Source organism: uncultured Acidaminococcus sp. (assembly GCA_900538365.1).
In the GTDB taxonomy this organism is placed as follows: Bacteria; Bacillota; Negativicutes; order Acidaminococcales; family Acidaminococcaceae; genus Acidaminococcus.
This window is the reverse complement of sequence record UPXT01000014.1, coordinates 1-45,352: the sequence shown is the minus strand read 5'-3', so window position 1 is coordinate 45,352 and position 45,352 is coordinate 1. Positions and strand designations below refer to the sequence as shown.

The following is a 45,352-nucleotide window of genomic DNA, read 5'->3' as shown; positions in this document are numbered from 1 at the left end:
GAAGCGGATCAACTGAGTATATTCGATCCACGAGACCCGTTTACGGGTAGCAAGTAACCCCGTGCATGGCTGACCAACCAATTTTTTAACGTACTTGTACGTCGCCAGTAATATGAGGGCTATGCCCGAAAATGAAAAACCAACCGCTATGTAGGTGGTTTTTCATTTTTGAAATATATGTTAGTTAATTCTAATTTATATAATGATAAAAAATATGTGAATTATTATGATAAAATGTAATGGAAATGGGCGAAAATTGAAAAATGTTTTGAGCTTTTCGCAAGAATCATCAAGATTTTGGCTTGTTTCAGGAGAAAGAAAAGGCTATAATGATAAAATGAAGAGATTCAAAGCTAAAGAATCTCCTAATGAGTTAGTTTTATATTATCTTGGAAAGAGGTGCTATCTATGGAAAAAGAAGAGTGGATGCATGTTGGTATGGTTGTGGGCGGTGCTGCTTTGGGGCTTGCGGCCCGTGTCTTTTTCAAGAGCAAATGTATGAAAAAAGCAGCCATTGGCGCGACGGCGGCTGCCCTGCGTGTACAGAAATGCGCTGAAAAAAGTGCGGCCTGCCTCAATGCCCAGGCTGATGATATCGTGGCCCAAGCCAAGGAAGAAAATCGTAAACGGGAAGAAGCGGAACTGGCTGAAATGAAGGCTAAAGAAGACGCCTTGACACCTGTGGAAGATAAAGCCTAAGCCTTTATTTCCTAGGAAGAAAGGATGGGACAATCGTGAAATTTCAAATGATTCATGAGGTCCGGGACCGGATCCATGTTCGCTGCTTGTCCGCTAAAGGAGTCGTCTTCCGTGGGTTTGATGCCCGGCAGGGCGCTGTGATCCTTTCCAGCCTGGAAAGGATCAGTGGAGTTTGTAAAGTTAAGCTTTACAGTGCATCGGGCGAAGTTGCGATTACCTTTGCTCCGGACAAGAGGGCTTTTCTTCGTCCTATTCTTTTGGACACCTTGGCCTATCTTGACCCCAATGATCCGGGCCTCCAAAAGTCCAGCAAGCATCAGGCGGATGCCCTGATCCTCAATCGGACCTACCGCAATCACCTGATTTCCCATGTGACGCGTCATTTTGCCTGTAAGTGGTTCCTGCCCATGCCTGTGCGCATGCTCCGTGCTTGGTATCACACACTAGGCTTTATCCGTAAGGGTGTCAAGAGCCTTCTTTCAGGCAACCTTGATGTACCGGTCCTTGATGCAGCAGCCATTACGGCGGCTATGCTTCAAAACGACCTTGGTACAGCCGGCTCGATCATGCTGCTGCTTGGAATTGGAGATATCCTGGAAGCGTGGACCCTAAAAAAATCCGTTCATGATCTGGCTTCCCATATGTCCATTAACGTGGATACCACATGGAAGGTCCTTGAAAATGGGACGGAAATCGAAGTGCCCTTAACAGAAGTGGATAAGGGCGATGTCATCAGTGTCAAGATGGGAAGTACCATTCCCCTTGATGGGGTGGTGACGGGCGGTGAAGCCCTCGTGAACCAGGCTTCCATGACAGGTGAATCGATGCCGGTTCGTAAGACCGTCGATGGACCCGTCTTTGCTGGGACCGTTGTGGAAGATGGGGAAATCCGCATCCGTGTGACGGGAACGGTGGGGGATACTCGTTTTGACCGGATCGTTAAGATGATCGAGGATTCGGAAGCTTTTAAATCGAACCTTGAAGGAAGGGCCAATCATTTGGCTGACCGTCTTGTGCCGTGGTGCTTAGGCGGAACCCTCCTGACCTATCTGATCACGCGCAATGTCATGAAGGCCATGGCGGTCCTCATGGTTGACTTCTCCTGTGCGCTCAAGCTTTCCATGCCGCTGGCGGTACTGTCAGCCATGCGTGAATGCAGTACCTACAAGATCACGGTCAAGGGTGGCAAGTTCCTCGAAGCGGTGGCAGAGGCGGATACCATTGTCTTTGATAAGACGGGGACACTGACCCTTGCCAAGCCGAAGGTTGCTGACGTCATTTGTTTTGATGGCTACACTCGGGAAAAGGTCCTTCGCTATGCCGCCTGCCTGGAAGAACATTTTCCCCACTCTGTGGCCAATGCCATTGTGCGTCAGGCTGCCGATGAAGGCATCACCCATGATGAACTCCATAGTAAAGTGGAATACATCGTAGCCCATGGAATCGCCTCCCGTGTCGGGGACAAACGGATTGTCATCGGGTCCCATCACTTCATCTTTGAAGATGAGCACTGCCGTGTCCCGGCGGGTCAGGAAGCCCTGTTCGAAAGCCGTTCCCCCGAATATTCCCATGTCTTTATGGCCTTAAATGGGGTCCTTATGGCCATCATCTGCATTTCCGATCCCTTGCGCCCGGAAGCTGTGGAGGTCATGAAGGAGCTGCGCCGCGTTGGCTTCCAGGACCTTGTCATGATGACGGGAGACAGCAAACGGACAGCAGAAAACGTAGCCGCAACGTTGGGGCTTGATCAGTTTTATGCGGAAGTCCTGCCTGAGGAAAAGGCCCAGTTCGTCAAAGCCGCCAAGGCCGACGGACACCGTGTCGTCATGGTAGGCGATGGGATCAATGATTCCCCCGCCTTATCCGAAGCAGACGCTGGGATTGCCATTGCCGAAGGGGCTGATATTGCCCGTGAAATTGCCGATATCACCATTTCGGCCCGCGACTTGCATCAGCTCATTGTTCTAAAGGAACTGAGCAACCTGCTCATGAAGCGTGTCAATTTCAACTATGATTTTGTTGTTTCCTTTAATGCCGCGCTGATTGCCCTTGGCGTAGCCGGTATCCTGCCGCCAGCGACAACGGCATTGCTGCACAATGGATCGACCATTGCCCTCAGCCTTCACAGCATGACGAATCTCAAGGAATTTGTTTAAAAAAGCGGATAAAAGAACCTAAGGAAGGGACCGAAGGATGTTTCCTGTCGGCCCTTTTTTGTGGTATGAAAAAAGCGGGCACCGGAAGAAAAACTTCTTCTGATACCCCCTTATCAATCAAAACTGGGAGAGCCGCTTTTTGAGAGGCGGCAAGACAATGGAAAGGAGAATCGTTTTTGTGACAACGCCGACCGCGCACTGGAAGAGGCGGGGATAGAGCAGGTTCATCATGGGTGTATGGAAGAGTACGCTCAACCAGTAAGTGTTGAGGACGAAACTGACCCCGACTTGGGTAAGGAAGACGGCGAGCAGGATGGCTTTTCGACTTAGGCTGCGACGAAAAATCAGACCATAAAGATAGCCATCGAGAAAGGAGGAGAGTGTAAAGCCGGGAAAGTAGGGACCTACGGGGAAAAGAATTGCACCGATGAGGTCACCCAGGGCGCCTGTCAGTCCGCCGGCAAGGGGACCGCCGCAGAGAGCAGCGGCAGCAACGGGCAGGAAACTAAGTCCAATCTTTAGGTTCCATGTGTGAAGGGAGAGAAATCGGGCAAGGATGATTTCCATGGCCGTGCAAAACCCAATGAGGGTGATCCATTTGCCGGGATGGTAGGAACGCTTCTGGTCCATGGCAGGCTCCTTTCGTCAGCGAAGGGATTCTTTTCGTTTCATGGCAAAGCCCAAGAGGTCAGAAATAAGGCGGGCTGCCAGATAACCCGTCGTGCCGCCGATGTCGTCAAAAGGCGGGGCTACTTCTGTCATGACAACCCCTTTGAGGTCGCTTGACGAGCCAATGGCTTCAAGGATATCGACCGCTTCGTCGTAATTGAAGCCGCCGAACATGGGGGAACCCGTAGCCGGTGCATAAACGGCATCCATCGCATCGATATCAAAACATACGACAAATTGTTTGGCAAGCCCAAATTCCTTAAGGATCCGGTCAATGCCCAACCGGCGGACATCGCGGCAGGAATAGATTTGATCTCCGTGCTCACGGGCTTCTTCAAAATCATCGGGGCCGCTGCTGCCAATGCCGCGGACACCCAGATGGAGGATGCGTCCCACATAGGAAAGACCAGCGGCATTTCTCATGGGGGAGCCGTTAAAGAATTTTTGGCCGTCAAGGGGTTTGGTCCAATCCAGATGAGCATCAATATGAACGATATCAAAGTCCCCAATACCTTCCAGGCCCTGCAGGACAGGGAAGTCAACAGCGCAGTCTCCGCCTAGGACAACAGGAAGGGCTCCTTGTTTCTGAATGATGGAAACGGCACTTTCCAAGTTTGCCATGGTGCCTTTGAGGTCACCGGGAATGTAGTCTACATCCCCACAGTCCACAACATGCCAACGATTGGCATCCATATAGTACTGTTTGCGTTCTGAATCATAGGTACCGCCTTTTTTGTAGGTAAAGCGGGTTGAGCCCAAGCGAATCCCGCGAGGGCCTAGGCGGCAGCCCGTGCGGCCTTGGATGGCAAGGTCAAAGGGGGCGCCAAGGACGGCAATATCCGCATTCAAATGATAGATATCTGTTGCCAGGTCACTTTTAGCAAAGGTTGCAATCCCCGTAGGGGCCATATTGAGAGGCTTTTGAAGGCTGTAGTTATCCATATTTCATCATGCTCCTTTAACTGCATTGCAGGTCTTTTTGTTGTGCCTTCATTATAGGAAGTGAAGAAAGGGAAGTCAATGAAATTAGACACAATTTTGCAATGTAGACACTATAGTGAAACAAAATCGTTGACAAGGCAAATGACGATTTCCTATAATGAAGAAAAAACATGATTCATTTAGAAAGGAGCCTAGTCATGGCGGATCAATCTTCTGCTGCCCCTTATGTCAATTCTGTACTGCATGCAGTCAGGATTCTTGAACTTTACGCGGCCCAGCGCCGAGAATCCCTGTCCCTTACGGAAATCAGCCGGGCCCTTTCCCTGCATAAAACGACCGTATATCGGATCCTGCGGACCCTGCAGCATGCTGGCTGGATTGAACAGTCCGAAAAAAGCGGTCAATACAGACTTGGAACGGGAATCCTCATGGTCGCCTCCGCTGTTTCTGTTCACAATACAGTAAAGGACCTCATTACAGAAGCCCTGAACGATTTGTCCAATCGCTTTAATGAGACCGTTGTCATTTCGACGCTTCTTGGGCACCAAGGTGTCTGTGTGGATATGGTCCAGTCCCGGCATCGCCTTTCTGTCATGGGTCATAAGGGGTATATCGTGCCCCTTCATATTGGCGCGTCGGGCAAGATGCTTCTTGCCATGCAGAATGAAAGCCTTCGGGATATGCTCATTGGAGAGCTCCTTACAGAAAAAACCGAGCGGCGGATCCTCAAAAACCAGCTTTTGACCATTCTCCAGGATGGCTATGCTGTTTCCCGGGGCGAAGTTGACGAAGGTGTGGCGGCTGTAGCGGTACCCCTTCATTTGGGACAGAATGGGTATGTCATCAGTCTATCCGGACCGGAAATGCGCCTTGAAACAATTGGTTTTTCCCGCATCCGGGATACACTGCTTAAGACCGTTAGGAACCTGGAACAAAAAGGACGAATGCTGAAACCATAAAAAAGGCTATGAAGGTGTCATTGCATCTTCATAGCCTTTTGGGGTTGTCTTACAGCCATTCCTGCAGGATATAAAAGACCGTACCGCCGCAAATGATGGCAGCGCCCAAGGACTTTGTCCGAATGACGATAGGCGCGATGAGAAGGGTCGTTAAAAGAGGAATATTGTCAAGGGAGAGGCAGAGCGTTCCGTCTTTTAATAAAAGATCAGGGAAAACCAAAGCACCGAAAATGGCAGGCGGGACAAAATGAAGCCACTGGGTAAACCATCTGGGGAGAGTACGGTTTTTGAGCAGAGCCATGGGAAAGAAACGGGGCAGGAAGGTGGCAAGGGCCATGGCAAAGATGGCGCCCATTGCATAGGTATTGCTATAACTATTGGCAAGACGGAAGGATTCCCAAAAATCATTCATGGCGAGCCTCCTTTTTCCTCGTAAGGATAGTAAGAAAAATGGAGGCTGTCAGGCTTGCCAGGACGATGTGCAGCTTGAAAGGAACAAAAGTTGAAAAAAAGACGGAAATGAGGCCGGAGGCAATGCCTGCCGTGACAAGGGCCCGTGAACCCATATAGTTTGACCAGATACCAAGGAACATAGCCGTAAGGATATAGGAAACAAGGGCCAGATTCAAGTGGAGAAAGGACCCTAAATAGCAGCCCAAGGCACTGGAAAGGGACCAGACCAGCATACTGATGAGGTTGATTGTTTGGGCCTCCTCCGGCGACCAATCTGCATTGCCCTCAAAAGCTGCTAGATTGACGGCAAAGCACTCATCTGTCAGTCCATAAGCAAAAAGGGTGGTAAAAAGCCCGCTTTTCTTGCGGACATAGGGTGCCAGGGTCGATGTAAAGAGCGCGTTACGAAGACTGGTGACAAAAACCGTCAAAAAGATTGATAAGAGGGAAGCTCCATCCATCATCATGGCTATACCAATGAACTGGGAACTGCCGCCATAGACAAGGACGCTCATGGCAAAGAGGGTCGCCGGCATGAGTCCCGCTTTTTGACCAAGCATGCCACAGGCAAGCCCAAGGACTGTATAGCCTATGAGAATGGGCAGGTCTTTTTGAAATACACGAGCAGAAAAACGAAGCAAATGAAACACCTCATGACTTCTTTAAGAAAAATTTGTATACATTATATACTTTTGTTCGAAAGAAAGGAACCCTGTATGGCCCAAGAAATACAAAAAAGAAATTCCACTTGCATTAAAAAAATAAATGAATTATATTAAAGAAGCTAATTATAGCAAGGCCTTTTGAAGGAGAAGTTCTTCGTATGCTATAATATCGTTGTCGGATATTTTTTTAAAAAGAACCTAAATTATTCGGAAAGAGCCTGGGATCCCTTTTATATAGACCCCATCCTCTTTCTTGATTGCTGAAGAATAGGAGTGAAGAGAATATGGCAGAAATCAGACCGTTTCGGGCCCTGCGCCCCATTCCGGAACTCATTGGCAAGATTGCTGAGTTGCCTTATGATGTGATGAACCAAAAAGAAGCCCGGGATATGCTTCGCAAAAATCCCTTGAGTTTTTTGCAAGTGACCCGCTCAGATGCAGTTTTGCCGGAATCTGTTGCGGAAGATGATCCCCAGGTTTATGAAAAAGCACGGGAAAACCTGGAGACGTATATCAGCCGTGGGGAGATGATCCAAGATCCGGCGCCCTGCTACTATATTTATCGTCAGCAAATGGGGCCTTATATCCAGATTGGTCTTGTTGCAGTCGCTTCACTCAAAGAATACGAGGAGAAGGTCATCCGCAAACATGAACTTACGCGGGAAAAGAAAGAGCGGGACCGGGTCCAGCATATCCTAGCGACAAAGGCCCAAACGGGACCTGTTTTTCTTGCTTATAAGAGCAAAGGACAGCTTTCTGCTTTTCTGTTGGACTATATGGGAAACCATACGCCGACCTATGACTTTATCGGAGAAGATGAGGTCCGCCATACCCTGTATGTCATGAGTGAATCGCTGAAAGTCCAGGAAGTGACCCGCCTTTTTAAGCAGGTCCCGCAGCTTTATATTGCCGATGGACATCATCGCTGTGAGGCAGCCTATCAAGTCGCCAAGCAATTGGGCGCTCGAAAAGGTCAGACGGGAACCGAGGAATACAATTATGTCCTGTCGGTCATCTTTCCGTCATCCATGCTCCATATCCTGCCCTATCATCGACTGATTCGCGATTTGGGCGGACTTACGGCGGACGATTTCCTGAAAAAAGTAAGCCTTTCTTTTGACGTAGAGGACCTGACACGGCCCGTCGAACCGTCTGTTCCCCATACGTTTTGTCTCTATTTTGGCGGCAAATGGCGGCGTCTCACGGCTAAAAAAGGTACATATGATGCCGCTGACCCCATTAAGAGTCTTGATGCCAGCATCCTCCAGGATCTCCTCCTTTCGGCAATCCTTGGCATCAAGGATCCCCGAATGGATCCCCGTCTTGAGTTCATGGGCGGTATCCGAGGGGTGAAAGGTCTTATGGATGCCGTAGACAGCGGTGCCTTTATAGCTGCAATTGCCATGTATCCAACGACCATGGAAGAACTCATCCGTGTTGCCGACGCAGGACTGATCATGCCGCCCAAATCGACTTGGTTTGAGCCCAAACTGCGGGATGCCATGACCATTCATTTGATAGGAGATGAACAAGATGGGAAGAATCTTTAATTTTGGAGCAGGACCCTCCATGCTCCCGCTGCCTGTATTGGAAATGGCCCAAGCCGAGTTGCTTGATTATAAGGGGAGCGGTATGTCTGTTATGGAAATCAGTCATCGTTCTGCTCTTTTTGAAGACATCAACCATGAAGCACAGAAAGACATCAAGACCCTTTTGCATCTGGATGATAATTGGAGCGTCATGTTCATGGGCGGAGGCGGTACGCTGCAGTTTTCCATGATCCCTATGAACTTCTTGATGCCAGGGAAAGTCGGTGCCTATGCCGACACGGGCAATTTTGCCCATAAAGCTATGCTGGAAGCAGACAAGATCGGTGAAACGGCCATTGCCTATTCAAGCCGCAGCACTGGTTATGACCGGGTGCCAAAAAAAGGCGAGATCCAGATGCCCCATCAGGCGGCATACCTTTATATCAATTCCAATAACACGGTCTATGGAACAGAATATCATGAATATCCTGAGACAGGACACGTGCCCCTTATTGCAGATTTTTCGTCGGATTTCCTGAGCCGTCCTGTCCCTATGGACCGCTTCTCCCTCGTTTATGGCGGGGTCCAGAAAAATATTGGACCTGCCGGCGTGACCGTTGTCATTGGGAAAAAGAGCTTCCTGCGCGGAAGGGACAGCCGCCTTCCCCTTATGCTGAACTATGAGACGTTCATGGATCATGATTCGACCTATAATACGCCGCCTGTCTACGGTATCTACATAGTCGGTCTTGTGGCCAAATGGCTCCTTGCACAAGGTGGTCTGGAAGCTATGGCGGTTCGCAATGCCAGAAAGAGCAAAATCATTTATGATGTGATCGACGCTTATCCTGACTTTTATGTAGGACGAGCCCAGAAGGACAGCCGATCCCTCATGAATGCGACCTTTAATCTGCCCACGCTGGAGCTGGAAGCCCTTTTTGTGGAAAGCGCTGCCCAAAATGGGATGGTGGGTCTTAAGGGGCACCGTGTTTCCGGCGGGATCCGGGCCTCTATGTATAATGCCATGCCGCAGGAAGGCTGCGAAACCTTGGCTGCTTTTATGGATGATTTCTATCGGCGCCACCGCTGATTATGGGGATAAAAGACCTCTCACGTACGGTTCTCCGCGTGGGAGGTCTTTTGTCTTCCGCGAAAGGGAAGGAATGTGGAAAGACGAAGGAGCCTTGTTGGGGGCGTGCTTATTTTTGTGGTTGACGGAACCCGCGTTATCTGTAACAATAATAATTGACACAATTTAAAATTGTAAGAATCTTTCAATGACGAGGAGGTGTCCCCATGAAAGGGTATGCTATGCTGAAAATCGGCGAGTCCGGATGGATTGAAAAGGAGCGGCCTGTCTGCGGTCCTCTTGATGCGATTTGCCGGCCTATTGCGGTTGCCATCTGTTCTTCCGACGTTCACACCTTATGGTCCGGCGCCATTGGCGAACGGCACAACATGATTCTAGGCCATGAATGCTGCGCTGAAGTTGTAGAAGTTGGCAGCTTGGTCAAGGATTTCAAGCCGGGGGACCGGGTCCTTGTTCCGGCCATCACGCCGGATTGGAGTTCTGCCGCTGCCCAGGCTGGCTGGCAGCAGCATTCAGGCGGCATGCTCGGCGGTTGGAAATTCTCCAATTATAAAGATGGTGTCTTTGCAGATTTCTTCCATGTCAATGATGCGGATGGTAACCTGGCTCATCTGCCTGAGGGCATGGATCCTGCAGACGCATGCATCATGTCCGATATGGTCCCGACGGGTTTTCACGCTGTCGAACAGGCCGATGTTCAATTTGGCGATGCGGTCCTTGTCATCGGCATTGGCCCTGTCGGTCTCATGGCTGTCCGCGCCTGTGCCCTGCGCGGTGCGAGCCGGATCATAGCTGTTGGAACGCGTCCCGTCTGTATAGAAGTGGCTAAAGACTATGGGGCTGATGAATTCATCAGCTACAAGGATGGCTCAATCTTTGAACAGGTCTTGGAACGGACAAATGGTGCCGGCGTAGACCGTGTCTGCATTGCCGGGGGCAACGTGGATACCTTTAGTGAGGCCATCAAGTGTCTGAAACCGGGCGGCCGGATTGGCAACGTCAACTACCTCGGATCCGGTGATTATGTCAAGATTCCCCGCGTGGAATGGGGGGCTGGCATGTCAAACAAAACCATTTCCGGCGGACTCATGCCGGGCGGACGGCTGCGCATGGAGAAACTGGCAAGTCTTGTAACAAGCGGGCGCCTCGATCTCCATAAGGAAGTTACCCATATTTTTAGGGGCCGGGATCACGTCGAAGAAGCACTCTTTATGATGCGCGATAAGCCGCGGGACCTGATCAAACCAATCGTTATTTGGGAATAAATATTGCAAGGGGGAGGGGCGGCGTCCCCTCCCTTTTCCTATCAAGGAGGCCATCATGAAAGTTCTCATTGTATCCGGTTTCCTCGGTGCCGGCAAAACCACGTTTATCCGTCATTTGACGGATACGCTCCTTGATGTGGATTTCGCCATTTTTGAAAATGAGATTGGGGAAACGGATGTTGATGCCAAGGTCCTGCAGGAAGGAGCGCGGCATCTGAATATCTATGAAATGACGGAAAACTGTGTCTGCTGTACGGGAAAGGCCGATTTTCTTAGCAATCTCGTGACCATCCTTTCTGCCTTGGATCCGGAAGTCCTCATCATCGAGCCCACGGGGGCAGCTAGGCTCAGCGCCCTCATGGCTTCCATCAAGGAACTTCATTATGATGCCATCGAGCTGCTGCCGCCCATTACGATTGTTGATGCGATGGCGTTCTTTAAGGAAAACCAGCCACTTACGGACCTCTTGCTGGACCAGATCAAGCAGGCAGCCACCCTGATCCTTTCTAAATCCGAGCATCTGGATGAATGTGAGATGGCCCATTTCCATAAAGCCCTGCATGAGCTCAATCCGGCGGCGGAAATCATTACATGCGCTTATACGGGGCTTCCCGAGGCCTTTTTTCGGCGTTGTTTGGAAGGACGAGGGGAAACGAGTTTCTTGGAAAAAGGCGGGAACATGGTCCCCCTTCATAACCACGACCACAGCCATGACCATGGAGAAAATCCTGTGGAAACAGTAACCCTGACCGATGTCTCCGTGCCGCACCCCCTTTATCTCATGCGCTTTTTGGATCTTGTGACCAAAGGTGCTTTTGGTAAGGTGCCACGGGCCAAAGGGTATCTTCCCTGCGGCAGGGAATGGATCCGTTTTGACCTTGTGGGGGACCGCTGGCTGATTTCCGGCTTTTCTTCACAGCAAGTGGCCAAGGTGGTGCTGATTGGGCAGAATCTTGATGAAGGGGCTGCAAGCCGCTATTTTTCCGCGTCATGAGGGGAATAAAACCGGCATGATTTTGTTTTTCCGGAAAAGCATTTTGTCACATGAACGTCACTTGACAGAAGGTGGATGAATCCGCTACAATCGAAATGTACCCATACGGGGTATACTTTATCATTTCAATCAGAAAGTGTGGGAAATTTATGAAAAAAATCTTGCTTGTCTTTCTTGCAGTTGTTGTCATCATTGGGGGGACCTTGATGGGAAGCTACAATGGTCTTGTCAGTGCCAATGAACAAGTAACGGGCCAATGGAGCCAAGTGGAGAACCAGCTTCAGCGCCGCAATGATCTGATTCCGAACCTTGTCAATACGGTCAAGGGTTATGCCGCCCATGAGACACAGGTCTATGCCGATGTGGCAAATGCTCGGGCCAAACTGGCTGGTGCGCAGAATGTCTCCGATGCGGCTCAAGCGAGCGGAGAACTTGATGGGGCCTTGTCCCGTCTCCTTGCAATTGCCGAAAATTATCCGGACCTTAAGAGCAACACCAACTTCCTTCAGCTCCAAGATGAACTGGCCGGTACAGAAAATCGCATTGCCGTGGCCCGCCGTGACTACAATCAGTCTGTTCAGTCCTTCAATGCCAAGATCAAATCCTTCCCGACCAATATTCTTGCCGGGATATTTGGCTTTACCGCAAGGGATTATTTTAAGGCCGACGAAAGTGCCAAGACGGTTCCGCAGGTAAAATTCTAACGAACCTTGGGGAAGGAAGGAGACATTCCCATGAAAAAGAAACTCTTATGGCTGCTCCTTGCTCTCCAGGTGATTTTCTTCCTGCCTTGGAGTGCGGTACAAGCGGCCGGCATTCCGCCTAAACCAGCGCAGGATATCTATGTTGTGGACCGCGCCGGTGTTCTGTCCCAAAAGACAAAAAAGATTATCCTTACTTATAGTACGGCCCTTGCCCAAAGGACTAAGGCGCAGGTCGTTGTCCTTACCGTACCGACCCTTGATGGGGTAAGCGTGGAAGACTATGGACTCTCCGTCCTGCGCGAATGGGGCATTGGCAATAAGAAAGAAAACAATGGCGTTCTCCTTCTTGTAGCCACCAAGGACCGAAAGAGCCGCATTGAAGTCGGGTATGGTCTGGAAGGTATCCTTCCCGATGGACTTACGGGACGGATCCAGGATCAGTACATGCTGCCTCTTTTTCGTAAGGGTGATTATGATCAAGGCATCTTGAATGGATATTCGGCTGTACTCCAGACCGTGGCTAAAGGCTATGGCCTGAGTGCTAACGACCTGGCGGCGGAAGGGATTCCACAGGCTCGGGAAGACTCGGAAGGGTTGCCTTTTTTAACGCGGGTCATTCTCTTGGGGGGCCTTGTTCTGCTGTTTCTGATTGATCGCCTGCTTTTTGGAGGGGCCATTCTCCGCACTCTCTTTTACCTTTTCTTTTTTCGCGGCGGCGGCCGCGGGGGTTTCGGAGGAGGCGGCGGCTTTGGCGGAGGCGGTTTTGGAGGCGGCTCCGGTGGGGGCGGCGGTTCCAGCCGCAGCTGGTAACAAAGAAAAGTACTCATGGATTTCCATGGGTACTTTTTGTCTATCTGGGAATGAGTTTTGGCCAAATAAAAAATGACTGCCTGAAAAGAGCAGTCATTTTTAGAATCAACTTATTTGTAGGTCAGTTCCTGATAGCCAATGTAGCAGGTTGCCGGATTCAGCAGGGCTTCTCCCGTGAAAGCATCCGTTTCAAAGGTGGCCTTGTAGACAACAAAGGGGGTGCCATCCTTGTCATCGGTCTTTTTCGTGACGACGATGTTGCGGGCATCAGCATAACAAGCCTTGATGGCCTCCTTGACGTCTTCTTCCGTCTTTGTAACGGTGACGCTGCCAGGATAGTTGGAACTCTTTACTTCGACTTCCTTGACTTTCTGGGTGGCTCGATCAACTTCGACTTCATAGCGTTCCAGGGTGTCAGGATCCAGGAATTCCAGCTCGAATTCATTGTCATCAGTTTTGGCACTGACAAGTTTTGCCGCAGCAGGAACAACTTTCTGGGCATTGGTTACAGCCGTCTGTTTGGCTGCAATCGTAGCGGAAACGCCAGCAGCAAAGGCCGGGACGGCACCAGCAAAGGTTCCGGACAGAACAGCAGCAACGGCCGCGGTTACAGCATATTTTTTCATGTTCATGGGTATACACTCCTCTCAAATCACATATAATCATTATACGATAAGAAAAGTGAAGGGACCATGAAAAACTGAGAATTTCACGAATTTGACGCAAAGCCTACAGAAATAAGAAATTGCTATGTAATATTTATTACAAATTATTAGAAACGAAAATCCCGTTCCCCGTGAATGATCTTATCCAAGTAGGCTTGGCATGTGCTCCGGACCTGAGGATTGGGAATCTTATCAAGCTCCTTTGCAATGACGGCTTCTCCTTTTTTGCGAGTGTTATCCGAGGCGTAGTCTACAAGATATTCCTTCAGCGTAAGGAGGGCATTCGGCTGACAGCAGTTGGAGATTTCTCCCGTCTTTGCAAGGGACATGAAGCGGTCCCCTGTCCGACCGGCTCGGTAGCAGGCCGTGCAGAAGCTCGGGATATATCCATCTGTCAGGAGCCAGTTGATGACTTCATCCAATGTCCGATTGTCATTCACCTCAAACTGGGCAGAATCTTCTTCCTCTTCTTCAGCATAACCGCCGACACTCGTACGGGAAGCCCCACTGATCTGGGAAACTCCAACTTCGATGACGGAAGCCCGGGTTTTTGCAGATTCACGGGTCGAAATGATGATGCCCGTGTAGGGAACCGTAATGCGAAGGATGGCAATGATCTTTTTAAAAAGGTCATCGGAAATGGAGTTGGGGAATGCGTCCACGGAAATATCATCAGCTGGACGAATGCGGGGGACGCTGATGGTGTGGGGGCCGACACCGAAGACCGCTTCCAGGTGTTCCTTATGCATGAGAAGGCCGGCAAAATCATACCGATAATTATTGAGTCCATAAAGGACACCGACGCCAACGTCATCAATCCCTCCTGTCATGGCACGGTCCATGGCTTCCGTGTGATAGGCATAGTCATGTTTGGGCCCATGGGGATGAAGGGTTTCATAATTTTTCCGATGGTAGGTTTCCTGGAAAAGGATATAGGTGCCAATCCCTGCTTCTTTGAGCTTGCGGTAATTTTCCACGGTTGTTGCGGCGATGTTGACGTTGACGCGGCGAATGGCCCCGTTTTTATGTTTGATACTATAAATGGTACGGATGCTTTCGAGGACGTATTCAATCGGATTATTGACGGGGTCCTCGCCTGTTTCAAGGGCCAGGCGCTTGTGTCCCATATCCTGCAGTGCCGTAACTTCCCGGACAATTTCTTCCTGCGACAGTTTCTTTCGGGCGATGTGTCGGTTCTTGGCATGATAGGGACAGTAGACACATCCATTGATACAGTAGTTTGAAAGATAAAGGGGCGCAAACAGGACGATGCGCTGCCCATAGATCTTATCCTTGATCTTGCGGGCAAGGTCATAGATGGCTTCCGTCACTTCCGGGTCCTCGCTTTTAAGGAGCACAGAGGCTTCCCGATGGCTCAGGCCTTTTAAGTGGCTGGCTTTTTCAACAAGGGATAGGCAGAATTCCTTGTCTTTACTCTTTTCGTCAGCGTAGGTGAGGGTTTCCATGATTTCCTCGTGATTGATGAATTCATCAGCTTTCGAGGAGGCGGGGTTGTAGGGAACTGTCATAGTGGATGATTCTCTCCTTTGGGTGGTTGATTTCCCGAACAGTGGTGTGGGCACAAAAAAAGCATGCCAAAAAAGGCATGCAAACAGAATCGGTCCATTCACTGCCTTAGTACTTGGGGGTTCCTTGTACGCAGGGAGTTTTTGTTATTTTACTGCAAAAACAAAAGTTATGCAACAAAAAGAGGCATTGTTTCAATGATCAGGAACGACACGATGCCGACAAATGTGGTGATTGCGACTGTGGTGATTGCGACGATTTGGCTGTCCAGTCCGGAATCTGAAAGGGCAAAAATCCTATAATAAGGAAAATGATTGGGTGTGGGTTTCTCTTTTTTTCATTTACCTTTTGCGAATCGGTGAAGAGAGATTGCGCAGCAAACTGACTTATAGGGCAGCGACAATCGGAGCCGGCGGAGTGTCCTCTGCCGATAAAGCCGAAGTCCCAATGTAAGACGGTGGAGTGCGGAGCCCATGTAGCGCCTAACATAGGATCAGGCGGTTGCCCAAAAAGTAATGGCCGTGAATCGGAGTGCTTTTTGCTCCTGATAAAAAACGGAGGCCATCAGGATAGGGCCACGTCAAGGACCATCATGACTGAAAACCCCAAGGAAAAGCTCAGGACACCAATGTCGGAATGACGGCCTTGGCTCATTTCCGGAATGAGCTCTTCGACGACGACATAGAGCATGGCACCGGCAGCAAAGCTCAAAAAATAAGGCATGAGAGGAATGATCTGCGTTGCAAAGTAAATGGTAAGAATCGCACCGATGGGTTCAACAATGCCTGAGAGGATTCCGTACCCACTAGCTTTTCCCATGCTCCAGCCCCGTTCGTAAAGGGGCATTGAAATGATGGCTCCTTCCGGTACGTTCTGGATGGCAATCCCGAGGGAAAGGGCGAGGGCGGCAGATAGGGAAATGAGGGAATTGCCGCTTGCATAGCTGGCGTAGACGATCCCAATCGCCATCCCTTCCGGAATGTTGTGGATCGTGACAGCAAGGAGCATGAGAAGGGTCTTATCGAGTTTTGTCACAGGCCCTTCCGGTTCCGTTGTCATCTGGTGCAGATGGGGGATGGCATGGTCCAGGATGAGGAGAAAGAAGACGCCAATCCAAAAACCGATGAAACTTGGCAGAAAGGCCCAGCGGCCGAGGGCTTCCGAAAAATCCAGGGCCGGTGCGAGCAGGCTCCAGAAAGACGCGGCCGTCATGACCCCGGCCGCAAAGCCTGTGAGTGCTCGGTTGACCTTTTCGCTGAGGCCTTTTTTCAGGAAAAAAACAAAACAGGCACCGAGACTTGTTCCAATAAAGGGAATGAGGACTCCCCAGAAAATAACCCCCTTCATGACTTAACCAAAAAGACGGGAGAAGAGGCTTTTCTTTTCATAAGGCTCGGTCTTCATGCCTTCATAGTTGTAGCCTGTCTCATCAATGGCCTTTTTGATCACGGCTTCCTCAACAGGGGATTCTGTCACAAAAGTGGCTTCTTTCTTGGAACGGGACGCTGATACGTGAGCTGCATGGGGGAAAGTATGCCGAATTGTATCGGCAATGTGCGCTTCGCACATCCCGCAGGACATGCCTTCAATATGAATGATGTTTTTTACCATAAGGGTCACTCCTTCTTTACTTTGAAAATAGTTAGATATACCTAACAAGAGTATAGTATAGCCAGCCGGCCTCTTATGTCAATTGGGAATCTCCGAAAAGGACAATAAAAAACCGTGGAACGTCTGTTCCACGGCTGAATTCAATTGGTGGCCCCGGAGTGATTCGAACACTCGACCTTTTGGTTCGTAGCCAAACGCTCTATCCAGCTGAGCTACGGAGTCATAACCGAACAGTCATTATTGTACTCGATGGTCATGTTTTTGTCAACGCTTTTTTAAAAATATTTTCCTAGGTCCAGAATTCCCTTGTAATAGGCTCCCTGTTTTTAATCTGCAGGCCCTTTCCTTGGCCTTTTGTTTCTTTTGTTACTTGCCATGCGCTTAAGCCCCTATTTCATATGGAAAAGGGGCTCCTCGTGGTAATTTTACTATCTTTATTGTATAATGAAAACCTACATTTCCATCATTATTTATGTTTTAGGAAGGATACAATCATGTTATTTACGGATAAAGCTAGGATCTATGTAGAAGCAGGAAGCGGCGGCGACGGGGCCTCCAGTTTCCGGCGCGAGAAATTCGTCGCTCACGGCGGCCCTGACGGCGGCAACGGCGGACGCGGCGGAAGCGTCTATCTGGTGGCCTATAAGGACCTTAATACCCTTGTTGATTTTCGCTATAAACGAAAATTTGTTGCTTCCCGCGGCGGCAATGGCTCGGCCAAAAACTGCACAGGGCCCAAGGCTCCCGATGTGGAAGTAAAGGTGCCTATGGGGACTGTTGTCATTGATGATGCAACAGGGGTCATCCTGGCGGACCTTTCCCACGAAGGAGAGCGGTTCCTTGCTGCTAAAGGCGGACGCGGCGGCAAAGGCAATGCCTGCTATGTGACGAGTACCAAACAGGGCGTGACATTTGCGGAAAAAGGCGAGCCAGGGACCAAAGGCTGGCTGCGCCTAGAGCTGAAACTGTTGGCCGATGTCGGTATGGTGGGCTATCCCAGTGTGGGCAAATCAAGCATTGTTGCGCGCGTTTCTGCCGCAAGACCGGAAGTCGCGGCCTATCATTTTACAACGCTGACGCCCGTTCTTGGCGTGGTGCGCCTTGATGAGGAAAACTCCTTTGTCCTTGCCGATCTGCCTGGACTGATTGATGGGGCCAGCAAGGGGGTCGGGCTGGGGCATGATTTCCTGCGTCATATCGAACGGACGCGGGTCATCCTTCATATTGTCGATACAAGCGGCAGTGAAGGGCGTGACCCGGTGGAAGATTTCAAGAAAATCAATGAGGAATTGGCCCTTTACAGTGACAAACTGGTCAAGCGGCCCCAGCTTGTCGTTGCCAATAAGATGGACCTTCCCGGAGCAGAAGAACATTATCCTGCCCTGGAAAAATATGTCACGGAAAAGGGCTATCCCATCATGAAAGCGTCGGCTGCAACAGGCGATGGACTGCGTGCCGTCATGTATAAGGCTTTTGAAATGCTTCAAAAGGCCCCGCGGGACGAGGCGATGCTGGAAGTTGGGCACCTTAGGGAAGTGGACCCCGATTCCTTTGAAATCCTTACGGATTCAGAGGATGCTGATTTTGAGGTCAAAGGCAAGAACATTGAGCGTCTTGTGGCCATGACCAATTTTGACAACGAGGAAGCGGTGTACCGGTTCCAGCTCATCTGGCGCCGCCTCGGTATTGAAAAGGCCCTAAAGGACAAGGGCATTGAAGAAGGGCAGTCAGTCAAGATTGGCGACATGGTCTTTGAATTTGAAGATCGTTACTGAGGGTCCTCAACGCAGGTATCCTAAGCGAGCAGGAACAGGAAGGTGAGCAGATGGAAAGGGAAAAACTGGCAAAGGCAAAACGGATTGTCATCAAGGTCGGGTCGAGTACCATTACCTACCCAAATGGCAAGGTCAATTACGAAAAGATTGAAAAGCTGGCACGGATCATGGCGGACCTGCAGAACAGCGGCCATGAAATGATCCTCGTCTCCAGCGGTGCCGGTGCCGTTGGCGTTGGCCGCCTGAAATTTGAGGAAAAGCCCAAGGATATGCCTGGCAAACAGGCCTGCGCTGCCGTGGGACAGGGTATTTTGATGCATATCTATGAGCGGCTTTTTGCTGAGTATGGTCAGACCGTGGCCCAGGTTCTCCTGACCCGTGCGGACACGCTGGACCGCCATCATTATGCCAATTCCCGCAATACCTTCCAAAAACTGCTTGAATGGGGCGTCATTCCAGTTGTCAATGAAAACGACGTGGTCGCCATCGATGAGTTCAAGATTGGTGACAATGATAATCTTTCCGCCCTGGTAGCTGGAATTGTCGATGCTGATGTCGATATCCTGCTTTCTGATGTGGACGGCCTTTATACCGCCAATCCCCAGAGCCATCCGGATGCCCGCCTCATTTCAGAAGTGTCCGAAATTACCCCGGAACTGGAAAACATGGCTGGCGGTGCTGGTTCCAAGAATGGGACTGGCGGAATGATTACGAAGATTCAAGCGGCAAAGGTCGCTAATTCTTCAGGGATTGCTCTTGTCATCGCTTCTGGGGAAGACCCCGAAGTGCTGCGCCGGATCCTCCGGGGAGACGCCGTGGGGACCCTCTTTGTTCCCCATATTTCCCATCTCCAGGCCCGGAAACAGTGGCTGGCTTTTGGCGCCAAGGTGGAGGGTACGCTCATTGTCGATACCGGTCTTGAAAGGGCCCTCAAGCAAAAAGGCAGCTGCAGCATCCTGCCAGTCGGCATCAAGGCGGTCAGCGGGGATTTTGAAAGCGGCGTGACAGTCAGCGTGGCCGATGAAAAGGGCCACGAACTGGCTAGGGGACTTGTAAATTATGGTGCCCAAGAGATCCGTAAGATTCTTGGAAAAAAGACGGGTGATGTGGAATCCGTTCTGGGTTATATCCATACGGATGAAGTCATCCATCGAGATAATCTCGTCATCATGTAAGGAGGCATGATCATGTACGAACAGGGAATGGTCCGGGAGCAGGCCGAAGGGGCGAAAGAGGCTTCTGTTGCCCTTGGCCTTTTGCGTGCAGATGTGAAAAATAAGATTCTTCTTGCCATGGCTGAAGGACTCTTGACAGAAGAAAAGGCAATCCTTGATGCCAATGCCATTGATATGGAAAATGGACGTCAAGGCGGGCTCAAGGATTCCTTCCTGGATCGGCTGCTGCTCACTCATGAGCGGCTGGCCCAGATGGCCGAAGGCATCCGGCAGGTTGCAGACCTTGAGGATCCCGTAGGAAAAGTCCTGAGCGGACGGACGCTTTCCAATGGCCTTACGATAACAAAGGTCACCGTCCCCTTGGGACTGATTGGCATCATCTATGAAGCCCGCCCCAATGTGACGGCCGATGCCATCGCGCTCTGCGTGAAAAGCGGCAATGCCGTAATCTTGAAGGGGGGCCGGGAAGCACTCCATTCCAATAAGGCTGTAAGCGATGCCTTGATTGCAGCAGGGCGCAAGGCCGGTCTTCCCGAAGGCGCCGTCCAGTTTATCAATATTCCAGAGCGGGAAGCGGTCACGGAACTGATTCATCTCGATGGTCTTGTTGATGTGGTCATTCCCCGCGGCGGTGCAGGACTTATCCGCGCGGTTGTCAGCGGCGCCTCGGTGCCTGTTATCGAAACCGGATCCGGCGTATGCCATACCTATGTGGATAAAAAGGCCGATGTGGCCATGGCCGTTTCCATTGCCCTCAATGCCAAGGTCAATCGGCCTAGTACATGCAATTCCATGGAAACGCTCCTTGTCCATAAAGAAATTGCGGATGCCTTTATGCCGGCCATGGTGGAAGCCTATCAGAAGGCTCATGTGACGATGATTGGAGATGAACGGGCCCTGGCCTATGAAAAAAGTATGATCCCCGCTGCCGATGAAGATTGGGCCACGGAATACAATGACCTGCGGCTGAGCATCCGGATCGTTGATTCCATGGAAGAAGCGGTTGCCCATATTCGCCGTTATGGGACGGGGCACTCTGAAGCCATTGTGACAGACGATTACGAAACGGCCCGTCGCTTCCAGCAAGTGGTCGATGCGGCCTGCGTCTACGTGAATGCCTCGACGCGGTTTACGGACGGCTTTCAATTCGGGTTTGGCGCGGAAATCGGCATCAGTACGCAGAAACTCCATGCCCGCGGCCCGATGGCCCTGCCGGAACTGACGACAACCAAATACCTGATCTGCGGCAATGGACAGATCCGTTCGTAACGGAATCTTTTAAAATCCTTCATGATTTCTTCATGAAGGATTGTTATCATAAGCCCAGTATGCAGAGTGGGGAGCAGGACCTTTTTCCTGCCGGGAGGAGCTTGGGTCCAAGGGTTTCTTCCGCTTACAGTAAATGAGGTGGGGAATAACGTGTTTTTTTTGAAGAAACATCGCATCCTTATTGGCTTCTTGACCGTTCTTTTGGCAGCAGCGGCAGCTGGCGGCCTTTGGTACAAGGACAAGAAAGCCAAGGAGGCTTTGGCACAGATCCGTACGGATACGGTGACCCGGGAAACGGTGCGCCAGACCGTTTCGGCTACGGGAGCGCTGAGTGCTCAGGACAATGTTGAAATCAACTCTAAGATTACGGGCCGTATCATTGCGGTCTATGTCAAGGAAAATCAGCATGTGACGGCAGGGCAGCCGCTCTTGAAACTTGATGATACGTCCCTGATGAAGACCCAGGCGATGAAAGAAGCCACTTTGTCAGACCGGGAAGCAACTTATCGGCGGGATGCGCAGCTCCTTGAGGAAGGCGCCATTTCCCAGAGCGTTTTTGATACGGCCAAGGCCAATTATGATTATGCCAAGGCAGACTATGAACAGGCTGTTTCAAATACCAACGACACGATTATCACGTCCCCGATTGACGGGTATGTCATTGGCAAACCGACTCCTGTAGGGCAGACGGTATCGCCCGGTGTTTCGACGCCGCAGGTCATCATGAATGTGGCGACTTTGGATAAGATGCAGATTGAGCTCATGGTCGATGAATCCGATATTGGCCAGATAAAGGACGGCCAGACGGTTGAATTTACTGTTGATGCCTATCCTGATGAAACGTTCAAGGGAATCATTTCCCTCATCAGTCGGAGTGCGACGACAACCAACAATGTCAATTATTATACTTGCTATGTCGATGTTAACAATGTGGACAACAAGCTCCTTCCGACCATGACGGCACGGGCAAATGTCATCATCGGGAAAGTGGATGATGCCCTTTCCATTTCCTCCAAATGTCTTTTTACCAGCGGGGAACGAAAGTATGTGAAGGTCCTTGATCGGGCGTCAGGCACGACAAGGGAAGTGGATGTCAAGGTCCTTATGCAGGGTGAAGACCGGATTGCTGTGAGCGGTGACCTAGAAGAGGGAGATGCCCTTGAAGTCAAGACCGTGACCGTTAAGACGCAGCAGCGCGGAGGTCCTCCCATTTAAAGAAGGGAGGAAAGCACATCCATGAACGTCATTGAACTAAAGGATATTGTAAAAAGTTATGCGATGGGGGATGCGACGGTCTATGCCCTGAATCATCTCACCGTCAGTTTTGAAATGGGAAAATTTACCTCCATCGTGGGCCCTTCGGGAAGTGGGAAATCAACGCTGATGAATGTCTTGGGCTGTCTTGATCGTCCGACATCTGGGGAATATATTCTCGAAGGCAAGAATATTGCTCGCTATACGGATGATGAACTGGCCCATACGCGCAATGCCCGCATCGGTTTTGTGTTCCAGAGCTTCAACCTTCTGTCCCGCCTGTCGGCTGTTGACAATGTGGCCCTTCCTCTGATCTATGCTGGGGTAGACCTTAAGGAGCGGACCGAGCGGGCGGAAAAGGCCCTCAAGGAAGTGGGGCTGGGCGCACGGCTTTACCATAAACCTAATGAGATGAGCGGCGGGCAGCGTCAGCGTGTCGCCATTGCGCGGGCGCTCATCAATGATCCGGCCATTATCATGGCCGACGAACCGACAGGGAACCTTGATACCAAATCAACCTTGGAAATCATTGATATCTTTGAAAAACTGAACCATATGGGCAAGACTGTCATCATGGTCACTCATGAACCGGAACTGGCGGATATGACGCAGCGCATCCTGACCATCCGGGATGGGCAGCTCATCAAGGATGAACGGAGGGAATGATATGCTGAAGGAATGCATCAAGATGGCCTTCGAAGGCATGCTTTCCAATAAACTCCGGACTTTCCTTACCATGTTGGGCATCATCATCGGTGTTGGCGCCGTCATTGCCATGGTTTCCTTGGGCCTTGGCATGCAGGAAAAAGTCAAGGAAAACATCTCCAGCATGGGAAGCAACCTGCTCATTGTCATGAGCGGCGGCCGTACAGCCAATGGACAGCGGATTGCCAGCGGCAGCGGGGCACATTTGACCTATGACGATGCCAAGGCCATTGAAAAGAACGTCGATGGCATCAAATATGTGGCACCTGGCGTGCAGAGCAGCTACCAGCTTGTTGCAGGCAACCAAAACTGGAATACACAGGTCCAGGGCATGACGCCCAATATCATTGATATCCGGAACTATACCATCAAGACAGGCCGTATGTATACGGAAAAGGAAATGACAAGCCGTGACAGGGTCTGTGTCATTGGACAGACCGTTGCGGACAATCTTTTTCCTGAAGGTGATCCTGTGGGGAAAACCGTCCGTATCAATAAGGCTCCCTTTAGGGTTGTCGGTGTCCTCAACAGCAAAGGGCAGTCCTCTATGGGGCAGGATCAGGATGATGTGGTGTTTGTTCCGCTCACCACGGCTATGCAGCGTCTGATGGGCATTACCTATATCCGCAATATCACGATCCAGTGCGAGAATGAAAATACAATCGAACAGGTCCAATCCGATGTAGTCACGTTGCTGCGGCAGCGCCATAAGATCCGCACGGGCGAAGATGATGACTTCAGTGTTCGGAATCTGGCGGAAATCATCAAGACCGCCCAGGAAACGACGGGGTCCATTACCTTGCTTCTGGCCATCATCGCGGCCATCAGTCTTCTTGTCGGCGGCATCGGCATCATGAATATCATGCTTGTTTCTGTAACGGAACGGACGCGGGAAATTGGTATCCGAAAGGCCCTTGGAGCCACTTACCATGATATCTTGCTTCAGTTCCTTGTTGAATCCATGGTCATTGGTGTTACAGGCGGAACGACGGGTATGATCTTGGGCACAATCGTCTCCGTCATTGCCGCACGGATCATTGGCTGGCCGGTTGTCATTTCGGTCCTTGCAACCATTATCTCAGTCGTCTTTTCTGTTGGAATTGGCCTTTTCTTTGGCCTTTATCCTGCCAAGAAAGCGGCGCTTCTTGACCCGATTGACGCGCTTCGTTATGAATAAAAAAGAATCGACCTTTATGGAAAAAGCCCGCGGTTTCTGGGCTTTTCTCCACACACCAAAGACCCGTTTTGATTTAAAGGACCGTGGCAGGGCTTTTTGTTATTTTGTAATCCTTGCGGTTATTTATTATTTTGTTGTCCGTTTTTTGGGCTACTGAATCTGTTCCTGCAAGCGGGGCTGGAAAAAGCCCTTTTCGCACTGCCTGCGGAAAAGGTGAAAAAATTCCAATAAATTGTATAGAAATTGACAGTTTTCTCAATCCATTCCTTTCAGGGAATGGATTTTTTTGAATTCCTAGGCAAAAGAATCGGCGATACCGTATAATAAAGAAGTCGATTTAGAACAGTTCCGTATTAGCGTGGTAAAATAAATGGTGCGAAAAAAATTTCGCAGGGAGAGGACCACTTTTAAAGGGACTGTCCGAGTGGTTGAGTTGTTATTTTTGGGAGGTGCAGTTACATGAAGGTTGATTTGAACTCTGATCTTGGTGAAAGTTTTGGCGCTTATACGATTGGTATGGATAAAGAGGTCATTCCCCTGGTTACAAGTGCCAATATTGCCTGTGGTTTTCATGCCGGCGATCCGTCGGTCATGCAGAAAACCATTGCCCTCGCCCATGAAAATGGGGTCGGATTAGGGGCTCATCCCGGCTATCCCGACCTTGTCGGCTTCGGCCGTAGGACCATGGCTGTCAGTCCCAAGGACGTCTACGCCATGGTGGTTTACCAAGTGGGCGCCTTGGCTGCTTTTGCCAAGGCTGCTGGTGGACGGCTGCAGCATGTCAAACCCCATGGAGCCATGTACAATATGGCGGCCAAGGATGCTGCCTTAGCAGAGGCCATTGCCCAGGCTGTCTATGATGTCGATAAGGACCTGATTCTTTTTGCCCAGCCAGGAACGGAAAGTATCAAGGCGGCTGAAAAAATTGGCCTGCTTACGGCCGCGGAAGTCTTTGCCGACCGGAGCTACCAGGAAGACGGCACGCTGACGCCTCGGTCCAAACCAGGTGCGATGATTACTGATGAAGACGCGTCCATCGCCCAGGTGCTGTCCATGGTCCTTGACCATAAGGTGACCTGCCTGTCTGGTAAGGTCATTCCTATCAAGGCCGACTCCATCTGTGTTCATGGTGATGGCCCGAAAGCTCTGCTCTTTGTCCAGAAGATTCGTAAGGCCCTTTCGGAAAAAGGTGTGGAGATTGCTCCCGCTGGTTCGTTTTTGCGGTAAGCTGGGGGCTTGGGTCCTTCCTGATTCGATCCTTGATTTGGAACATTAGCTGAAAAGGAGCAACCAATATGAAAGAATCCAATCTCAGCGTCCTGTTGGGCGCCGCCTTCCTCATGGCAACCAGTGCCATTGGGCCGGGCTTTCTCACGCAGACAACGGTTTTTACAAGTCAGCTCAAGGGGAGTTTTGGCTTTGTCATCCTTGTGACCATCTTGATCCATGCCATCACCCAGCTCAATGTGTGGCGCATCATCGCCGTATCTAAAAAGCCAGGCCAGGACATTGCCAATGCGGTCATGCCGGGCCTTGGCTATTTTGTCTCGGCCCTTGTCGTTGCCGGCGGACTTGCCTTCAACATCGGCAATATCGGCGGTGCCGGTCTTGGCATGAATGTCCTTTTTGGGATTTCCCCTGTTGCGGGTGCTCTCATCAGTACAGTCATTGCTGTTTTTATCTTCCTGAACAAGGAAGCGGGACGCCTCATGGACCGTTTTGCCCAGATTGTTGGCGGTCTGATGGTACTCCTTACCATCTATGTGGCTTTTACGAGCCACCCGCCTATCGGTCTTGCCCTTTCCAATACCTTCATGCCGGAAAAGATTGACGTCATGAGTATTGTAACCCTTGTTGGCGGCAGTGTCGGCGGCTATATCACCTTTGCCGGCGGCCACCGTCTTCTTGATGCAGGGATTTCCGGTGAAGAAAACCTGGACCAGGTCAACCGCAGCTCCCTCATGGGCATCGGAATCACGAGCCTTATGCGCATCCTGCTCTTTTTGGCTGCCTTGGGCGTCATTGCCCAGGGACTGACCCTTGATCCGAAGAATCCGCCTGCTTCTGTCTTCCAGCTGGCAGTGGGAGATGTGGGCTACAAGATCTTTGGGATTGTCATGTGGTCAGCCGCCATTACCTCCGTTGTAGGCTGTGCCTATACATCCGTGTCCTTTATCCGGACCTTCAGCCCTGTCCTTGAAAAATACCATCGCTATCTTATCATTGCCTTTATCATATTTTCGTCCTTCATCTTCTCGTTTATTGGCCGCCCGGTCACGGTCCTTGTCGTGGTTGGCGCGCTCAATGGCTTGATCCTTCCGATTGTGCTTGGGGCCCTGCTCCTTGCGGCACGGAAAAAGTCCATCGTGGGAAGCTACCAGCATTCCTCGTTCCTGTTCTATGCTGGCTGGGGCGTTTTCCTGGTCATGCTCTACATGGCAGGACAGACCGTCATGAAGATGCTGCCAAAAGTGTTGGGGTAAGGAGGAATCTTCATGGAATATGATGCGAAAGAACTTGCTTGTCATCCCCGTTTCCAACCTATTGGGGAGGCCGCGTTCATGGTCAGTTTTGGCGATGCCATCCATCCTGAGATCCTACGCTGCGCCAGTGCCCTCGTGGAGGCTTTAAAGGAACATCCCTTTCCAGGCCTTCGGGAAGTGGAAGCGTCCTATACGGGGGTCACGGTCTTTTATGATCCATTGATCCTATCGCGCACGAGTCATCTTGCCGAGGACAGCCGCCTTTCTAAAGGCTATCGCGAAGCCAAGGCCTGTGTAGAGGCTCTCTTGAAGAATCTGCGCTTGGCCGAAGCATCAGTGCGGGAAAAGGTCCGCATTCCTGTCTGCTACGGCGGAGAATATGGACCTGACCTAGAATATGTGGCCGAGTATCATAAGATGACGCCGGAAGAAGTGGTCTCCATCCATACCAAGGGAGACTATCTGGTCTATATGATTGGGTTTGCCCCGGGATTTCCCTATGTAGGCGGCCTGCCGCCGGAAATTGCAACGCCGCGGCGGGACACACCGCGTCTTGTCATCCCTGCTGGCTCCGTAGGGATTGCCGGTTCCCAGACAGGCGCCTATCCCCTTGAAACGCCGGGCGGGTGGCAGCTCATTGGCCGTACCCCGCTGGACCTCTTCCGTCCCTACGACTTAGCTCATCCGAGCATGCTTGAAGCGGGGGACCGCATAGAATTTTATGCCATTACGCCGGAAGAATATAAAGAACTTAAGGCGAAAGAGGAAGGAGGCCGGCCGCAATGAAAATCCTCGTTAAAAAAGGCGGACCCCTGACGACCCTCCAGGACCTGGGACGTTACGGCTATCAAAAATTTGGTGTTCTTGTCAGTGGAGCCATGGATGATGTGTCCCTGCGCCTTTCTAATCTGCTCGTCCAGAATGATCCTGGTGAAGGTGCTTTGGAAATGACCATGAGCGGGCCGGTTCTGGTACTGCCGGCAGGGTTGGTTTTTGCCCTCACTGGTGCCGATATGAAAGCAACTTTGGGCGGTAAGCCTGTGCCCCGCTATCGGCCTATCTATGTCCGTAAGGAGTCTGCCCTGACCTTTGGCTTTGCCCAGACTGGCAGTCGGGCTTACCTTTCTGTTGCAGGCGGTTTTGACGTGCCTCAGGTCATGGAAAGCAAGAGTACCTATCTGCGGGCTAAAATCGGCGGTGTCAAGGGCCGTCCCCTCGACAAGGGGGATGAGCTTCCCATTGGGACCATTGGTCCCCATCAGGCAGCTTTTGTGGGACGTATGGAACGCAGTGCCAAGGAAGGGGATTCCTTTGTCACGGTTCCTTGGTCCATTGATGGCCGCTTTGTCTTTAATAAAGGCCCCATTCGTATCATGGAAGGCCTCCAATACGATTGGTTCACGGAAGAAAGTCAGCGAACCTTTGTGACGGAACCCTATACCATTACGATGCAGGCTGACCGGATGGGGTATCGCCTCGAAGGTGTGAAGCTCACCTTTAAAGAAAAACGGGATCTTATTTCTGAACCAGTCACGTTTGGTGCCATTCAGGTTCCGGCTGACGGCAATCCCATCATCCTTATGGCGGATCGGCAGACGACAGGCGGCTATGCCAAGATTGGCCAGGTTGCCTTAGTGGATTTGCCGCGTCTTGCCCAGATGAGGCCAGGTGACAAGATCTGTTTTGAATGGACGACCTTGACTGAGGCAGAAAAAAGCTATGCCAAGCAGGAAGCCTATATGGCGGCACTCAAAGACTCCCTTGCGGCAGCCTTGCAGAAAAAAAATTAACTTGAAGGGGAACCCCGCTGTGGCGGGGCTCCCTTTTCAAGTCTTTGTCTTTTTTGTTCCCAAAGGAGGTTAGCTCATGAATGAATCCATTTTTTTGGAAGAACTCAAGGAACTTGTAGCCTTGGAATCGTTCAGCCGGGATGCGGCTGGTACGGGTAGGGTAGCAGCATGGATCAAAAAACGGCTGGACGCTGCGGCTTGGCGGACTGAATTGATTTCCGTCGGTAAGGAAGTGGGTCCCATCCTGCGTGCGGAATGGGGTGAAGGCAAGACCTATGATGTGCTCTTATTAGGTCATATGGATACGGTCTTTCCGGCGGGAACCACCGTGACACGGCCTTTTTCCACGGAAGGGGATTATTTCAAGGGACCGGGGGCGTCAGATATGAAGTGCGGTGATCTTTTCATGGTCCATTTGGCAGAAGCCCTCTCCAAGGAGAAAAAAACGGGTCATGTACTGCTTCTTTTTACACCGGATGAAGAAATCAGTTCTATTTATTCCCGTCCTATCATTGAAGGAGAAGCCAGAAAGGCAAAGGCTGTCCTTATCATGGAGTCGGCGCGCCCAAATGGAGATCTTGTCAAGGAACGGAAGGGCATCAGCAAGTATCGGCTTATCTTTGAGGGGATTGCAGCCCATGCCGGTGTCAATCCCGATCAAGGAGCCAGTGCAGTTCATGAATGTATGTGCTGGGGCCATCAGATTGTTAGCCTTGCCGACCCCCAAAAAGGGACGACTGTCAATATTGGTACCATTACGGGAGGAACCGCTGCCAACGTGGTCGCAGACCACTGCGAATGCGTCATTGACGTACGCATCAAGGATGCGGCTGAAGGCCACCGCATCGATGAAGCGCTTCGTGCTTGGGCCAAGAGGCCTTTTGACGCCCGCATCAAAGTCACGGTCGAGGGGGGAATGAAACGGCCGCCCATGAATCCTTCGGACAAAACAGAAATTCTCTGCCGAAAAGCGGAAGAAGCCGCAAAAAAGGTAGGCATCTCTTTTGGTTGGACCAAATCCGGCGGCGGCAGTGACGGTAATCTTACCGCTGCCCTTGGGATTCCCACAATCGACGGATTGGGCCCCATTGGCGGCAAGGCCCATTCCGTGGATGAATATGGAAAGATCAGCAGTATCATGCCGCGTTATGCTTTTGTTCAGGCGCTTGTTGACAGCCTTCTTTAAGAAAAGACGCGCTGATGGCCCGTTGAAGAAACACCAAAAAAACCGCTGCAGCTTAGGCTGCAGCGGTTTTTTTGGTGTTTCTTGTGTCCCTTTTTCCCTGAAAGGAGCAGGGACCGTATCGGTTATCCGATGGTTTTGAATCAATATGAGACAGGATCAGGGAACAAACCGTGCTTAGAGGAACAGACCAGCCCCTGGCCCAACTGGCAGACCTGCCATCATCCAAAGGGCCATCATGATGGTCCAGAAGCAGAGGAAGCTCATGGAATAAGGCAGCATCATGGAAGTGAGGGTTCCAAGTCCGGCATCTTCTTCATATTTATTCATAAAGACGACAATCATGGCAAAATAGGACATGAGGGGAGTAATGATATTGGTGGAAGAGTCCCCAATTCGGTAGGCAACCTGTGTCAGGGCCGGAGAAAGACCGAGCCGATACATCATGGGAACAAAGATAGGTGCCATGATGGCCCATTTTGCCGAAGCAGACCCCATAAAGAGGTTCAGGAAGGCTGACAGGAAAATGAAGAGAATAATAAGCGGGAGTCCGGTAAGGCCTGCTGCTTCAAGCGCGTCAGCCCCTTTGAAGGAAACAATGAGGCCCAGGTTGGTTTTCCCGAAGTAGGCAATGAACTGGGACGCGAAGAAGGCAAGGACCATATATCCGCCCATGGATTTCATGGCTTCCGTCATCGCGGCGACAAGGTCATGGGAGGTGCGGAGTTTGCCCGTCGTCCAGCCGTAGGCAGCGCCCGGGATGAGGAAGAGAAGCAGGATGGCCGGAATGAGTCCATCATGAAGGAAGGCTTTGAGGGTCATGGCCCCGTCCGGTTCAGGAGTGCGGAAAAGGGCATTGGCTGGGAACATCAGGAGAGCCATGATCAGGACGTAAACGATGAGGGCAATAGTGGCGTTGCGGAGAGCTTTGTTTTCAAGGTCTGTAACAGGGGCATTGTCCGGTCTGTACTTACCGGTATAGGTGCCAAGGTTCGGCTCGACAATCTTATCCGTCACGATGGTCCCTATGATGGTCAGGACAAAGGTCGAAGCGGCCAGGAAGTACCAGTTGCAGGTCGGGTCGAGGGTCATATCAATCCCTGCTGCCTTGAGGGCTTGGTTGGTAATACCGGTCAGGAGGGGGTCCGTCGTACCGATGAGGAGGTTTGCGGAGAACCCACCCGATACGCCGGCAAAAGCGGCTGCCATCCCTGCCAGCGGATGCCGTCCGGCCATGGCAAAGATCAAGGCACCAATGGGAATGACAATGATATAGCCTGCGTCAGAGGCAATGTTGGACATGATTCCAGCAAAAAGTACAATGGGGGTGAGGAACTTCGGGTTGGCGTTCATGAGGAGCTTTTTCAGGGACGTATTGAAGAGTCCCGTCCATTCAGCAACACCGACCCCGAGCATAGCCACAAGGACTGTTCCCAAAGGGGCAAATCCGGTAAAGTTCTTGGTCGCAGAATTGAACATGTAGCGAAACCCATCCGGGGTGAGCAGGGATACGGCTTTTTTGGTGACTTCGGCCTTGGCACGGGCGTCAAAGTAGGTGACGGAGACGCCCTGCGCGGCAACGAAATGGGATACGATGACGACGATGACCGCCAAAAGCAGAAAGAGCATGGCAGGATGGGGCAATTTATTGCCGATGATTTCAACTCCTTTTAAAAAGCCGCTGATCTCCTTCTTTTTCTGTGTGTTCATTTTTTCATTTTCAGACATTTTTTCTCTCCTTGGTTACATGTGGAACAAGGGACCATGAAAGGGATCCCTTGTTCTGGACTGTGAATCTGGGTGATGATATGCGCATGATAGGCACGTTGTTCCAAGCGATGAGACAATTCCCCTACTGTCTCAAGAACCTCCTTTCCGTAAGTTTTGTATCAGTTCCAACTTTATTTTACCAAAAACTTAATAATATGAATAGTGCAAAAATAAAAAACGCAAAAATAGGAAGAAAATGAGGTTTTATACTGGGAAAAATTTTACGTAAAATAGGGGCGAAGCCGGAAATGACTCCTAAACTGTGGTATGATAGAAGAAAGCGAAAAAACATTCCATTCTATAATTATTCAAGATGGAGGGGGCAGTAAACATGCGTGATACATCCTTGGTTTTCCCTCTGGATGGACAGGGCAGGATCCTTTTGGGCCGCAAGAAACGGGGCATGGGCTATGGCAAATGGAACGGCTTTGGCGGCAAGATGGAAATCGGCGAATCTATGCGGGAATGTGCTCTGCGGGAACTATTTGAGGAATGCGGTCTTTTTGCCGAGGAAAAGGACCTGATCCTTGTAGCAGACCTATATTTTGACCAGCCGTCTGATGGGAATTGGTCCCATGGGGGCATGGTCTATGTGCTCAAGAAATTTACCGGTGCCATTGAAGCCAGCGACGAAATGGAACCTCGCTGGTTTTCCTTGGAAGACCTGCCTTATGAGGACATGTGGGAAGCGGACAAAACATGGATTCCCCTGATCCTTCAGAATAAACAGGTCCGGGGCACCATTGCTTTTGCTGAAGATGGCAGCACGGTCCTTGATGCCGTTTTCCGGGAGGTTCATCTTGATAGTCGGAAATGAGTGGGTTCCCGCTCTTTTGCATTGGTTCGATGAAGCCAAACGGGATCTTCCCTGGCGGGTCAATCATCCCCGTGACCCCTATCATGTGTGGGTTTCAGAAATCATGCTCCAACAGACGCGGACGGAAACGGTAAAGGATTATTTTTTACGTTGGATGGCAGCTTTCCCTACCATAAGCGCTTTGGCGCAGGCGCCAGAAGAGGCGGTCCTCAAATTATGGCAGGGTCTGGGCTATTATTCTAGGGCTAGGAACCTCCATAAGGCAGCAAGGGAAATCGTCCTCCGACATCAAGGGGAGTTCCCGAATACGCTGGAAGCGGTACGAGCTCTGCCCGGCATCGGTGACTATACAGCAGGTGCCATTTTATCCATGGCCTTTGGCAGCCCTGTCCCTGCCGTGGATGGCAACCTGCTGCGGGTGATGGCCCGTCTTTTTGGGATTTCAGACGATATCCTTTCTCTTAAGGGCAAACGAACCATAGGACGAATCGCCCAAACGTCTATTCCCCAAGAACGGCCGGGAGACTTCAATGAAGCGTTGATGGACCTTGGTGCCACGATTTGTATTCCCCGTGCGCCGCGCTGCGGAGCTTGTCCCCTTAACGATTTCTGTACCGCATTCCGGGAGAACCGGACAGGTGAGCTGCCGGTCCGCAGAAAGAAAAAGGCGCCAACCATTTATGAAGTGACAAGTCTTTTCATCCGTAAGGAAGGGGCGCTGCTTCTTCACAAAAGGCCGGAAACAGGCCTTCTTGCTTCCTTATGGGAGCTTCCGACCTTTCTTGGCAAAACGGAAAAGGAAAGCCGAAAGGAAGCAGAACGGATGCTTGGAAATTTTGAGGGAAAGATCCTCTGGACCCATCGGCACGTCTTTACCCATCAAATTTGGCGGATTACGGTCTACCTAGGCGCAATTCCTCGCAGCCTGCCCGATCCTTCTTATGAGTGGGTCGACGAAGGGGCCCTTGGGACCTTGCCTCTTTGCGGGCCGGCAGAAAAATGCCTTTCTGCTTGCCTTCCCGGCGCCATACTTACGCGGTGAATGTATAAGTACCCTTACGGGGTATACAAGAGCGGATTCATATGATATAATACATCTCAATCCATGATATTATTTTTTAGAATAAGAAGGTGATTACTATGAATGATTCTCCTCATCAAGATCATTCTAAACGTGTTTTTTATTATTACCTTGCGGCTATCCTCATCATTCTTGTCATCAATACGATCATCACGCCCATGTTCTTTAAACCTCGCGTCCAGGAAGTTACCTATACCAACTTCCTGAAGATGGTTGATGAAGGCAAGGCTTCCAAAGTTGAAATCAATCAGAACCGCATCGCCCTCCTATGCAACAAGGATGGCAAAGATGAAATCTTTGTCACGGGCCGCGTTGAGGATCCAGAGCTTGTCAATCGTTTGGTCAAGGCAAATGTGGAATTTTCCCAGGTTATCCCTCGGGAGGATTCGCCGCTGACCAAGTTCTTCAATAACTGGATTTTCCCCTTCCTGCTCTTTATGGTCATTGGCCAGCTGATCATGCGGTTTGTGGGTCCAAAGCTGGGCGGAGGCAATATGATGAGCTTTGGTAAGAGCAATGCCAAGGTCTATATTGAAGCCCAGACTGGCAAGACGTTCAAGGATGTAGCCGGCCAGGACGAGGCGAAGGAAGCCCTTCAGGAAATCGTGTCCTTCCTGCATGACCCATCCCGCTACCAGGCCATTGGTGCAACCATGCCTAAGGGCGTGCTTCTTGTAGGCCCTCCGGGTACGGGCAAGACCCTCCTTGCCAAGGCTGTTGCCGGTGAGGCCAAGGTCCCCTTTTTCTCTATTTCCGGTTCAGAATTCATTGAGATGTTCGTTGGCATGGGGGCGGCCCGTGTCCGCGACCTCTTTAAGCAGGCCCAGGAAAAGGCCCCGTGCATTGTCTTTATCGATGAAATCGATGCCATAGGCAAAAAACGCGATAATGGTGCCTTTGGCAGCAACGACGAACGGGAACAGACCTTGAACCAGCTCCTTTCCGAAATGGACGGCTTTGACGGCAGTAAGGGCGTTATCATCCTTGCTGCGACCAACCGTCCGGAAGTCCTTGATAAGGCCCTCCTGCGGCCGGGTCGTTTTGACCGCCGAGTGCCTGTGGAACTGCCGGACCTTAAGGGGCGGGAAGCCATTTTGAAGGTTCATTCCCATGATGTGCGGATTTCTCCTGATGTGGATTATCATACGGTTGCCCTTGCTACAAGCGGTGCTTCCGGCGCAGAACTTGCCAATATCGTCAATGAAGCTGCCCTTCGTGCCGTTCGCATGGGCCGTACGGAAGTTATCCAAGAGGACCTTGAAGAATCTGTGGAAGTCGTCATTGCTGGGGCCCAAAGAAAGGGGGCCGTTATTTCCGAGAAAGAAAAGCAGCTCATTGCCTATCATGAAATCGGTCATGCACTTGTGGCTGCAAGTCAGACCGCGTCGGCACCGGTCCATAAGATCACCATTATTCCCCGGACGAGCGGTGCCTTGGGGTATACCATGCAGGTTGACACAGAGGAAAAGGTTCTTATGACGAAAGACGAACTCTTCAACAAGATTGTTACCTTGACAGGGGGACGGTCTGCTGAAGAAGTTGTTTTCAACAAGGTCACGAGCGGTGCATCCAATGATATTGAACAGGCAACAAAACTTGCTCGGGCCATGATTACCCGGTTTGGCATGACAAGCGACTTCGATATGGTCGCCCTTGAAACCGTGAACAATGCCTACTTGAGCGGTGACACCTCCCTTGCCTGCGCACCGGAAACGGCTGCCCGCATTGATGAAGCTGTTTTCTCGGTTGTCAAGGAGGCCCATCAAAAGGCCCGGACCATCCTTGAGACCCATAGACAGAAGTTGGATGAACTTGCCCAGTATCTCTTGAAGAAGGAAACCATTACGGGCGATGAATTCATGGCCATCCTGAAAGGAACGGACCCAGCCTCTGCTGCAGTTGAACAAGCCCCCGACAGTCCCCAAAAAGGGGTATGAAAAATAAGCTGGCCCTGCCCTGTAAGGGACAGGGCCATTTTGCTGAAAAGGCGCCTTCTGACAAACGGGGACAAGTGTGATATAATAAGCGAACTACCCTACGGAAAGCCGAGGGAATCCTCCGATCAAAAGAAGGGAACACTATGGAATTTTGGAAGGAAGAGAGCAGTCTCTACCAAATCATAAAAGATCATCTTAATCAGGAAGGGTATTTTGATCCCGATCTCATTGAGGATCAAAATTTTGTCGATACATATGCTGTCCTGTTTCGGGAACCGGGAACAAGCGACTCTTTCATGGCCAGCCTGCCCGACCGACCTCAGGAAGAGGTGGGCTCTGTCATCGCCGGAGCCCTTGCCGCGTATGCGAAAAATCCTGATTCCAAGGCTGAAAAGGAGCTCTATGCTTCCATCTCGAGCGTTCCATTTATTGTCTATAATGATTACCTTGTCGACCTTTTGTCCACGCAGGAAATCCCTGACGCCCTTTGGGATCTCTGCCATCGCTGGCTCTATCATGCCTTTGCCCCGGAGGTCCTGAAACTTGCCATTACCGTGACCGGTCTCCATCTCTTGAACGAGGAGAACCTGAACGAAGTGGAACGTCTTCACAAGGATCTCATGCTGCTTGCCCGCTGTGAGGAACTGACAAGCTTTGTGGTCTATGCCCTGGAATTAGGGCATCTTCTTGAAAATGAGGATCTGTGGGAGATCTTGACCCATACGCGAGGCTGGGGCCGAGTCTGTGCCATGTCGACTTATGATTTCATTACGCCTGAAGAAAAACATTGGCTTCTTCTCAATGGCTGCGATCTCACGGTTGATTATCCTGCAGTGGCTCTTCTTGTCGTCGAAAAAAGCAATCTACTCGAAATGCTTGAAAAAGAGCAGCTGGATGATGAAACTTTTGATGCCGTCCTTCACACCATGGTTGACTATCTTGATTTTTTGGCTAATTTTGAAGCTCAGCCGATAGAAGACGGGGCGGATAAGGCCCTTGCACTGCCGCCTCTTTCCTATAGCCACGTCCTGGACCGGCTCCTTGTACACGCTGGGCAGCATCAGACTACCCTTGAACAAGTGGCAGGGCTCATGAGTCTTCGAGAAGAGCTGCAGGAAATGATTGATAATGAAAATTGGGATTACTTCAGCATGAACCAGTGCCATCTTTATGTTGGAACCTTGGATGGTGTCGTTATGGGACGGGACTGGAAGAAGATCCTTCCCAAGGAAATCCTCTCAAAAGATGGATCCGTCAATATCCTGCCCCTGCAGTTGGCAGATATCCTAGGCATCGACATCCATACCCAAGTCTGGAACCTGCTTAAGAAAGATTCTATGAGGACACTCCTTTATCCATATCTGCTCCAGTCGGGCAGCAAGGCACGTCTTGAAAAAGTTACGGATTTTGCCATGCTTCATCTGGATGCGTATCTTCAGGATGAACGGCTTGTCATTCCCCTTCTGCGGGGCCTTATGAATGTTCCTCCTTGGGGCGGGGATATTATTGCCGAATGTTTGAGCTCCCTCCACGAAGGAGCCCGCAGCGTGGCTGTAGAGGTCCTTGAGGCTTGGCCTGACAAGAAGTGGAACGGGAAACTTCAAATGGCACTTGTCAGGGCGCGGGAACTGACAACGCAGCCCATTCTCCGGATGCGAATCGACGAGCTGATTAATCACAAGACCTTGGAATTTGAGGATTTTGTCAATTATATGAAAGCCCAGAAGGGACAGGAATAAAAAAACGGTGCTGGAAGCACCGTTTTTTTATGTGTGGATTTTTACTTTTGCGCACTGCGGGCAAACTGGACCGCTTCATGGGAAATGAGGCCGCCGCAGGTGTTGCCAAGGGCAATGACAAGGATCCGTCCCAAAGCAGCTAGGTCCATGGTGCCCGCCGCAAAGTAGTAGAACATATCGGCAATGCTGTGTTCATACCCACTTAGGATGAAGACAGCAATCCCCAAAAAGATGGCGGCATATTTTCCGATGGCCTGAGGAAAAGAACGATAGCCTTCAACGGCAAGGAAAACAAAGATGTTGCACAAGATTCCCAAAATGAAAAGGGAACCAAGACTGTCCGCATTCTTGACGGCAATCAGGACGGCCGCCGCTTTTTGGATGGAACCAGATAGACGCGTACCTGACAGCAGGAAGGCCATAAGGCCGGCCCCGACGAAATTGCCCCCTAAGATGACCGGATATTCCCAATAACTGCGCCAAGATCGCTCCCGAGCATAGCAGATCTTGCCCGTAAAAAGATGGAACCGGCATTCGCAGACCGCAAATAAACCAACCGTAAAGAGCAGGGCACCTAAGGCCTTGCTGGTCTGCTGCAAGTAAACCGCACCGCCGAGACCGATGGCAAAGCCTGCACAGACTGCGGAACGAAATAGTGTGAAGGGACTCATTGACGCTCCTTTAGGATTTGCGGACCGAAACATAGATGAGGGAAACCGGTTTTTTGAGTGTGAGGACGAAGGCATCTGATGCGTCATCGCTGACATAGAGCGTATCTCGTGTCAGGGGGTATTCATTCAGGGTACTTCCTGTGAGGTCCTTTGCGTCTAGAAAGGGAACATAGAGAAACCGGAAATCGGCAAGACCAAATTTTTTTGACGCATTGATGACGCTGTAGGCGGCATGCATGCCTTTTTTATACATGACATTGAAATCAATGGCCTTTCCGACGGAATGGGTATGGTAGGCCCCATCAAAAAAGTCTTCTTCCAGGGGGGCAAGGGTCACCTTCTCCCCTGTCTCCCTGTAGGTGAGGGTAAAGCCCCCTTCAAGGGGTGTAATGATGCGTTGGTAATCTGGCAGAAGGGTGAAATCGGATGCTTCAAGGTCGACCGTCGCCGAACTGATGCGCAGGTCAAAGCGGCGTTCCTTATAGGAACCATCACGGGGAAACAGGTAGAATTCGGTTGTCGTTCCGCCCGACCAAGTCGTCGAAACAGCGTCTTTCCTGGAAATTACTGATACTGTCATACAAGACACCTCGTTTCTTTATGGTAACCATTGAAAAAGCAGGAACAGCCCTGCTGTGCTGTCGTTTCCATGCTATTGTTAAACCGTCAAATTTTAGTCAAAAGAAGTTTTTTTCGCTTTTTTTATTTTTCAGACGTTTCTTTGTCGGTCCCATCATAGAATGAAGTCGTTCAGAAAAAAGCCGTCCCTTTGGGGGACGGACAAAACAGGTAAAATCCTATGGAGGTGCTCAAATGGCTAAAAAGTTGGTTGAATTTGTTCCGAATTTCAGTGAAGGCCGTGACAAAGCAAAGGTAGAAAAGATTGTTGATGAAGCCCGCAAGATTTCAGGGCTGAAGATCCTGGACTATTCCAGCGACCCTGACCACAATCGTTCTGTTGTCACCATCATCGGTTCTCCTGAAGCGGTAACGGAAGCTGCCATCAATATGGCAAAGGTAGCCATTGGTTTGATTGATATGCGTGAACATCATGGGGCCCATCCTCGTTTTGGTGCTGTTGATGTTGTACCCTTTACGCCGGTTATGGGTGTAACGATGGATGAATGTGTCGAAATCGCCAACAAAGTCGGTAAGGCTTATGGTGAAATGGGCATTCCTGTCTATCTTTATGAAGATGCCGCAACAAGTGAGGGACGCCGCAACTTGGCTACGGTCCGCAAAGGCCAGTACGAAGGCTTCTTTGATAAAATCAAGGAACCGGAATGGAAACCGGACTATGGCCCCAGCGAAATGAACGCTGTAAGCGGTTGCTCTGCCGTTGGTGCCCGAGTTCCCCTCATTGCATTCAACGTCAACCTGCATACGCCGGATGTTGAAATCGCTCAGGCTATTGCCAAGAAAGTCCGCAACATCGGCGGCGGCCTTCACTATGTCAAGGCCATTGGCCTGAAACTGGAAGACCGCAACATGACCCAGGTCTCCATGAACCTTGTCAACTATGAAAAGACCGCTGTTTACCGCGCTTTCGAAATGGTCAAGATGGAAGCCCGCCGTTATGGTGTTGCCGTAGCTGGTTCTGAAGTCATTGGGACGGTCCCTATGAAGAGCCTGCTCATGGCAGCTGAGTACTATCTCCAAATCGAAAACTTCGATATGGACGAAATTCTTGAAAAGCGCCTGCTTGACGCAGAAGAATAAGCGACCCATACCTAGGAAGGGGGAACTACCGTGTTTAGCGATATCGAGATTGCACAAAAAAATGTCATGGAGCCAATTAGCAAGATTGCTGAAAAACTGGATATCCATCCTGAAGAACTGGAACAATATGGTCACTATAAAGCAAAGATTTCCCTTGATGTACTGAAACGCTTGGAAAAGAAACCCAACGGGAAATTGGTCCTTGTAACGGCCATCACGCCTACCCCTGCTGGGGAGGGTAAATCCACGACGAGCATTGGCCTTGTCCAAGCCCTTAATAAGATTGGCAAAAAAGCCATCGTAGCACTCCGCGAACCTTCCTTGGGGCCTGTGTTTGGAATCAAGGGCGGTGCTGCTGGCGGCGGCTATGCGCAGGTTGTTCCTATGGATGACATCAATCTGCATTTCACGGGGGATATGCACGCCATTACGGCTGCTAACAACTTGCTGTCCGCAATGATTGACAACCATATCCATCAAGGCAATGAACTGCGGATCGATGCCCGTCAGATTTCCTGGCGCCGCGTCATGGATATGAACGACCGTGCTCTCCGTCATGTTGTTGTCGGCTTGGGCGGTAAACCCTGCGGTTTTGTGCGCGAAGACGGGTTCATGATTACCGTTGCTTCCGAAATCATGGCCATCCTTTGCCTGGCCCATGATATTGAAGACTTGAAGGAACGTTTTGGTCGTATCGTCATTGGCCCGGACCTTGATGGGAATCCGGTCTATGTCCATCAGCTGGGCTGTGAAGGGGCTATGGCCATGCTCATGAAAGATGCCATCAAACCGAACCTCGTCCAGACGCTGGAACATACGCCGGCTATCATCCATGGCGGACCTTTTGCGAACATTGCCCACGGATGCAACTCCCTTCTTGCTACCAAAATGGCCCTTAAATTGGGCGATATTACCGTTACGGAAGCTGGCTTCGGTGCTGATCTTGGCGCTGAAAAATTCCTCGACATCAAATGCCATTATGGCAACATGTATCCTGATGCGGTTGTCATTGTTGCTACGATCCGCGCCCTCAAGATGCATGGCGGCGTCAAGAAGACGGAACTGTCCCAGGAAAATGTCCAGGCTGTCAGCGACGGGTTTACGAACCTTGCCAAACAGGTTGAGAACATGCGCGGCTTTGGTCTGCCCGTCCTGGTTGCTATCAACAAATTCGCTGCAGATACACCGGCTGAAATCGATATGCTCCTCAAGAAATGCGAAAGCTACGGTGTAGATGTCAGCCTCAACGAGTGCTGGGAAAAAGGCGGCGAAGGCGGTATCGACATGGCAAACAAGCTGGTTGACCTGCTCGAACATGATACGTCCAAACCGGTTGAACTCTACGATGTAAACGACACGATCCCGCACAAGCTCGAAGCTATTGTGACAAAGGTCTATGGCGGTGATGGGGTTGATTTTACGCCTAACGCAAAGAAACAGATCAAACAGCTCGAAGATTGGGGCCTTGATAAACTTCCGATCTGCGTGGCTAAGACCCAGTACTCCTTCAGCGACAACCCGGCCCTTCTGGGGGCTCCGAAAGGGTTCCGGATCACTGTCCAGGATGTTCGCGTCTCCAATGGGGCTGGCTTCATTGTCTGCCAGACCAGCAACATCATGGTCATGCCGGGCCTGCCGAAGAAACCGGCCGCTCTCAATATGGACATCGATACATCGGGCAAGATTTTAGGTCTCTTCTAAAATAACAGTAGGAAACGAGGAATCAAGATATGGAATTAAAGAAAATGACGGTGGAGGGATTCGTCCAGGAAACGAGCTCTTCTTCTCCTGCGCCGGGTGGCGGCAGCATAGCTGCCTTGAATGCGGCTTCTGCTGCAGCTCTTATTGAAATGGTCGCTCATCTGACCATTGGCAAAGAAAAATATGCAGCGGTGGAAACGGAAATGAAGGAAGTGGCTGAAAAAGCGGCTTCCCTCAAGAATCAGTTCCTGGCCCTCATTGACGAAGACAGTAATGCCTTCAATAAAATCATGGCAGCTTTCAAGATGCCCAAAGGTTCGGACGAGGAAAAGGCTGTTCGCAGCAAAGCCATTCAGGAAGCGACTAAGGGTGCTGCCTTGGTTCCTTTCAAAGTTGGTGAAACGGCAAATGAACTCTTTGCCCTGGCTGACGCTGTCATTACGCGCGGCAACACCAATGCTGTGACAGACGGTGCCGTGGCCGCGATGAACGCTCGGGCCGCTGTCCGCGGTGCCTTCCTTAACGTCAAGATCAATTTGGGAAGCATTAAGGACCAGACTTTTGTAGATGACCTCAAGGGCAAGATGGCCGCCATCGAAAAAGAAGTTGATGGAAAGGAACAGGCCCTTCTTGGAAAAGTCAATCTCTAAAAATCAAAGAACTGCCGCATTGGCTGCGGCAGTTCTTTTTTACATGAACAACTGGTTCTCTGTCTTTCTTTTATTGTGCTTGATTAAGAATCTCGTTACAATGGAAAAAACAATGTAAAAGAGGTGAGCCTATGACATCAATCTTTGACCTAGCCATTTTTCTTAGTGGTGACGGCGTCATTTTTCAGGTGTTTTTTGGCATGGAATGGACCGGTCCGCGGGATGCAGCCTTTTATGTAGGTCAGAAGGTGGGGGCCCTGACTGGTTTTATTTGGCATGCACAGGATATGACACTTTCCTATGAGGGGGACCTGTATCGCTATACTTCCTTGGGTATACCTCAGGGGACTTGTTTCCTTCTAAAGAAGGAAGACATCCAGAAAAAACTCATGGCTGCGGCTCTTGATGCCTCACCGGATATTATCCAGCTCTACACCAAAACCGGTGGCATCTCTTTTTTTAATCAAACGAGCCGCCGTTTCCTGGGGATTCCCCTTGAAGACAGTGTGGAAGGACAGGCGCTCCTTGATGTTTTTTCCTTGGATGCGGATTACAGTTCTGTCTTTACCGCTCTTAAAAGCGAAAATCCCGTCCATCACCGCTACGATTCCTACAAATCAACAACTGGAAAGGAGCTTATGACCGTTGTTGAAGCAGAACCTGTCTTTGATGAAAAGGGCAGTCTGATAGGGGCTTTTTCCGTGGAACGGGACATGAAGTCTGTCAAGACCCAGCTGCAGGTCCTTCATGAAGTGGAAGCCATCTTGATGCGGCATCTGACAGAAGATTTTACCGTCAAAAGTGATGTCCACTACACCTTTGACGATTTTATCGGTTCTTCGAGCGTTCTTCGGGAGACCCTTCGCCTTGCCCGGAAAATGGCACTTCGGGACATGAATATCCTCATCGAAGGGGAAACAGGGACGGGAAAGGAAATCCTTGCCCAGAGCATCCATCAATACAGCTCCCGGAAGAAGGAAAACTTTATCGCTGTGAACTGTGCTGCTTTCCCGGAAACCCTCATTGACAGTATGCTCTTTGGTACGGTCAAGGGCGCTTTCACAGGCGCTGCGGATAAGATGGGCCTGATCGAAGCGGCAAATCACGGAACCTTGTTTCTCGACGAAGTGAACTCCATGAGTCCCCTCATGCAGGCAAAATTGCTTCGCGTCCTGCAGGAAAAGACGCTGCAGCGGATCGGCAGTACCCGCTCCATTCCCATTGATGTCCGAATCCTTTCCTCATCCAATGAGGATGTGTATCGCCTAAGTCAAGAGGGGAAGATGCGGCAGGATCTTTTTTATCGTTTATCTTCCCTTATCCTTGAGATTCCGCCCCTCCGCAGGCGGATGGAGGATCTGCCGGAACTCGTCCGATATTTTATTGACCGCCATCCACAGCTGACGGCCCAGCCCATCCACGAATTAACGCCCAAGTTTTGGCGTCGCCTTTTGGAACATGATTGGCCAGGCAACGTGCGGGAACTCTTTCATATCTTGAGCTATGCCATCAGTGTATCCCAAAATGGTATACTCGACGAAAGTGATTTTCCCTCCTATTTTCTGCGGCATGCCGTCCCTTTGGAACGGAAGGAACCCAGCCGCATAGGAAGGGAACCGGTTCCTGCGGCAGTGGGCAGGACCTTTGCCGAGCAAATGGACGATTTTGAAAGGAACCTTTTGTGGAATACTTATCTTTCCTGCGGGAAAAACGTCACAAAAGCAGCTGAGACCCTAGGCCTTACGCGGCAAAATTTCCAGTATCATATGAAAAAGTTCCAGGAAGCGGGAAGTGGGGATGGAATACTGGATAAATAGAAAAATTGGCGCCAAAAAATCTTGCAGCAAGAAAACTTTGCTGCAAGAAATAAAAAGCGCTTGGAATGATGGGGCAAAGAAAATCGTTCCAAGCGCTTTTTGTGCAAAATCTGCAAGATAAGTTACAGAATCCATTGGGTGGAAAGGGCCCTGACTTCTTTTTTTAATTGGCATGGCTTTTGCAACATACTTTAGTAAAGAAATGGCTGACTTAGCCAAAAGAAAGGGGACGGTCATGGGGTATCCCGTCCGCTTTCTTCTTAAAACCGGGTAGGTGCCCTTGGAGGTTGAAAGAGTATGGATGGAAAGAAGGAAAGAGCTGTACGCTGGGATGTTTTTATTCCCTGTTTCCTTGTGATTGGCGGCGCCGCCATCTTGGGGGTTGTCAATAACGCATGGCTGACAAAAGTTACGTCCGCTATTTTTGGCTGGTCCCTGGAAACGTTTGGATGGCTCTATCAATGGGTTGCTTTAGGGACGCTGCTTCTCATCACGATTTTGGCATTTTCTCCTTTGGGAAAGATTCGCTTTGGAGGACCCAATGCCAAGGCAAAATTTTCCTTTGGCGCTTGGTTTGCCATGACGCTTACCGGTGGAATCGCAACCGGCCTCATTACCTATGGTGTCAATGAACCTATCATTTATTTGGGCAATATCTATGGCGAACTGGAAGGTTCGGGGATTGAGCCTTTTTCCCAGGAAGCCGTCTTTTTTTCCATGGCGCGCTGCTTCTATAACTGGACCTTCATTCCCTATGCGATGTACGCCTTGAGCGGTGTGATCATTGCCTACATGTATTATAATCGGCACGAAGAACTTTCGGTCTCTGCCTCCCTAACGCCTTTATTTGGGGAAAAAGTCACAAAGGGCATCTTTAAGTCCATTGTCGATACTCTTTCTGTTCTCGCCATTGGCCTAGGTCTTGCTGCTTCCTTAGGCGCGGGCCTTGCTCTTGTTGGCTCTGGCCTTACCGCTGCTTATGGTATCAGTCAGGGGCCTTCTGTCTGGATCATCCTGACGGCCATCATCACGGCGACATTTACAATTGCTTCGGTTCTTGGCATCGATCGGGGAATTAAGTGGCTGGCCAACCTGACGACGAAGATTTTCTATTTGCTGCTTTTCCTGTTCATTATCATTGGTCCTACGGTTTATATCCTGAACCTAGCCAATGTAGGTGTGGGCTACTGGCTTGATCGTTTTTGGACATGGGGGCTTGATCCCTATATTGCAGGCGGCAAGGCACTTGTAACCTGGTGGACCATGTATGACTGGGCCATTTGGATTGCCTATGCACCCCTCATGGGGATTTTCTTTGCCATGATTGCCTACGGCCGCACTGTCAAGCAATTTTTGCTTATTAACTGGATCTTGCCGGCCGTCTTTGGCCTTGTTTGGTTTGCCGTTTGGGGCGGCACTGCCCTGGATTGGCAGCTTTCCGGCCGTGTTGATATTGTCGGGGCCATTAAGAGCGGCGGTGCTGTGGCGGGAATTTGGACTTTCCTTCAGGCAATTCCCTTGGGCTCGCTTCTGGTTCCTGTCATCATCGTCACGCTCATCGCTGCTTTTTCCACAACAGCCGATACCATGTCCACGACAATTGCTGCACTTTGCACGGCTGGTGCCCGTCACGATGAGGAACCGGCTCTTTGGCAGAAGGTGGTTTGGGGCGTTTCCATCGGCGCCATTGCCTGCATCATGGTTGCTTTTGGCGGCGGCGCCCAAGGGGTTGACGGGGTCAAGTTTCTTGCAGCCTGCGGGGGCTTTGTGGTCCTAGCCATCTTTATTCTTCAGGTACTGGCAGCTGTCAAGGTCTTTTTCTTCGACAACCGGACAAAAAAGGATAGGTTAATTGTAAAATGAAATAGGACATATAAAAAGACATACAGGAAATCTTTTGG

Annotated in this window: 42 protein-coding genes and 1 tRNA gene; 31 read left to right on the top strand and 12 right to left on the bottom strand. The window is 50.6% G+C overall.

All coding sequences use genetic code 11. From position 1 onward, the window contains the following. Positions 1 to 408: 408 nt before the first annotated feature. Both QZQ08_RS04510 and QZQ08_RS04505 read left to right on the top strand, forming a co-directional pair. Positions 409 to 699 carry a DUF6110 family protein gene (locus QZQ08_RS04510; RefSeq protein ID WP_296328530.1) on the top strand — a complete coding sequence of 97 codons (291 nt, stop codon included), beginning with the start codon at positions 409 to 411 and terminating at the stop codon, positions 697 to 699. A gap of 47 nt (positions 700 to 746) precedes the next feature. Then, complete coding sequence (locus QZQ08_RS04505; RefSeq protein WP_366140924.1) at positions 747 to 2,855, top strand: heavy metal translocating P-type ATPase; 2,109 nt, start codon at positions 747 to 749, stop codon at positions 2,853 to 2,855. Positions 2,856 to 2,972: 117 nt separating this feature from the next. On the opposite strand, the gene QZQ08_RS04500 is transcribed toward QZQ08_RS04505, so the two are convergent. Beyond that, positions 2,973 to 3,485 carry a folate family ECF transporter S component gene (locus QZQ08_RS04500; RefSeq protein ID WP_296328524.1) on the bottom strand — a complete coding sequence of 171 codons (513 nt, stop codon included), beginning with the start codon at positions 3,483 to 3,485 and terminating at the stop codon, positions 2,973 to 2,975. Between the two features lie 15 nt (positions 3,486 to 3,500). Further along, positions 3,501 to 4,466 carry an agmatinase gene (locus tag QZQ08_RS04495; RefSeq protein WP_296328521.1) on the bottom strand — a complete coding sequence of 322 codons (966 nt, stop codon included), beginning with the start codon at positions 4,464 to 4,466 and terminating at the stop codon, positions 3,501 to 3,503. A gap of 170 nt (positions 4,467 to 4,636) precedes the next feature. Here QZQ08_RS04495 and QZQ08_RS04490 point away from each other — a divergent pair, with 170 nt between their 5' ends. Continuing rightward, entirely contained in the window at positions 4,637 to 5,425 is a 789-nt protein-coding gene (locus tag QZQ08_RS04490) for an IclR family transcriptional regulator (protein ID WP_296328517.1), read from the top strand. 49 nt (positions 5,426 to 5,474) lie between these two features. On the opposite strand, the gene QZQ08_RS04485 is transcribed toward QZQ08_RS04490, so the two are convergent. Further along, entirely contained in the window at positions 5,475 to 5,837 is a 363-nt protein-coding gene (locus QZQ08_RS04485) for an AzlD domain-containing protein (RefSeq protein ID WP_296328515.1), read from the bottom strand. Further along, entirely contained in the window at positions 5,830 to 6,528 is a 699-nt protein-coding gene (locus QZQ08_RS04480; protein ID WP_296328513.1) for an AzlC family ABC transporter permease, read from the bottom strand. The genes QZQ08_RS04485 and QZQ08_RS04480 overlap by 8 nt, the downstream gene beginning before the upstream one ends. A gap of 299 nt (positions 6,529 to 6,827) precedes the next feature. Between QZQ08_RS04480 and QZQ08_RS04475 the strand changes: the two genes are divergently transcribed. The 6 genes from QZQ08_RS04475 to QZQ08_RS04450 all read left to right on the top strand — a co-directional run bounded on the left by QZQ08_RS04475 (position 6,828) and on the right by QZQ08_RS04450 (position 12,935). Continuing rightward, complete coding sequence (locus QZQ08_RS04475; protein ID WP_296328510.1) at positions 6,828 to 8,093, top strand: DUF1015 domain-containing protein; 1,266 nt, start codon at positions 6,828 to 6,830, stop codon at positions 8,091 to 8,093. Further along, the gene (serC, locus tag QZQ08_RS04470; RefSeq protein ID WP_296328505.1) at positions 8,077 to 9,162 is read left to right on the top strand and encodes a 3-phosphoserine/phosphohydroxythreonine transaminase; all 1,086 of its coding nucleotides are present in this window, start codon (positions 8,077 to 8,079) and stop codon (positions 9,160 to 9,162) included. Before QZQ08_RS04475 ends, serC begins: the two co-directional genes overlap by 17 nt. A 206-nt stretch (positions 9,163 to 9,368) precedes the next feature. Further along, the gene (locus QZQ08_RS04465; RefSeq protein WP_296328502.1) at positions 9,369 to 10,427 is read left to right on the top strand and encodes an NAD(P)-dependent alcohol dehydrogenase; all 1,059 of its coding nucleotides are present in this window, start codon (positions 9,369 to 9,371) and stop codon (positions 10,425 to 10,427) included. Between the two features lie 55 nt (positions 10,428 to 10,482). After that, positions 10,483 to 11,421 (top strand): GTP-binding protein, encoded by a 939-nt coding sequence (locus QZQ08_RS04460; RefSeq protein WP_296328499.1) that lies wholly within the window; start codon positions 10,483 to 10,485, stop codon positions 11,419 to 11,421. Between the two features lie 149 nt (positions 11,422 to 11,570). Further along, the gene (locus QZQ08_RS04455) at positions 11,571 to 12,125 is read left to right on the top strand and encodes a LemA family protein (RefSeq protein WP_296328496.1); all 555 of its coding nucleotides are present in this window, start codon (positions 11,571 to 11,573) and stop codon (positions 12,123 to 12,125) included. Positions 12,126 to 12,155: 30 nt separating this feature from the next. After that, complete coding sequence (locus QZQ08_RS04450; RefSeq protein ID WP_296328493.1) at positions 12,156 to 12,935, top strand: YgcG family protein; 780 nt, start codon at positions 12,156 to 12,158, stop codon at positions 12,933 to 12,935. 110 nt (positions 12,936 to 13,045) lie between these two features. Here QZQ08_RS04450 and QZQ08_RS04445 read toward each other — a convergent pair whose 3' ends face one another. From QZQ08_RS04445 to QZQ08_RS04425, 5 genes are all read right to left on the bottom strand, one after another. After that, positions 13,046 to 13,567, bottom strand: a complete 522-nt coding sequence (locus QZQ08_RS04445; protein ID WP_296328490.1) for a hypothetical protein — start codon at positions 13,565 to 13,567, stop codon at positions 13,046 to 13,048. A 140-nt stretch (positions 13,568 to 13,707) separates the two neighbouring features. Continuing rightward, the gene (gene hydG, locus QZQ08_RS04440; RefSeq protein WP_296328487.1) at positions 13,708 to 15,129 is read right to left on the bottom strand and encodes a [FeFe] hydrogenase H-cluster radical SAM maturase HydG; all 1,422 of its coding nucleotides are present in this window, start codon (positions 15,127 to 15,129) and stop codon (positions 13,708 to 13,710) included. Positions 15,130 to 15,691: 562 nt separating this feature from the next. Next, positions 15,692 to 16,474 (bottom strand): ZIP family metal transporter, encoded by a 783-nt coding sequence (locus tag QZQ08_RS04435; protein ID WP_296328484.1) that lies wholly within the window; start codon positions 16,472 to 16,474, stop codon positions 15,692 to 15,694. Between the two features lie 3 nt (positions 16,475 to 16,477). After that, positions 16,478 to 16,738: a heavy-metal-associated domain-containing protein gene (locus tag QZQ08_RS04430; protein ID WP_296328481.1), complete on the bottom strand. Its 261-nt coding sequence runs from the start codon at positions 16,736 to 16,738 to the stop codon at positions 16,478 to 16,480. A 145-nt stretch (positions 16,739 to 16,883) separates the two neighbouring features. Beyond that, positions 16,884 to 16,960: transfer RNA gene (locus QZQ08_RS04425), tRNA-Arg, on the bottom strand. A gap of 272 nt (positions 16,961 to 17,232) precedes the next feature. Here QZQ08_RS04425 and obgE point away from each other — a divergent pair. The 12 genes from obgE (at position 17,233) to QZQ08_RS04365 (ending at position 29,552) form a co-directional block, all read left to right on the top strand. Further along, complete coding sequence (obgE, locus tag QZQ08_RS04420; protein WP_296328477.1) at positions 17,233 to 18,513, top strand: GTPase ObgE; 1,281 nt, start codon at positions 17,233 to 17,235, stop codon at positions 18,511 to 18,513. Positions 18,514 to 18,563: 50 nt separating this feature from the next. Continuing rightward, entirely contained in the window at positions 18,564 to 19,688 is a 1,125-nt protein-coding gene (gene proB / locus QZQ08_RS04415; RefSeq protein ID WP_296328473.1) for a glutamate 5-kinase, read from the top strand. A 12-nt stretch (positions 19,689 to 19,700) separates the two neighbouring features. Continuing rightward, the gene (locus QZQ08_RS04410) at positions 19,701 to 20,957 is read left to right on the top strand and encodes a glutamate-5-semialdehyde dehydrogenase (protein ID WP_296328470.1); all 1,257 of its coding nucleotides are present in this window, start codon (positions 19,701 to 19,703) and stop codon (positions 20,955 to 20,957) included. A 150-nt stretch (positions 20,958 to 21,107) separates the two neighbouring features. Next, positions 21,108 to 22,172 (top strand): efflux RND transporter periplasmic adaptor subunit, encoded by a 1,065-nt coding sequence (locus QZQ08_RS04405; protein ID WP_296328467.1) that lies wholly within the window; start codon positions 21,108 to 21,110, stop codon positions 22,170 to 22,172. A gap of 21 nt (positions 22,173 to 22,193) precedes the next feature. After that, a complete protein-coding gene (locus tag QZQ08_RS04400; protein ID WP_296328464.1) occupies positions 22,194 to 22,877 on the top strand; it encodes an ABC transporter ATP-binding protein in 684 nt (227 codons plus the stop codon). A 1-nt stretch (position 22,878) separates the two neighbouring features. Next, positions 22,879 to 24,093 (top strand): ABC transporter permease, encoded by a 1,215-nt coding sequence (locus tag QZQ08_RS04395; RefSeq protein WP_296328461.1) that lies wholly within the window; start codon positions 22,879 to 22,881, stop codon positions 24,091 to 24,093. Positions 24,094 to 24,109: 16 nt separating this feature from the next. After that, on the top strand, positions 24,110 to 24,250 hold the full coding sequence (locus QZQ08_RS04390; RefSeq protein ID WP_296328425.1) for a hypothetical protein: 141 nt from the start codon (positions 24,110 to 24,112) through the stop codon (positions 24,248 to 24,250). Between the two features lie 302 nt (positions 24,251 to 24,552). Further along, on the top strand, positions 24,553 to 25,320 hold the full coding sequence (locus tag QZQ08_RS04385; RefSeq protein ID WP_296328422.1) for a LamB/YcsF family protein: 768 nt from the start codon (positions 24,553 to 24,555) through the stop codon (positions 25,318 to 25,320). Between the two features lie 68 nt (positions 25,321 to 25,388). Further along, a complete protein-coding gene (locus QZQ08_RS04380) occupies positions 25,389 to 26,576 on the top strand; it encodes an NRAMP family divalent metal transporter (protein ID WP_296328418.1) in 1,188 nt (395 codons plus the stop codon). Positions 26,577 to 26,588: 12 nt separating this feature from the next. Then, positions 26,589 to 27,362 carry a 5-oxoprolinase subunit PxpB gene (gene pxpB, locus QZQ08_RS04375; protein ID WP_296328416.1) on the top strand — a complete coding sequence of 258 codons (774 nt, stop codon included), beginning with the start codon at positions 26,589 to 26,591 and terminating at the stop codon, positions 27,360 to 27,362. Beyond that, the gene (locus QZQ08_RS04370) at positions 27,359 to 28,366 is read left to right on the top strand and encodes a biotin-dependent carboxyltransferase family protein (protein ID WP_296328413.1); all 1,008 of its coding nucleotides are present in this window, start codon (positions 27,359 to 27,361) and stop codon (positions 28,364 to 28,366) included. The genes pxpB and QZQ08_RS04370 overlap by 4 nt, the downstream gene beginning before the upstream one ends. A gap of 76 nt (positions 28,367 to 28,442) precedes the next feature. Then, complete coding sequence (locus tag QZQ08_RS04365) at positions 28,443 to 29,552, top strand: M20 family metallopeptidase (RefSeq protein ID WP_296328411.1); 1,110 nt, start codon at positions 28,443 to 28,445, stop codon at positions 29,550 to 29,552. A gap of 174 nt (positions 29,553 to 29,726) precedes the next feature. On the opposite strand, the gene QZQ08_RS04360 is transcribed toward QZQ08_RS04365, so the two are convergent. Next, positions 29,727 to 31,259 (bottom strand): AbgT family transporter, encoded by a 1,533-nt coding sequence (locus QZQ08_RS04360; protein WP_366140923.1) that lies wholly within the window; start codon positions 31,257 to 31,259, stop codon positions 29,727 to 29,729. Positions 31,260 to 31,650: 391 nt separating this feature from the next. On the opposite strand from QZQ08_RS04360, the gene QZQ08_RS04355 reads away from it, so the two are divergent. The 4 genes from QZQ08_RS04355 to QZQ08_RS04340 all read left to right on the top strand — a co-directional run bounded on the left by QZQ08_RS04355 (position 31,651) and on the right by QZQ08_RS04340 (position 36,893). Then, a complete protein-coding gene (locus tag QZQ08_RS04355; protein WP_296328403.1) occupies positions 31,651 to 32,136 on the top strand; it encodes an 8-oxo-dGTP diphosphatase in 486 nt (161 codons plus the stop codon). Next, complete coding sequence (gene mutY, locus QZQ08_RS04350; RefSeq protein ID WP_296328400.1) at positions 32,120 to 33,178, top strand: A/G-specific adenine glycosylase; 1,059 nt, start codon at positions 32,120 to 32,122, stop codon at positions 33,176 to 33,178. Before QZQ08_RS04355 ends, mutY begins: the two co-directional genes overlap by 17 nt. Positions 33,179 to 33,276: 98 nt before the next feature. Further along, complete coding sequence (gene ftsH, locus QZQ08_RS04345) at positions 33,277 to 35,154, top strand: ATP-dependent zinc metalloprotease FtsH (protein WP_296328397.1); 1,878 nt, start codon at positions 33,277 to 33,279, stop codon at positions 35,152 to 35,154. A 143-nt stretch (positions 35,155 to 35,297) separates the two neighbouring features. Beyond that, on the top strand, positions 35,298 to 36,893 hold the full coding sequence (locus QZQ08_RS04340) for a hypothetical protein (RefSeq protein ID WP_296328394.1): 1,596 nt from the start codon (positions 35,298 to 35,300) through the stop codon (positions 36,891 to 36,893). 41 nt (positions 36,894 to 36,934) lie between these two features. On the opposite strand, the gene QZQ08_RS04335 is transcribed toward QZQ08_RS04340, so the two are convergent. Both QZQ08_RS04335 and QZQ08_RS04330 read right to left on the bottom strand, forming a co-directional pair. Next, on the bottom strand, positions 36,935 to 37,564 hold the full coding sequence (locus QZQ08_RS04335) for a formate/nitrite transporter family protein (RefSeq protein WP_296328392.1): 630 nt from the start codon (positions 37,562 to 37,564) through the stop codon (positions 36,935 to 36,937). Between the two features lie 10 nt (positions 37,565 to 37,574). After that, entirely contained in the window at positions 37,575 to 38,144 is a 570-nt protein-coding gene (locus tag QZQ08_RS04330) for a HutD family protein (RefSeq protein WP_296328388.1), read from the bottom strand. Between the two features lie 20 nt (positions 38,145 to 38,164). Here QZQ08_RS04330 and QZQ08_RS04325 point away from each other — a divergent pair, with 20 nt between their 5' ends. The 6 genes from QZQ08_RS04325 (at position 38,165) to QZQ08_RS04300 (ending at position 45,314) form a co-directional block, all read left to right on the top strand. Continuing rightward, positions 38,165 to 38,308, top strand: a complete 144-nt coding sequence (locus tag QZQ08_RS04325; protein ID WP_296328385.1) for a hypothetical protein — start codon at positions 38,165 to 38,167, stop codon at positions 38,306 to 38,308. 69 nt (positions 38,309 to 38,377) lie between these two features. Further along, positions 38,378 to 39,283: a glutamate formimidoyltransferase gene (gene ftcD, locus QZQ08_RS04320; protein WP_120110752.1), complete on the top strand. Its 906-nt coding sequence runs from the start codon at positions 38,378 to 38,380 to the stop codon at positions 39,281 to 39,283. Between the two features lie 30 nt (positions 39,284 to 39,313). Beyond that, on the top strand, positions 39,314 to 40,984 hold the full coding sequence (locus QZQ08_RS04315) for a formate--tetrahydrofolate ligase (RefSeq protein ID WP_296328378.1): 1,671 nt from the start codon (positions 39,314 to 39,316) through the stop codon (positions 40,982 to 40,984). A 29-nt stretch (positions 40,985 to 41,013) separates the two neighbouring features. Beyond that, a complete protein-coding gene (locus QZQ08_RS04310; RefSeq protein WP_296328376.1) occupies positions 41,014 to 41,634 on the top strand; it encodes a cyclodeaminase/cyclohydrolase family protein in 621 nt (206 codons plus the stop codon). A gap of 131 nt (positions 41,635 to 41,765) precedes the next feature. After that, the gene (locus tag QZQ08_RS04305) at positions 41,766 to 43,451 is read left to right on the top strand and encodes a sigma-54-dependent Fis family transcriptional regulator (RefSeq protein ID WP_296328371.1); all 1,686 of its coding nucleotides are present in this window, start codon (positions 41,766 to 41,768) and stop codon (positions 43,449 to 43,451) included. Positions 43,452 to 43,748: 297 nt separating this feature from the next. Then, on the top strand, positions 43,749 to 45,314 hold the full coding sequence (locus QZQ08_RS04300) for a BCCT family transporter (RefSeq protein WP_296328368.1): 1,566 nt from the start codon (positions 43,749 to 43,751) through the stop codon (positions 45,312 to 45,314). The last annotated feature ends 38 nt before the right edge of the window (positions 45,315 to 45,352 follow it).

Coding starts and splice junctions, on each gene's coding strand:
- QZQ08_RS04510 (WP_296328530.1), top strand. CDS start 409: ATGGAAAAAGAAGAGTGGATGCATGTTGGTATGGTTGTGGGCGGTGCT.
- QZQ08_RS04505 (WP_366140924.1), top strand. CDS start 747: ATGATTCATGAGGTCCGGGACCGGATCCATGTTCGCTGCTTGTCCGCT.
- QZQ08_RS04500 (WP_296328524.1), bottom strand. CDS start 3,485: ATGGACCAGAAGCGTTCCTACCATCCCGGCAAATGGATCACCCTCATT.
- QZQ08_RS04495 (WP_296328521.1), bottom strand. CDS start 4,466: ATGGATAACTACAGCCTTCAAAAGCCTCTCAATATGGCCCCTACGGGG.
- QZQ08_RS04490 (WP_296328517.1), top strand. CDS start 4,637: ATGATTCATTTAGAAAGGAGCCTAGTCATGGCGGATCAATCTTCTGCT.
- QZQ08_RS04485 (WP_296328515.1), bottom strand. CDS start 5,837: ATGAATGATTTTTGGGAATCCTTCCGTCTTGCCAATAGTTATAGCAAT.
- QZQ08_RS04475 (WP_296328510.1), top strand. CDS start 6,828: ATGGCAGAAATCAGACCGTTTCGGGCCCTGCGCCCCATTCCGGAACTC.
- serC (WP_296328505.1), top strand. CDS start 8,077: ATGGGAAGAATCTTTAATTTTGGAGCAGGACCCTCCATGCTCCCGCTG.
- QZQ08_RS04465 (WP_296328502.1), top strand. CDS start 9,369: ATGAAAGGGTATGCTATGCTGAAAATCGGCGAGTCCGGATGGATTGAA.
- QZQ08_RS04460 (WP_296328499.1), top strand. CDS start 10,483: ATGAAAGTTCTCATTGTATCCGGTTTCCTCGGTGCCGGCAAAACCACG.
- QZQ08_RS04455 (WP_296328496.1), top strand. CDS start 11,571: ATGAAAAAAATCTTGCTTGTCTTTCTTGCAGTTGTTGTCATCATTGGG.
- QZQ08_RS04450 (WP_296328493.1), top strand. CDS start 12,156: ATGAAAAAGAAACTCTTATGGCTGCTCCTTGCTCTCCAGGTGATTTTC.
- QZQ08_RS04445 (WP_296328490.1), bottom strand. CDS start 13,567: ATGAACATGAAAAAATATGCTGTAACCGCGGCCGTTGCTGCTGTTCTG.
- hydG (WP_296328487.1), bottom strand. CDS start 15,129: ATGACAGTTCCCTACAACCCCGCCTCCTCGAAAGCTGATGAATTCATC.
- QZQ08_RS04435 (WP_296328484.1), bottom strand. CDS start 16,474: ATGAAGGGGGTTATTTTCTGGGGAGTCCTCATTCCCTTTATTGGAACA.
- QZQ08_RS04430 (WP_296328481.1), bottom strand. CDS start 16,738: ATGGTAAAAAACATCATTCATATTGAAGGCATGTCCTGCGGGATGTGC.
- obgE (WP_296328477.1), top strand. CDS start 17,233: ATGTTATTTACGGATAAAGCTAGGATCTATGTAGAAGCAGGAAGCGGC.
- proB (WP_296328473.1), top strand. CDS start 18,564: ATGGAAAGGGAAAAACTGGCAAAGGCAAAACGGATTGTCATCAAGGTC.
- QZQ08_RS04410 (WP_296328470.1), top strand. CDS start 19,701: ATGTACGAACAGGGAATGGTCCGGGAGCAGGCCGAAGGGGCGAAAGAG.
- QZQ08_RS04400 (WP_296328464.1), top strand. CDS start 22,194: ATGAACGTCATTGAACTAAAGGATATTGTAAAAAGTTATGCGATGGGG.
- QZQ08_RS04395 (WP_296328461.1), top strand. CDS start 22,879: ATGCTGAAGGAATGCATCAAGATGGCCTTCGAAGGCATGCTTTCCAAT.
- QZQ08_RS04390 (WP_296328425.1), top strand. CDS start 24,110: ATGGAAAAAGCCCGCGGTTTCTGGGCTTTTCTCCACACACCAAAGACC.
- QZQ08_RS04385 (WP_296328422.1), top strand. CDS start 24,553: ATGAAGGTTGATTTGAACTCTGATCTTGGTGAAAGTTTTGGCGCTTAT.
- QZQ08_RS04380 (WP_296328418.1), top strand. CDS start 25,389: ATGAAAGAATCCAATCTCAGCGTCCTGTTGGGCGCCGCCTTCCTCATG.
- pxpB (WP_296328416.1), top strand. CDS start 26,589: ATGGAATATGATGCGAAAGAACTTGCTTGTCATCCCCGTTTCCAACCT.
- QZQ08_RS04370 (WP_296328413.1), top strand. CDS start 27,359: ATGAAAATCCTCGTTAAAAAAGGCGGACCCCTGACGACCCTCCAGGAC.
- QZQ08_RS04365 (WP_296328411.1), top strand. CDS start 28,443: ATGAATGAATCCATTTTTTTGGAAGAACTCAAGGAACTTGTAGCCTTG.
- QZQ08_RS04360 (WP_366140923.1), bottom strand. CDS start 31,259: ATGAACACACAGAAAAAGAAGGAGATCAGCGGCTTTTTAAAAGGAGTT.
- QZQ08_RS04355 (WP_296328403.1), top strand. CDS start 31,651: ATGCGTGATACATCCTTGGTTTTCCCTCTGGATGGACAGGGCAGGATC.
- ftsH (WP_296328397.1), top strand. CDS start 33,277: ATGAATGATTCTCCTCATCAAGATCATTCTAAACGTGTTTTTTATTAT.
- QZQ08_RS04340 (WP_296328394.1), top strand. CDS start 35,298: ATGGAATTTTGGAAGGAAGAGAGCAGTCTCTACCAAATCATAAAAGAT.
- QZQ08_RS04335 (WP_296328392.1), bottom strand. CDS start 37,564: ATGAGTCCCTTCACACTATTTCGTTCCGCAGTCTGTGCAGGCTTTGCC.
- QZQ08_RS04330 (WP_296328388.1), bottom strand. CDS start 38,144: ATGACAGTATCAGTAATTTCCAGGAAAGACGCTGTTTCGACGACTTGG.
- QZQ08_RS04325 (WP_296328385.1), top strand. CDS start 38,165: ATGGTAACCATTGAAAAAGCAGGAACAGCCCTGCTGTGCTGTCGTTTC.
- ftcD (WP_120110752.1), top strand. CDS start 38,378: ATGGCTAAAAAGTTGGTTGAATTTGTTCCGAATTTCAGTGAAGGCCGT.
- QZQ08_RS04310 (WP_296328376.1), top strand. CDS start 41,014: ATGGAATTAAAGAAAATGACGGTGGAGGGATTCGTCCAGGAAACGAGC.
- QZQ08_RS04305 (WP_296328371.1), top strand. CDS start 41,766: ATGACATCAATCTTTGACCTAGCCATTTTTCTTAGTGGTGACGGCGTC.
- QZQ08_RS04300 (WP_296328368.1), top strand. CDS start 43,749: ATGGATGGAAAGAAGGAAAGAGCTGTACGCTGGGATGTTTTTATTCCC.